Source organism: Escherichia albertii NBRC 107761 = DSM 17582, assembly GCF_000759775.1.
Classification (GTDB): Bacteria; Pseudomonadota; Gammaproteobacteria; order Enterobacterales; family Enterobacteriaceae; genus Escherichia; species Escherichia albertii.
In genome coordinates this window covers 1-57,671 of the sequence record NZ_BBMY01000010.1, presented here as the reverse complement: position 1 = coordinate 57,671, position 57,671 = coordinate 1, and the positions used below count along the sequence as shown (strand labels likewise).

Genomic DNA, 57,671 nt, shown 5'->3' with positions numbered 1-57,671 from the left:
CTGTGCCCGAACTTACCTCCTGGGTGAGATCGGGTTTATTTCACTTCTTCCGTGACATTTCCATGTTCTTGCGGTCTAAAACGAAGTGTTTTTAACGTCATTTAGATTGTCCGATAACGGGCAGTCTTTTATTACCAGGATAGTTGATCAGGGGTTCACATGCAGGGCACAAAAATTCGACTTTTAGCGGGCGGTTTGCTGGTGATGGCCACTGCTGGCTATGTGCAGGCAGATGCGCTCCAGCCTGATCCAGCATGGCAACAGGGGACGCTCTCCAACGGATTACAGTGGCAAGTTCTGACCACGCCTCAGCGTCCCAGCGATCGTGTTGAAATTCGCCTGCTGGTTAATACCGGTTCGCTCGCCGAGAGTACACAACAGAGCGGTTACAGCCACGCGATTCCCCGTATTGCGCTAACGCAAAGCGGTGGTCTGGAAGCGGCGCAGGCGCGCTCATTATGGCAACAGGGAATTGACCCTAAGCGTCCGATGCCGCCGGTGATCGTCTCTTATGACACCACGCTATTTAATCTTAGTCTGCCAAATAATCGTAATGACTTGCTGAAAGAAGCGCTCTCTTATCTGGCGAATAGCTCTGGCAAGCTAACCATCACGCCAGAAACGGTTAACCATGCGCTGCAAAGTCAGGACATGGTGGCAACCTGGCCTGTCGATACCAAAGAAGGCTGGTGGCGTTATCGCCTGAAAGGCTCGACCTTGTTAGGTCATGATCCTGCCGATCCGCTGAAACAGCCTGTGGAAGCGGAAAAGATTAAAGACTTCTACCAGAAATGGTACACCCCGGACGCAATGACGCTGTTGGTGGTGGGGAACGTCGATGCGCGTTCGGTTATCGACCAAATCAACAAAACGTTCGGTGAGCTGAAAGGCAAACGCGAAACACCGGCTCCGGTGCCAACCCTTTCTCCACTGCGTGCGGAAGCGGTTAGCATTATGACCGACACGGTGCGCCAGGATCGGTTATCCATTATGTGGGATAACCCGTGGCAGCCGATTCGTGAGTCAGCCGCATTGTTGCGCTACTGGCGCGCTGATCTGGCCCGTGAGGCGCTGTTCTGGCACGTTCAGCAAACGTTAAGCGCCAATAACAGCAAAGATATCGGTCTTGGATTTGATTGTCGCGTGCTGTATTTACGTGCGCAATGCGCTATTAACATTGAATCGCCGAATGACAAGCTGAACAGCAACCTTAATCTGGTGGCGCGTGAACTGGCGAAAGTTCGTGATAAAGGTCTGCCGGAAGAAGAGTTCAACGCTCTGGTTGCACAAAAGAAACTGGAGTTACAGAAACTATTTGCCGCTTATGCTCGTGCTGATACCGATATTCTGATGGGGCAACGGATGCGTTCGTTGCAAAATCAGGTAGTCGATATCGCGCCGGAGCAATATCAGAAGCTGCGTCAGGATTTCCTCAATAGTCTGACAGTCGAAATGTTGAATCAGGATCTGCGCCAGCAACTGTCGAACGATATGGCGTTAATTCTGCTGCAGCCGAAAGGCGAGCCGGAATTTAACATGAAAGATTTGCAGGCTACCTGGGAGCAGATCATGGCGCCATCTACCGCCGCTGCAGCGACGTCTGTCGCCACGGATGATGTGCATCCCGAAGTTACGGATATTCCACCCGTACAGTAATAGAGGTCAGCCTGATGGTGATGAGTTAGCGCTGCCATCAGGCGTTTCTGGAAGAGCTGGATAGAGGCCTGACACGTTATCCAGCTTTTTGCATACGTCGTTTTTACGCTGGCATTGCTTCACGCGGGATAATCGCGCCGCGATACTGAATAACGGTGCTTGCGGTCAGATGTCCGCGTTTCGCGGCGTCTTCTGCATTGCCGCCAGTCAGGCGTACCGCCAGATAACCGGCACTGAAAGAGTCGCCAGCTGCGGTGGTGTCGATCACTTTCTCTTTCGGCAGTTTCACCGCAGGAACATCCACTAACTCTTCGCCAGCAATGGACACCAGGCAAGAATCTGCCCCGCGCTTCACCACCACTTCTTTCACGCCCGCGTTATGGGTACGCGCAATGACGTCTTCCACTGGCTGTTGGCCCCACAGCGCGTCTTCGTCGTCCAGCGTCAGGAAGGCGATATCTGTGCATTCCAGCATCTGCTGGTACACCTGTTGCGTTTCTTCTTTACTTGCCCACAGGCGCGGACGGTAGTTATTGTCGAAAATAACCTTCCCGCCGTTGGCGCGGCATTCGTGCAGTAGGGAAAGGAGTTTCTCACGACTGGTTGGACTCAGGATCGCCAGGCTAATGCCACTAAGATAGAGGTAATCGAAATTCGCCAACTCTGCACAAATTGCCGCAGATTGCTCGCTCTCCAGCCAGAATTTTGCGGCCGCTTCGTTACGCCAGTAGTAGAAAGTACGCTCGCCAGTGCTGTCGGTTTCAATGTAGTAAAGGCCCGGCAGACGATTTTCCATCCGTTGAGTCAGGGAAGTATCGATGTTTTCAGCGTGCCAGGTATCCAGCATCTGTTGGCTAAAACTGTCCGTTCCCAGCGCAGTTACGTAATGAACCGTTAACTCCTCAGGGACGACCTGACGGGCAATATAAACGGAAGTATTCAGGGTATCGCCGCCGAAACCGCGCTTAACGTCTGCGCCTTTCTCGGAAAGCTCAATCATGCATTCGCCAATCACGGCAATCTTTTTGGACATAGTCGTGAACCCGATTTGTAAAAATTAGCGTTAGTTTGCGCTGTGGTGGTTTGCTGGTCAACTATATTAAAACGCTGTTCCATTATTTTTTTGAACCAGAACGTGTTCCTGGATGATTACGCCGTGGTGCGGGTAAATTTAGCGGCATCAGGCGGTAAAGTTCTGGTACTACGCGCCGATAATCTTTGTCGAGTCCGGGCTGTATCACTCTTAAACACAGGACATCTTCGATGATAAGGCAGGTTATCCAGCGAATAAGCAACCCTGAAGCCAGTATCGAAAGCTTGCAGGAACGGCGTTTTTGGTTGCAGTGTGAGCTTGCTTACACCTGGCAGCCGATTTATCAGGTTTCCGGGCGGTTGATGGCCGTGGAGTTGTTGACCGTGGTTACACATCCCGATAACCCTTCGCAACGGCTGCCGCCCGATCGCTATTTTGCTGAAATTACCATCAGCCACCGTATGGACGTTGTGAGGGCACAGGTCGAATTGTTGGCAAAAAAAGCCGATTTTTTTGCCCAGCACGATCTTCTGGCTTCGGTCAATATTGATGGGCCTACACTTATCGCCCTGCGCCAGCAGCCGGAAATTTTGCGCCTGATTGAATGCCTTCCCTGGCTGCGATTCGAACTGGTGGAACACATTCGCCTGCCGAAAGGTTCCACTTTTGCATCAATATGCGAATTTGGTCCGCTGTGGCTGGATGATTTCGGCACCGGGATGGCTAATTTCTCTGCGCTAAGTGAAGTGCGTTATGACTACATCAAAATCGCCCGCGAATTATTTGTGATGCTGCGTCAATCGCCGGAAGGCCGCACGCTCTTTTCTCAGCTCATGCACTTGATGAATCGCTATTGTCGTGGGGTGATCGTCGAAGGCGTGGAGACAGAGGAGGAGTGGAGCGATGTTCAGAATTCACCTGCCTTCGCCGCACAAGGCTGGTTTCTTTCACGCCCGGCGCCGATAGAAACACTGGATACGGTGGTGCTGGCGCTGTAAGTTGCCGGATGCCAGGCATCCGGCAAACAAATTATAACGACTGGTGCCTTGTCTCATGCGTCAACAGCAGGGCGATTAGCGTCAATCCTGCCATCGCCGCCAGATATAACCCAACCGCGCCTAACCCATAGTGAGCTTGTAACCAGGCCGCGATATACGGTGCAACGGAAGCACCGAGAATCGACGACACGTTATAAGAGAACGATGCACCGGTGTAACGCACTTCTGTCGGGAACAGCTCCGGCAACAACGCGCCCATCGGCCCGAAGGTCAGCCCCATCAGGCTTAACCCCAGTAACAGGAAGGCAAAAACCAGAATCGGATTGCCTGAACCAAGCAGCGGATTAAAGGCGAACAGCGCGAACAGGATGATAAGCGAGGTGATGATCACCATGCTTTTACGACGACCAAAGGCATCTGCCAGAAAACCGGCTACTGGCACCATCACGCCAAAACCAATGACTGCCAGCATCAGCATCCACAACACTTCGTTACGCGGCAAGCCAAGCCCGACTGGCGCGCTGGCGGTGCTGAAGGTCATTGAATAGACGGTCATGATGTAAAACAGCGTGTAGGTTGCCAGCATGATGAAGGTGCCAAGTACCGTGACGCGTACGTGTTTGGTCAGCAACGTACCCAGCGGGATCTTTACCTGCTTTTTCGCTTTCGCCACTTTTTCAAACACCGGCGACTCATGCAGCGATACGCGGACATACAGACCGATAATTACCAATACCGCCGAGAAGATAAACGGTACGCGCCAGCCCCAGCTCATAAACTGCTCGTCCGTCAGCAACCAGGAAAGCAGCAGGAAAGTGCCGTTGGCGAAGAAGAAGCCGATCGGTGCGCCTAATTGTGGGAAGGAGCCGTACAGCGCACGTTTGCGAGGTGGTGCGTTCTCGGTTGCCAACAGCGCCGCGCCGCCCCATTCACCGCCTAAGCCGAGACCCTGACCAAATCGAGCCAGCGCTAACAGCAGCGGAGCAAAAATACCAATTGTGGCGTAGCCTGGCAGCAGACCAATCACTACTGTCGAAATCCCCATCGTGAGCAATGAGGCAACCAGCGTGGTTTTACGTCCAATGCGATCGCCGAAATGACCGAATACGGCAGAACCGATTGGGCGTGCGACAAAGGCGATAGCGAAAGTGGCGAGCGACTGTAGCGTCGCTGCTGTCGGATCGCCCTGTGGGAAGAAGATATGCGGGAATACAATTACGGCTGCGGTGGCGTAAATGTAGAAGTCGAAGAACTCAATAGCTGTGCCAATGAGGGAGGCGACCAGCACTTTATTTCGTGAGTTTATCGGCGTGTATTCTTGCTCGTGGTCGAGTGTTGTAGCGGTTGCTTGCATAATCTTTTCTTATTTTTTGGCTAACGAATAGCCATATTACGCATAGCAAAAGTGATATTTCAATCTGTAACAAATCATGAAAGTGTCCAAAAAACAGGCAAAAAGTGAATAATGTTTATGCCGGTAATTTTTCTTCTATGAAATGCTTCACACAATTTCATAAATGGTCGATAAAACTGGTTTTAGGTTAAATAAAAGTTACTAACTGGATTTATATGCTGAGGTTATGAGTCGGAATGAAATTGTTTGCTCTTTAAGAGATGGCTGAAGAGGATCTGGGAAAGCGTTTCAAGTGGTTACGTGCGCATTATAGCCGGATGCGATGCTGGCGCATCTTATCCGGCCTACGGGGAGCCAGGCCGAATAAATTCGTAGGCCGGATAAGGCGTTTTCGCCGCATCCGGCACAATGGTAAGTCGGATATGCTTATCCGACCCGGCATCGGACATATTTTACCGCTGCGTTTTTCCCGGCATTCGCGGGTCGTCTTTGTACTCGGCAGTGGCAATCCACGCCGCGCAAAACAACGTCAGACGGGCGAAGAAATAGAAAAACGCCATCAGTCCCAGCACTGAGCCAAATGCTGCGCCAGAGGGGGATTTCATCAACGACGGCAAGGTGTAGGTCATCACGATTTTAATCACTTCAAAACCAATAGCGGCGAGGAGTGTCCCGCGGATCAGCGCCTTTTTACGTGGTCGGTGGCGAGGCAGTCGCCAGAAAATCCAGAAGAAAAGCAAGTAGTTAGCAAAGATAGAAATCGCCAGACCAATCAATCGCCATGTCGGTTTCAGCCACTCAATACTGTTGAGATGCAGCGCGGTAATAATCATCTGCTGTGCAGAACCGGCGACAGAGGTAATCGAAAGGGTGACTATCAGCGCAATCAGCAAGCCAATCAATGAAATAAAATCACGCAGATATTTAACCCAGAATTTTTCCTGATCTTGCGGCGAACGTTCCCAGACATCCCGTGATTGGGCACGAATAGCCTCACGCAAGTTTCCCGTCCAGTTAATGCCAGAATAAAGCGCCACAGCCAGACCGACGAGTCCCACGGTGGTGCGTTGTTGAACAGCGGTATTGATCGTGTTTTTTAATGTGGCGGCCAGCGTCGGATCGCTGATGTTTTGCAGAATTTTGTCGAAGATATTCTGTAATAGCATGGGATGGGATGCCAGGATAAAACCGGCGGCGGCAAATGACACCATCAAAATTGGGATCATCGACAAAAACGAAAAATAGGTGATAGCCGCGCCAAACTGGTTGCCCAGCCGATCATTAAAGCGCTCTGTCGCACGAATCAGGTGCGCGATGACAGGTTGACGTTGGACTTTTTCGGCGGTGGTAGTGACGGTTTCCAGCGCCAGACTGACTTTATTGCCCTTGTCGCTATTTTTCAGGTGGTTAATTGGATCCTGAGGGGGACGTTTGATCTCGTTTTCCTGAGTCATCCGCTCTTTAGTCCTTCTGTTGTTGTCTTTTTTAAAAAGTATAGTCGGTCAGTTCAGGTGTTCTTTCATTACGCCGGCCAGCCACTGCATAAACAGGTTTACACGGCGGGAAAGCTCCCGGCGTTGCGGGTAAACCAGAGAAATGAGCAGTGGTTCAGCGCGGTAGCCGGGTAGTACTTCGATAAGCCGCCCGGCGCGCAGGGCTTCGCGTACTATCACGCGTGGTATCTGGATTATGCCAAGCCCGGCCAGTCCGGCGGCGAGATAGGTTTCGCTGCTGTTTACAGTCAACATACCGCCGGATTTTACCCACTGGACGCCATTGTCGCTGGCGACTTCGAAACCTAACGGATGCACCGCCAAATTCGGGGTGTAATGCACCAGTGCGTGTGAGGCGAGATTGTCCAGGTTTTCCGGGTAGCCAAAGCGTGTCAGGTAGTGTGGGCTGGCACAGTTGACCATCGTCAGCTTGCCGAGCGGCCGGGTGATCATTCCGTCGTCGGGCAATGTGCCAATGCGTACGACACAATCAAAGCCATCGCGAAGAATATCCACCGGATGGTCGCTGCTGCTCAACTCCAGTTCGATGCCAGGATACTGATACAGGAAATCGGGTAAATGTGGCAGGAACAAATTTTTCGCGATTCCGGGCGGAATATCGACGCGCAATTTGCCGCTGATACTGGTGACGTCGTGTTGAAACAGACCGTCCAGTTCGTTGAGGTTACTCAATATGTCTTTCGCCCGTTGGTAATAGGTCATCCCATCCGGGGTTAACCGAACTCGCCGCGTGGTACGTTGCAGCAACTGAGTGCCGAGCTGGTTTTCCAGCGCCTGTATCTGACGCGAGACACTTCCTTTGGGCAAAGCAAAGAAATCTGCCGCGCGGGAAAAACTTTCCAGCTCTGCAACTTTAATGAACAACTGCATTGCATGAATTTTATCCATTTATTTGACCGATTGTTGTTCATAGAGAAACAGTAATGCGCATATCGCATTGTTTATTGTTTTTTCTAACATCTAACACGTGATTTCACAACATTGTAACGGTGAAATCACGTATTTTTCAGAAGGAAGGGGCGTAATAGCGTATAGAGTCAGGAAAATAGCAGGGTAACGATGGCTATTTTCATTCATTTCTTTAAATGCGAAGTTGCTGCATAGGCTAATTGTGCGCAAGTTGAGCTTTTTTTTAGTGATGGAAAAATATAGCGTAATAAACGACATCATTGATGTTGTTTGAAGAAGATACAGAAATATAAGGATATCCTTAAAAATGTTTTAAATAGTGCCCTCGACATGTAATTTCAGACGTTTAGCTGTAACTATTTATATCAGTAACTCTTTTCCTCGCTTTGTATCTGTAGAATGGCTACCGCCAAATGGCGAATTCTTATTTGGTCTCTCGGGTAATACCCTTCCACTACTTAAGGCTTTTAACGTATCCAGGTGGAGATTCAGTAATGCAAATAGTCATGTTTGACAGGCAGTCAATATTTATTCATGGAATGAAAGTCAGTTTACAGCAGCGTATTCCAGGTGTGAGTATTCAGGGGGTCAGTCAGGCAGACGAGTTATGGCAAAAGCTGGAAAGTTATCCCGAAGCCTTAGTTATGCTCGATGGCGATCAGGATGGCGAGTTTTGCTACTGGTTGCTACAAAAAACCGTGGTGCAATTTCCTGATGTTAAGGTGTTGATAACGGCGACGGACTGTAACAAACAATGGTTACAGGAAGTTATCCATTTTAATGTGATGGCCATTGTGCCGCGTGATTCAGGCGTCGAAACATTCGCACTGGCGGTAAATAGCACGGTGATGGGGATGATGTTTCTGCCAGGAGACTGGCGAACTACGCCGGAAAAAGACATGAAAGATCTGAAATCGTTAAGCGCCCGTCAGCGGGAAATTTTAACTATGCTGGCAGCCGGCGAATCAAATAAAGAGATTGGCCGGGCGTTAAATATCAGTACCGGAACGGTAAAAGCGCATCTGGAATCGCTCTATCGGCGTCTGGAAGTGAAAAATCGCACTCAGGCGGCAATGATGTTAAATATCTCCTCCTGAAGGGGATAATTTTACAGCCAGCAGGGTGTTTGCGGCTGGCTGTAAAAATATTACGGTTCGCCGTACAAACTCATTAATCGCCGTACCACGCCATTAGTCCAGCCAAATCCATCCTGTAATGGGTATTCGCCGCCGCCGCCTTCCCGAGGGATATCGTCGGCAATATGGTATTTCTCGATCAGTTTGTGGTGCTTAAGGTAGAACTGATTCACCGTTTTTAGCCAATTACACGCAATCTCATCGCCCAGATGGTCATCACCGTACATTTTGAACCCCTGAATCGCCATCCATTGTAACGGTGCCCAGCCGTTCGGTTTATCCCATTGTTCGCCCGTTTCATACTCGCTCGCCAGAATGCCGCCAGGCGTCAGTAATCGGCTACGCACGGCATTTGCCAGACGATCGGCCTGTTCATGGCTTGCCATGCCGACATATAACGGCACAATAGCGGCAGCGGTAAACAGGGCTAACTGCTCACGTCGCCAGTCGTAATCACGGTAGATGCCGTTTTCATCATCCCAGAGATAACGGTTTACTGCATTACGGCGAGCGTTGGCATTCTGGCGAAACAGGGTTTCTGCCTCCTTATCGCCCTTCAATGCTGAGATATTGGCGATGACGCTTTCCAGTTTGAACAGGAAAGCATTAAGGTCCACGGGGATAAATTGAGTGGTGCGAATACTGGCCAGACGGCCTGCATCACGCAGCCAGCGGGAGGAATAATCCCAGCCAGAAGCCGCCCCCGCACGTAAATCGCGATATACCTCGTTCGGCGGGCGACCAGAGTGCTTCGCCGTTTCCACATCTTCCAGCCAGGATTCGTCGCGCGGCGTGTCACGGTCGTCCCAGTAGCGGTTGAGCAGAGAACCGTCCGGCATTCGCACTACGTGGCGGTAAGCCTGGTTGGGAATCAGCGATTGTGCGCCGTCCATCCAGAAGGCATATTCCATTTTCAGATGGGAAAGATAACGGCGCGCGCCGCGTACGCCATCTTCTTCAAACAGTTCCACCATCAGCGCAAAAACGGGCGGCTGTGAGCGGCTCAAATAATAAGTGCGGTTGCCGTTGGGAATGTGACCATAGTTTTCGATCATCCAGGCAAAGTTATCGGCCATGCATTTCAGCAAATCTTCGCGCCCGCTTTCCGTCAGCCCCAGCATAGTGAAATAGGAATCCCAGTAGTAGGTCTCGCTAAAACGTCCCCCAGGCACAATGTACGATTGCGGCAGCGCCAGCAGAGACGACCACGGGATATGGGCCTGTGGCTCGCGGGTTAATACCGGCCATAGCTGGTCGATATGCTCTTTTAGCGAATTTTGCGGGTCCGATACATACTCGCTGGCGTAGACTTTCGGCAGCCAGAAATGATTTTCAACGAACTGGCGTAAGTCAAAATCCCGATGACGGCGCACTTTTCGATAGCGAATTAATATATCCAGCGGGTCCATTTTGGGCGCACAGTCGGGGAAAGTTTTGCTGTCCGGGAAAATTTTCGCGCCCTGGACATGCTCGAACAACTCAAGATAGCGATCGGCTGGTGTTAATGCGTCTGAGGCGGGCAGTCCCTCAATCATTTCGGGTTCCGGTTCCGCTTCAATCATCTCATCCAGTTTTAATTCATACGGATCCAGTTCATAACAGAGATCGACCTCGATCGTCAGTTTGTCTGGATTAGGATTTTGAATTTTCTGATTGAGCATAAGGATCCAGCCTCCGAAATTTATCTCTAATAATTGAGCTTTCCTTTAAGGATAGTCATTCGTTCCGGTAGGTGGGCAACATAGCGTGCGGTAGATTTCGTTTATTCGCTTATCAAAAAAATATAACGTTATAATATCAATAAGTTTTATAAAAATAATGTTTTCTTATTGTTTTTTATTTTCGGAGTATTCAATTTTATATTCGTACAAGTCGTGATATGCCATACCGAACACCGATAATAGGCACAGACTATCTTATTGATAGCTTATATTTATATGATAGATTGATTCCTGTCAAAAAAACATATATTCCTGTTTTTTTATGATGTCTTTGTCTCGCAGAGATTTTTGCTGCTATCTGGAGAATTTTCTGGCTCACCATAACTCACCACCGTGAGGGAAGAATAATGAGAATGGTCTCACGTATTACCGCGATCGGCATCGCTGGCGTCGCGATTTGTTATTTAGGATTATCTGGTTACGTGTGGTACCACGATAATAAACGCAGTAAACAGGTCGATGTTCAGGCATCAACTGTTGGCGAAAATAATAAAGTTCTGGGTTTTCTCAGCGAGAAGGGATGCGATTATTGTCATACGCCTTCAGCGGAATTACCTGTCTATTATTATATTCCTGGCGCAAAACAGTTGATGGATTACGACATCAGGCTGGGATATAAATCTTTCAACTTAGAAGCGGTCCGTGCGGCATTGTTGGCCGATAAACCTGTTTCGCAAAGCGATCTGAATAAGATTGAATGGGTAATGCAATACGAAACGATGCCGCCAACACGTTATACCGCGCTGCACTGGGCGGGTAAGGTGAGTGATGAAGAGCGTGCGGAAATTCTCGCGTGGGTTGCGAAGCAGCGCGCAGAATATTACACCAGCGCTGACACAGCGTCAGAGCATCGTAATGAGCCGGTACAGCCTATCCCGCAAAAATTGCCTACTGATGCGCAAAAAGTGGCGCTGGGCTTTGCGCTGTATCACGATCCCCGTTTATCAAGTGATAACACGATTTCCTGTGCGCATTGCCATGCGTTAAACGCGGGTGGCGTCGATGGCAGAAAAACCTCGATTGGCGTTGGTGGCGCAGTTGGCCCTATTAATGCGCCGACAGTGTTTAACTCGGTGTTTAACGTTGAGCAGTTCTGGGACGGGCGCGCCGCAACGTTGCAGGATCAGGCTGGTGGGCCGCCGTTGAACCCGATTGAAATGGCGTCAAAATCCTGGGATGAAATCATCGCGAAGCTGGAAAAAGATCCGGCGCTGAAAGCGCAGTTCCTCGCGGTATATCCACAAGGTTTTAGCGGTGAAAGTATTACTGATGCAATTGCTGAGTTTGAGAAAACATTAATTACGCCAGATTCACCGTTTGATAAATGGTTGCGTGGTGATGAAAATGCGCTGACGGCACAACAGAAAAAAGGTTATCAGTTATTTAAAGATAATAAATGTGCGACTTGTCATGGCGGTATTATTCTCGGCGGACGTTCCTTTGAACCGTTGGGCCTGAAAAAAGACTTTAACTTTGGTGAAATTACTGCGGCGGATATTGGTCGTATGAATGTCACTAAAGAGGAACGCGATAAATTGCGCCAAAAAGTACCGGGTCTGCGTAACGTTGCGCTGACGGCGCCATACTTCCACCGTGGCGACGTGCCGACGCTGGATGGGGCGGTAAAATTGATGCTGCGCTATCAGGTTGGTAAAGAGCTGCCGCAGGAAGATGTGGATGATATTGTTGCTTTCCTGCACAGTCTGAATGGGGTTTACACACCCTATATGCAAGATAAACAATAATTAATTTAATCGCCCGAAGTAAAATATTCGGGCGATTTTTATTTTCAATAAAACCTGTTTTTATATTGTCGGCGCGAATCTTTATATAATAATAAGACTTTTTTCTGCTTAGGATTTTGTTATTTAAATTATATTCGTAACTCCTTGCGTCCCCTTCTGATTAATCCTACTTTTTTTATTGCCTTCAAATCAATTTAAGGAGTTCGAAATGGAACAGAAGTTGTTAACGGATTTCCGCTCAGAACTACTCGATTCACGCTTTGGCACAAAGGCTATTTCCACTATCGCGGAGTCTAAACGTTTTCCGCTGCATGAAATGCGAGAAGATGTCGCATTCCAAATTATCAATGATGAATTATATCTGGATGGTAATGCCCGACAGAACCTTGCTACATTTTGTCAGACCTGGGACGACGAAAATGTGCATAAATTGATGGATCTGTCGATTAATAAGAACTGGATCGATAAAGAAGAATATCCACAATCTGCCGCCATTGATCTGCGTTGTGTAAACATGGTTGCCGACCTGTGGCATGCGCCTGCGCCGAAAAATGGTCAGGCCGTTGGCACCAACACCATTGGTTCTTCCGAAGCCTGTATGCTCGGCGGCATGGCGATGAAATGGCGTTGGCGCAAACGTATGGAAGCTGCGGGTAAACCAACGGATAAACCCAACCTGGTGTGCGGCCCGGTACAAATCTGCTGGCATAAATTCGCCCGCTACTGGGATGTGGAACTGCGCGAGATCCCTATGCGTCCCGGTCAGCTATTTATGGATCCGAAACGCATGATTGAAGCCTGCGACGAAAACACCATCGGCGTGGTGCCGACCTTCGGCGTGACTTACACCGGTAATTATGAATTCCCGCAACCGCTGCATGATGCGCTGGATAAATTCCAGGCCTATACCGGTATTGATATCGACATGCATATCGACGCCGCCAGCGGAGGCTTCCTTGCGCCGTTCGTCGCCCCGGATATCGTCTGGGACTTCCGTCTGCCGCGTGTGAAATCCATCAGCGCTTCGGGCCATAAATTCGGCCTTGCCCCACTGGGCTGCGGCTGGGTTATCTGGCGTGACGAAGAGGCGCTGCCGAAAGAACTGGTGTTCAACGTTGACTATCTCGGCGGTCAGATAGGGACTTTCGCCATCAACTTCTCCCGCCCGGCGGGTCAGGTGATTGCCCAGTACTATGAATTTCTGCGCCTCGGCCGTGAAGGTTACACCAAAGTGCAGAATGCCTCTTATCAGGTTGCCACCTACCTGGCGGATGAAATAGCCAAACTGGGGCCGTATGAGTTCATCTGCACCGGTCGCCCGGATGAAGGTATTCCGGCGGTCTGCTTCAGGCTGAAAGACGGAGAAGATCCGGGGTATACCCTGTATGACCTTTCTGAACGTCTGCGCCTGCGCGGCTGGCAGGTTCCGGCCTTCGCCCTCAGCGGTGAAGCCTCTGACATCGTGGTGATGCGCATTATGTGCCGTCGTGGTTTCGAAATGGACTTTGCTGAGCTGTTGCTGGAAGACTACAAGGCTTCTCTGAAATACCTCAGCGATCACCCGAAACTGCAGGGTATTGCGCAACAGAACAGCTTTAAACATACCTGATAACGGGGGGGTCTGCATACTCAGAATGCAGGTAGACCGATTTAAAGCTTTACTGGATAAAAGAAAATATATCCCACAAAAGAAGAGCTGTGGCGTAATGACCAGGGTAGAAATATTCTGGTCATTTTTTATGAGAAAACTTCAGCTTATTAGATGGTTCTTTCACGTTCGGAAAATATTAAATGTGTCGTAATAGAGTTTATTGCGTTGTTCTATTCTTAACGATGCAGCAATAATGTGAACTGGGGCGAAATATGTGGTTTCTTAGGAAGCTATTATTTTTGTTGTTTACGATTTGTTTGATTAATAATTTGACACAGGAGGAAAGCGTGCTACATTAAAATATAGTTACATGTTTTGTTAAAGTGTATCTATTATGCAATCACCATGTGGAAATTGTTTAATTGCGTACGCAAAACATAAATGTATTCTCACCACGGTTAATGGCGAGCATCACCGTCTTTACGGTAATGATTTAGTCTTTGCAGATGCAAATCAGGTCTCTGTTCCTGAGTATGTTGAGAACGTAGTATTTATCACGAAGGAAACACTTTCATTATTTCTCCCGATGCTCAAGGAGGAGGCATTAAATCTTCATGCGCATAAAAAAGCACCTTCGCTAATCGTTCATCACTGTACCAGAGATATTCCGATTTTTCAGGAGATAACGCGACTGTCGCAGAATAAACATCTCCGTTATAGTGAGATTCTGCGTAAAAGAGCATTGATATTTGCGTTATTATCTCTTTTTCTTGAAGATAAACAGTTTATACCGCTGCTTATGAATATATTGCAGCCGAGTATGCGAGTGCGGGTGTGTACGGTAATCAACAATAATATCGCTCGTGAATGGTCATTAGCACAGATTGCCAGTGAGTTATTGATGAGTCCGAGTTTGTTGAAGAAAAAACTGCATGAAGAAGGGACGTCTTATTCACAGCTACTTACCGAATGTAGAATGCAGCGAGCGTTACAACTGATTGTTATGCCGGAGTTTTCTATAAAAAGAACGGCGTTATCTTGTGGTTATAACAGTGTGTCATATTTTATTTATGTTTTTCGAAATTACTATGGGCTGACACCGACAGAGTATCAGGAACGAGTTACTAAAAGAGTGTTTAATAATCATCTGATAACGGACATTACTGCGCAAGAGAGTTTTTGTCACCATGAAGTAACGATAAGGTTATAATTGCTGTTTTAAACATAAAAAAAAATCCCGGCATAGGGGAACCGGGAAGAAAATAGTCTGCCGTCTCCAGACTAATAAACCGTTATAACACTCCTTGTTGGTACGGAAACTTTGTGCCCTCAGTAAGGAAAATATAACTTTCACTGGGGATAAGATCAGCCAATTTTCCATAAACATAAGCTACATGTTTTTTTAAATATATAGTTGAAACATTTGCTTATTAACAATTAACTGGTTAAGCATATTGTGCTATGGTCAACTTTTTGGTCCTACTAATTTTGGCAGTTTGGGTTTCTGGAGTAAGTCATGCATTATTTAATTTGTATACTGAATGGTAGTGTTTGTAGTAATAGAATATAAGGGCTTGTCATGGCACATGTTTGTTCGGTGATCCTCACCTGTCGCTCATTTGACATATACCATGAGCAGCAGAAACTATCTTTGCACAAAGATAGTATTCTATTGATGGATAAAAATATGGTGGAGAGTTTAGAGTTTAATGAATCAAATGTCCGCAATCTGGATATAGATGAACGCATCATCACTCATTATTTGCACAATATTCGCCTACCGGCTCAGTATTTAGGATTGCATGGTAAAAAAAAGTTGTTGGTTAATCCAGCGCCACCGATGCCGCTCGTAACGGCGATATTCGATAGTTTTGCTAAAGAAGATGTTATCTCCACAACATTAAGTAACATGCTCTATTTCTCCTGTCTTTCGATGTTTTCTCGAAATAAGGAGCTGATTCCTTTTCTTCTTAATAGCATTAGTACGGTTTCAGGAAAGGTTGAACGCATTATTAGCTTTGATATTGCCAGGCGCTGGTACCTGCGTGATATCGCAGAAAAGATGTACACCAGTGAAAGTTTAATCAAAAAGAAGTTAAAGGATGAAAACACCTGTTTTAGCAAAATATTATTGACCTCGCGAATGTCTATGGCCAGACGATTACTCGAGTTACGACAGATTCCGTTGCCGATGATCGCAGAAAAATGCGGCTATAGCAGCACGTCGTACTTTATTAATACTTTCCGCCAGTATTATGGCATAACACCGCATCAGTTTGCGCAACAGTCAACGGGGATGCTCTCCTGACGGTATTTCTCATTCGAAAGTTGGTCAGGATCTGCCTCCAGCTTCGTGTGAGAATCTTTTCCCATTCATCTCTGCCGGGGATACTGGCAAGTTATCTTTCGCAGTTTGCAAATAGATAAAGGCATTTTCAGGAGGAAAATAAACGGTATGTTTGGGATTATCAGGCTTACAATTCATACAATTACGTTCATGTGGGTTAGCATTGTTTTGTTTAAATTGATGACTAACGGCTGGAGTGGTTTTTACTTTCAATGCTGTTTGCTAAGCCTGGTATTTCTGATGGTGAGTTGGTTGTTGAGTGGCGAGTGGTTGACAGAAAAGAGCAAGGCAGAACATTCACGTTCAGCCTTACTCTTATTCACACGTTACGCTTTTTTAAAGCGGGCAAAGAGATGTTCCACGACGACGAAAAAGACAGGCACGAAGTAAATAGCCAGCACCGTTGCTGCAAACATCCCCCCCATAACCCCGGTACCTACCGCATTTTGTGCGCCAGAACCTGCGCCATGACTGATAACCAGCGGCAGGACGCCAAGAATAAAGGCCAGAGATGTCATCAGGATTGGACGTAAACGCATCCGGGCCGCTTCGATAATCGCCTCTACAGGTGTTTTCCCTTCTTTCTGCATCATCTCAACCGCAAATTCGACGATCAGGATGGCGTTTTTGGCGGAAAGCCCGATAGTTGTCAGTAACCCTACCTGGAAGTAGACGTCATTACTTAAACCGCGCAGGTCTGTTGCCAGTAATGCGCCAATGACGCCCAATGGGACAACTAACATTACCGAGAAGGGGATTGACCAGCTTTCATACAACGCGGCGAGAGCGAGGAACACGACGACCAGAGAAATGGCATACAGCGCAGGCGCCTGGTTGGACGATAACGCTTCCTGGTATGACAGCCCGGTCCAGGAGTAACCGACGCCAGCCGGAAGTTTAGCCACCAGTTCCGCCATAAATTTCATCGCGTCGCCGGTACTTTTTCCTGCCGCCGCTTCCCCTAAAATTTCCATCGCCGGGATACCATTGTAGCGTTCCAGTCGTGGCGAACCGTAGGTCCATTCAGTAGAGGAATAGGCAGAAAGCGGCGCCATGGTGCCGGATGCGTTGCGCACATACCATTGGTTGATGTTATCTGGCAGCATACGGAACGGCGTTCCCGCCTGGACATACACTTTTTTCACACGGCCCTGATTGAGGAAGTCGTTAACGTAGCTACTCCCAAAGGCTGTAGAGATAGTTTGATTGATGTCAGACAACGCGACGCCCATCGCCTCGGCTTTTGCGGCGTTGACGTTCACTTTGAACATCGGTGTATCTTCCAGGCCGTTTGGGCGTACGCCGATGACCTGATTTGGCGATTGCGCTGCCAGTGATAGCAGTTCGTTGCGCGCCTGGGTCAGTTTTTCGTGCCCCAGATTACCGTTATCCAGCAGCTCCATATCAAAACCTGATGCTGTTCCCAGTTCTGCCACCGCAGGTAAGTTGAACGGGAAGACGACCGCTTTGTTAATGCGGCTCAGGGCGATCATTGCTCGCTGAATGATCGCGGTAACTGAATTTTCTTCGCCAACACGTTCGGACCACGGTTTAAGACTGATAAATGCCAGACCGTTGTTTTGTCCCTGACCGCTAAAGCCGAAGCCGCCCACGGTAAATACTGACTCGACATTTTTTTTCTCTTTTGTCAGATAGTAGTCAGTGACCTGTTGCAGCACTTTCGTGGTGTTAACCATCGTAGAACCTGACGGCAACTGCGCGGTGGTCATAAACACCCCCTGATCCTCTTCCGGTAAGAAAGAGGTTGGTGTGCGCAGGAACAGCACCGCCATTCCGGCGCCAATCAGCAGGTAAACCACCATATAACGCCCGGTGCAGCGCAGCAGCGAACGGGTACTGTCGGTATAGTGCTGAGTCGATTGTTCAAACAGATGGTTGAAGCGAGCGAATAACGCGTTCGGTTTGTGGCCGCCTTCTGGCGTGGCTTTCAAAATGGTGGCGCAAAGGGCAGGAGTCAGGCTCATCGCGACAAATATCGAAAGCAGCATGGATGAGATCAGCGTAATAGAGAACTGACGGTAAATCTCGCCGGTTGCCCCACTCATAAAGGCCATCGGCATAAACACTGCAGACAGAACAACGGCAATCCCGACCAGTGCACGCTGGATTTGTCCCATCGATTTATGCGTCGCTTCCCTCGGCGGCAGTTTATCTTCCGCCATCACACGCTCGACGTTCTCTACCACTACGATGGCGTCATCCACCAAAAGCCCTATCGCCAGCACCATCCCAAACATGGTGAGTGTGTTGATGGTGAAACCAACCGCGGACAAGATAGCGAACGTTCCGAGAATAACGACCGGCACGGCGATAGTAGGGATAATAGTGGCACGGATATTCTGTAAAAACAGATACATGACCAGGAAGACGAGGATGATAGCTTCAACCAGCGTTTTGAAGACTTCCTGAATCGAGATTTTGATAAACGGCGTAGTGTCGTACGGATAAACCGTCTTCAGACTGGCGGGGAAATACGCCGATAAGTGGTTGAGTTCATCTTTTACTGCGCGTGCGGTCTCCAGCGCGTTTGCTCCGGCAGCCAGTTTGATGGCGATCCCGGCGGCAGGTTTGCCGTTATAACGCGCCACCGTGGAATAGTCTTCCGCACCCAACTCAACGCGAGCAACGTCGCGCAATAATACTTGCGAACCATCCTGCTGAACTTTTAGCAGGATTTTGCCAAATTCTTCCGGCGTTTGTAGACGCGTCTGCACAATGATTGAGGCGTTCAGTTGCTGGTCTGCCGCCTGTGGCATTCCCCCCAGTTGACCACCGGATATCTGGTTATTCTGTACCTTGATTTGGGAAATGACATCGGAAGGAATAAGGTTGTATTTATTGAGTTTTTGCGGATCCAGCCAGATACGCATGGCGTACTCGGAACCAAAAAGCTGCACGCTACCGACACCCGCGGTACGGCTTAATGGGTCCTGAATATTAGAAGCCACATAATCTGCGATATCGTACTGGTTGAGGCTGCCGTTTTCAGAGATAAACGCCGCCACCATCAGGATGCTGCTACTCGACTTATTGACGCTGATCCCTTGTTGTTGAACTTCTTCGGGTAGCGATGGCATGGCAAGCTGCAGTTTATTCTGTACCTGGACCTGCGCGATATCGGGTGATGTTCCTGTCTCGAAGGTCAGGGTGATAGAAGCATTACCTGCTGCGTCACTGGTCGATGACATATACATCAGGCCATCAAGTCCATTCATATTTTGCTCAATCACCTGAGTGACAGAATTTTCTACCGTTTGGGCATCGGCACCCGGATAGGTGGCGCTGATAGTGATAGTTGGCGGTGCAATTTGCGGATATTGCGCTATCGGTAAGTTCATGATCGCCAGGCCACCTGCGAGCATCAAAATAATGGCAAGAACCCAGGCAAAAACCGGGCGATCAATAAAATAGTTAGCCATGAAAGTCCCCTTAAGCCTGCAACGTTATTGTTTCGATTCGGTGCTGGCGTTTTCCTGGCTGGAGGAAATAGCGCGTGCCTTGATGCCCGGATGAATGCGTTGCAAACCCGAGACGATCACCCGGTCACCGGCCTGCAATCCGGCAGTGACGATCCATTGATTGCCAATGGCTTTGGTCGCATTAATTTCGCGTAACTGTACGACATCATCTTTATCTAAAATGAGCGCTGTCGCTTTACCCTGGGCGTTATGTGTGACTCCTTCTTGCGGCACTAACAACACGTTCTGACGGCTGCCTTCATCCACTAACGCCGTGACGTACATACCCGGTAGCAGGTCGCCATTTGGGTTAGGGAAAATCGCCCGCAAAGTCACTGAACCTGTGGTTTCATCGACCGTCGGATCAGAAAATTTCAGCGTTCCGGTCTGGCTGTAACGTTTGCCATTTTCCAGATTAAGTTGCACTGGCGTACTGCCCTGAACCTGTTTGATTTGTCCGCTGGCGACTTCCTCTTTCATCCGCAGAAAATCCTGCACTGACTGGGTGAGATCGACATAAATCGGGTCAAGGCGCTGCACGGTCACCAGCGCATCTCCCTGGTTAGCAGTAACCAGAGCGCCGACGGTGACTGACGATTTTCCGCTGACGCCTGTAATCGGCGAGGTAACATTGGCGTATTGCAGGTTGATGGTTGCCTGCTCAACCGCTGCTTTGGCAACGGTGACATTGGCTTCCGCTTCATTTAGCTGGGTACGTGCGGTGTCATAATCCTGTCGGCTGACATAGTTCGTTTTCAGCAACGAGGCCTGGCGGTTGAAGGTGATGCGGGCATTACTGGCGGTGGACAGCGCTTTCGCCAACGAACCTTTGGCGGAGTTCAATTCTGCCTGTAAGGGCGCGGGATCAATCTGATACAGTGAATCGCCCTGATTCACTTTATCGCCTTCGATAAAGTTGCGCTTAATGATAATGCCACCCACCTGGGGGCGAATCTCGGCAACCTCATAAGGTACAGTTCTGCCGGGTAATTCGCTCATCACATTGACTGAACCGGGCGAGAGTGTCACTACGCCCACTTCCGGCGTCATGGCGGCAGCGTTTTCCGTTGATTTGTCATCGCAAGCAGTGAGCATCGCGCTGCAGAATAACAACGGTATTAACAATTTTCTTTTTCTGTTCATTTTAGTCCCTGAAAATTTGTGAGAAATAACGGAGCGTTGAATTGTGTACGAGGAGATATATGAGGGATTTACAGACCAGCGGCATAGTGCAAGTCATGGCGTGGTTGTCAGCCAGCAAGGGCACATGCAGGCAGAGAACCTCGTAGGGGGATGCCAACAGTAAAAAAAATGTTGCCGTTCTGCAGGCAGCCTTTGCCAGCATCCGGGCAACGAAGGTCTCTACTGGTGGATACATAAACCAGGGGAATAAATTCGTTTTTGCCTCTCCTGCGGTCATTACCGGGAGTAATGGAATCAGCATTTGCATCCCTCGTCATGCCAGCCATCAATTTCAGGCAATCAGACCCTGACTAAAAATAAGAAGAGATACCCAGGGTTACGATATCGCTCATGCGCCTAAGTTTGAGCTTGTACATAATGTTGAATTTCTGGATCTTTAACGTTTGTTGCGAAATATTCAGCGTTGACGTGATATTGCTTTCATTTTTGTTTTTCAGAATCAGTTGCATAATTTTGAATTGATTATGCGAAAAACATAATTGCGAGTTCTTATGAGGCAAGTGTTTGCCATAAGTAATATCAAGGAGTTTTTTTATACTTTCTTTTCGGCTGACAAAATAAATAGGTGTTCTGGCTTTAAGTTTACTGATGTGATAGGGGGCCAGGACAATAATTCTCTCTGCATCTAATGTTTCAAGAAACTTAATCGCCTCTTCATCAAGTATATGATTATGATAGGTATCAATGATCACCTTGAATGATTTGTTGTCTACGCTTTTGAGCTCTGACAGGGAATTGATTTTTATCATTTCGTGATTATCTTTCAACTGTAAAAAGCCCTGTAAAAGAAAAGAATCTTTCGTCATGAGAAAAATCATAACTTGCTCCTTAGCCGTTATCGTTTCGAACATGTCATCCTTTTCATTATTTACATCCATGCCCTGACGTGGTGTTCAATATAGTAAACGCCTATAAGAACCTTGCCCTTCGTGAACTAATACGTCTATTAACACTAATCAAAACTTCAGATTTATCCATCACGTATTCCATATATTAGTCCTAGGTAACATTCCTGGTTGTTATCACTTTGTGTTTATTAAACAAAACACTAACATTTGCAGATATCTGTTCAGGAATAAGTTATCAATTACCCATTTGTGATCTCTGAAGAATATAACTAAAGTAAAAATGTAATCCGTAAATATCGAGTCTCCTTGTTTCGACTTAGGCTGGCAATTGGATTGCCAGCTTTCTTTTAATATTTGGATTTTTATGCAACGTAACGTTCACCTGTTGCAGAAAAATGAATGGCAACGTTTTTATTCATTTAATCAACGCCACCGAACCTTTAGTTCACTTTCCCACAGCACTTTAAAAACATTAAACCTGACAACGAAAAATATCAGCCATGATAATGTTTGAAATGGCTAATTTGATATGTAATATATGTAAATTTTAGAAATATCATTGGCTTAATTTAATCTTCATGCGACGGTTATTTCAGCGAAAATATGTGATTTATCAGAGTGGTCATACTGTGACGGGAGTATGACGCGCCTCATAGTCACCACAAGTGATTATGAGGCGGGAGGGAAAATAGGGTGATGATGCGCCTGATGTTCGTTATTTTTTCACGAACAAACTGGCGAAGCTAAACAAACTGGCAGCACTAAATATCAGCTCGATCCCTACCAGAGTTGAAACCAGCGTTACAGAAACCATGGGGGTCGCGCCAAGAAATATCCAGGCAATGATGATATCCAGCACACCAATGACGAATTGTAGCCAGCTACCTTTAGCTGAACGCTGGCGATACCAGCTCATCAGACGAATAATCCCCGCTACACAGAACAACCCTGCGATAAATGCTGCAATAGCAAAAATGCCCAGTTCTGGCGCACGGATGAAAAAATAGCCGATGAGTAAATAGGCGACAGCAACGAGGAAACCTGATAATACCGGCCAAAAATTATGGCTACGGTTGTTGAATAAACCAACAATCAGCGCAATTCCCGAGCAGATCAATAATGCGCCGACGACCGTGCTAAGGATATCTCCAGAAATGAACGGAAAACTGATACACAGTAAACCGACAATAAACAGCAGTACCGCAATAAACTGGATTGCTCTCCGATGTTTTTTAAGCATATCCAGATCAAATTTCAAAATAGTTGCCTTGTCTATATATAACATAGAACCACCCCTACGAATTTAAGAAGAAAACCCCTGCTATCAATCTATGCCAAAAATGCATCTAAGAATGTAGTCGATTTAATAAAAATTTCCTAATTAATGTATCTGACGTCTATGTAACTCTTTGTATTAAAATAAAAATATCTGATTTTGATATTTTGTCTTAACATGACATACCCAGAAAACCAGGTTATAACCTCAGTGTCGAAATTGATTCGTGACGGCTCTTTCACTTTATAGTTGAGGATATTACGATGAAAAAAGCATTAGGCGTTATTCTTGGTGGCCTGCTTCTTCTGCCAGTTGTGAGCAATGCAGCGGATGCGCAAAAAGCAGCTGTTGATAACAAAAAACCTGTCAACTCCTGGACCTGTGAAGATTTCCTGGCTGTGGACGAATCCTTCCAGCCAACCGCAGTCGGTTATGCTGAAGCATTAAACAATAAAGATAAACCAGAAGATGCGGTTTTAGATGTTCAGGGTATTGCCACGGCAACGCCTGCTATTATCCAGGCTTGTAACCAGGATAAAAAAGCCAACTTTAAAGATAAAGTTAAAGGCGAATGGGACAAGATTAAGAAAGATATGTAATTCCGGGAATGCATAAAGCCGTATTTCCTTATGTGTTAAACAACAGAGGATTGCTTTTCCAAATATAAGTAATCCTCCTGTTCGTACATATATGCGTTGACGAATAGGTTGCAAAATGAATATTTCATCTCTACGTAAAGCCATTGTTTTTATTGGCGCTGTAGCAGCATTGTCACTGGCTAATGCGCAATCAGTACTGGCTGCTAATGAATCCGCTAAAGATATGACCTGCCAGGAGTTTATTGACCTGAATCCAAAAGCGATGACGCCTGTTGCATGGTGGATGCTGCATGAAGAAACGGTTTATAAAGGCGGCGATACGGTAACCTTAAATGAAACTGACCTGACTCAGATCCCCAAAGTGATCGAATATTGTAAGAAAAACCCGCAGAAAAATTTGTATTCCTTCAAAGATAATTTGGCCAATGTCCTGCCAAATTAATAGAAATGAAACCAAAGGGAGCAGCAAGTTGAGACATCTTGTTGCTCCTTTTGTATTTAACGATCGAGAATGATCAGCGGCGAATCATTGGCGGAATCGCTTAATACCGTAATATCCGCGCCATAGAGCATTGTCAGTGTTTGCTGGGTCAACACATCCTGTGGTTTACCCTCTGCGACAACCCTGCCTTTTTGCATCAATACAACACGGTCAGCATAACGGGCGGCGAGATTAAGATCGTGCAATACGCAGCAAACATTAAACTGTCGCTCGTGAACTAACTGGCGTAATAAACGAAACAGATGCTGTTGATGGTGAATATCCAGTGCCGATGTCGGTTCATCAAGAAATAACCATTTCGGTGAGGGAGTGGGTTCCCAGAGTTGCACCAGCAGGCGCGCCAATTGTACACGCTGTTGTTCACCGCCAGATAATTGCCGGTAGTCGCGGTGTGCCAGCGCCTGACAGTCGCATAACGCCATTATCTGCGTAGTTTCGTCACGCTGAACATCCGTACGATGCGGATGCCGCCCCATCTGGATCACTTCCTGTACGCTGAATGGAAATGCCATATGGCTATTCTGACGCATCACGGCCCGGTGTTTTGCCAGTTCAGTGATTGACCATTCATTTAATGGCTTATTAAACAACCGACATTCACCGCTATCCGGTTGAAGATAGCCGGTTAACTGGCGAAGCAGCGTAGATTTTCCCGCGCCATTAGGGCCGAGAATGGCAACAATTTCCCCGCCGGGAAAAGTCAGCGAGACATTATCAGTCAGACGCCGCCCCTGAAGGCTATAAACCAGATTCCTGGCGCTGATCATGACGTCCTCCGGTTGCGCAGAATCAACCACATAAAATACGGGCCGCCAAGCAGGCTGGTTAAGAGTCCCACGGGCATTTCTGCTGGCTGTACCAGCGTGCGGGCGAGTGTGTCTGCCATCAGCAATAAACAGGCTCCGGCGAGGGCGGAGCAAGGGATTAGCCAGCGGTGATTTGCCCCGGTAGTCATGCGAATCAGATGCGGGATCACCAGGCCAATAAAGCCGATAATTCCGCTTACCGATACGGCAGCGCCAACGAGCAGTGAGCTCACTAACAGTAATTGCTGGCGTTTACGTTTAACGTTCACGCCGAGGTAGTGGGCTTCTTCATCACCAAGCTGGAGTAAATTCAGCGTTCCGGCGAGACAGGTTGTCGCCATAATCGCTGGCAGAATGAATGAGCTGGCGACCAGTAATGTTGGCCATTGCGCTTGGCCGAGATTACCCATCATCCACAACGTCAGTTGCCGCAGTTGCTGCTCATCGCCTATATAACTCAGCACGCCGATCGCCGCGCCGCACAGGGCATTGATAGCAATACCGGTCAGTAACAATTGCATCATGCTGCCATCGCGATGGCGCTGCGTAATGAGAAAAATGATGGTACAGACTACTAAACTTCCGGCGATGGCAAAAACCATCTGTTCATACAGCACCAGCACTACCGGAAAAGAAAAAGGCAGCACAATTGCCACGCCAACCATTAATGCAGAACCGCTGCTGACGCCGAGTAAGCCAGGGTCAGCCATTGGGTTGCGAAAAAGCCCCTGCATAATCACCCCGGCAGTTGCCAACGCCGCGCCTACCAGCACCGCCAGTAAAACCCGAGGCAGACGAATATTGAGCCAGATATCGCGATATTCCTCATCAAACAGGGCGTTAAAACTGATTTTTAATGCTCCCTGACTGGCGCCGAACAGCACCAGGGCAAGCAATAATAGTGATAGCCCCATCAAGACCCTGGCGGAAGAGAGTGAATCCTTGAGCACGCAAAACTCCACTATGACGTTGCGGCACGGAGCTTCCGCGCCGCATGGCATTACGCCGGTTTCAGGCCTGGTTCAATCAGACTGTAGATCTGCTTGTTGAGTGCTGGCGCGTTTGCCAGTTCATGAATATGCATGGCGACATCGGCACGACGGACAAAACCATGACATTCCTGATTTTGTATGCGTAGCGCCTTGCCCGTTGCCGCACCATCAAGCAGGCCTCCGGGACGGAGAATCGCATAGTCAAGCTGGCTGGTTTGCAACCAGCTTTCCGCCAGAGTTTTTTCCCGTACCGCCTGACCAAACGCGGCTTTAGCGCGATCCGATAAAAATGACCAGCTATCGCCACAGCCCAGTGACGTCACCAGAATCATGCGTGTGATGCCTGCTTTTTCGGCCTCATCGATCACCGTTCTGTGGGCCAGATAATCCTGAGCGCCGCCCATTGTTGAGATGGCAAGCGCTTGCGGGCCAGCCGCACGGCAGGCCGCCGCGACCACGCTGGCATCACAGGCGTCGCCAGTAAAAACCTGCACGCCTTGTTGCGCCAGTTTCGTCGCGGTATCGGCATGGCGAACGACAGCAATGAGCGGGCGTTGTTCCGTCAGCGCCAGCTCAAGGGTTCTGGCGCCGACGCCTTTTCCACCTGCGCCAAAGAGTAGCCACGGTGCCATCAGGCTTCTTCCTTCAGAGACGCAGCCAGTGAATGGAAAGCGTTAACTTGATCATTCAGCAGTTGGCGATGGTCATCGCGGCCAAGGAAAATTTTTAGCATCGCGCTGCCTTCTTTGTTGAAAAAGAGAATGGATGCGGTGTCCATACCCATAAATTTACGTTCGACCAGGGCAATATGCGTGCAATTTTCTGCCTTGATATGCCCGGACATGCCATGTTTTCCACGCAGGTTGAAATAGCCGTGGCGATGAAAACCTGAAGGCAGTTCGCCGCTAAATTCGAGGATCACATCGGCAGTATGCACCAGCGTGGTGACCTTGCCCCATTCGCAGACGGTATCCCAGATGGTGTCGAATTTATCGCCAGACACAACAGTAGAGGAGGGGAGATTTTTCACTACCTCCAGCAATGTGGTGTTGTATTGTTCGGCAACCGCTTCCAGCGTACCGTCCGGTTCCGTTTTCAAAAATTCCTGTAACGAGACATGGCTCATAAATTACTCCTGTTATGGTTTTTCATGCGCAATCGCTGGCGCATTAAGTACCTGAATCAGTTCATTAAGAGACTGCAAAATATTGCTTGCCCAGAAACGACCTTCATTGGTCAACCGCAGGCAAGTTGAAGCATCGCGGCTTAAGCCTTTTTGGTGCCATTGGGTCAGTAACGGGGCGAGTTTTTCGGCATGTGGCGTAAGTTCATCCAGCGGTACACGCGCGGTTTCAATACCCGACTGCAAAGTGTGACGCCACTGCGCATTACGTTCGGCGGCGCGCATCATCATCATCAACGGTTTTTGACCTGCCGCGACGGATTCATGCCAGCTCTGCAGGTTGCGCTCATTCATCCAGGAGTAACCATTAATCGAACCGCCAGCGCCGGAACCAAAGGCCAGACAATCGGCTCCTTGTTTAATCAGCAGGTTATAGAGATTGCGTTCGCGTGTGGTACGGCCCCAGTGGCTGTTACTGATACAACGCCAGCCGGCATCGTCCATAAAATCACACCCTTGCAGGTAGAGATCGCGACGTTCTGCCGGAGAGGGCACGATAGTGCGCCCATTTTCCACGGCTTTGCCCAGTGGCGTATTGGGAAGGACATTGAGCGCGTAGAGATCAACACCGTCGAGACCGATATCGCGAGCGATAGCCAGATCCTCTCCCCAGGTTTGCGCATCCTGACCAGGCAAACCGAACAGCAGATCGCACACCACCGCAGCCCGGTCACGTTTGACCAGGCTTTCCATAAACGCAATGGCTGTTGGGCCATCCGAGGTGCGTGCCATTTTCTTGCGAATTTTGCTGTTAAAGGACTGAATACCAATCGAGAAGCGGTTTGCTCCCGCATCAAGGCAAGCGTCTATTCGCTCAGCGTCAAAATTCAGTACCCGGCCTTCAATGGTGATTTCGCAATCCGGCGCCAGCGGTAGCTTTTCTCGTAAGGTGGTGATGATTCTTGCCAAATCGCGTGCCGAGAGCGCGGAAGGCGTGCCGCCGCCGAAATAGACCGCGTGGATAGGGGCGGACTGATGTAATACGCTGTCTGCTTCCAGCTCGATTTCACGAATCAGGGCGTCGGTATAATGAGCGCACGCATCTTCATTAAAACGGTTTTGATAAAAACCGCAAAACGTGCAGTGCGTCGCGCAAAAAGGAATGTGCAAATAAACCAGTCGCTTACGCGGTGAGATCGTTTGATTGATCATCTCTTGCCAGGTCTGTGCCAGTTGCTCTTTGGCGACCGGAATGGCTCCGCGAAACGGCATCATAGCGCGTCTGTCTTTAAATGGCTGGTCACCGTCTAACGCAAAATGTGGCGTGAGATCCAGGATGTTATTTGTGTTCATTCGTCTGATTTAAATCCATTTATTGCGGCCAAAGCTGCTGGTGTAAAGACTCAACGACATCAGCAATACGCGGACCCATTCCCAGAATCAGGTTTTGATCAACGGTGATAATGCGCTGGTTTTTCCATGCGGCAGTGTGGGTAATTCCGGCAATAGAACGCAGACGATTAATATCGCCATCGACCATTTGTGAGGTCACGACAATCACTTCTGGGTTCGCTGCAATCAGCGATTCCGCGCTGTAGCTTTTGTACTGTTGGTGAGTTGCGACGTTTTCTGCTCCGGCAAGCGACAAAATGGCATCCGCGACGCTGCTTTTACCCGCAACCTGCGGCGCGCTTCCGCCTGCAGAGAGTATAAACCTGGCTTTAACCGGGGTATTTTTTGCCGCCACGCTTTGCTGAACTCGCTCCAGACGTTGATTGATTTGTGTCACCAGCGCGTCGCCTTGTTCAGGGACCTGTAACGTTTTTGCCAGTTGGCGAATGTTGGCGTACATCTGCTCAAGGGTTGCTGGTACACGTGGCAAGGTAACAACGTTGACCTTTTGCGCCCGTAGTTGGTCTAGCACAATTTGCGGACCGGCATCCTGCCAGGTAATTACGCTATCCGGGCGAAGTGACAAAATGCCTTCGCTGCTCAGTTGCTTCCAGTAGCCAATATGAGGCAGTTGGGCGGTTTCCGGGGGGTAAGATGTCGTTTCATCGACGCCAACTATGCGCTCGCCAGCGCCCATCGCGTAGATCAACTCCGTCAGTGATCCTCCTGCGACCACAATACGTTCGGCTGCCGTTGCGCTAAAGGCCCAGCTAAGTGCCAGTACAGCCGTAAACAGCTTTTTCATGGGCTGAGGTTTTACCGCGTTCTTCACGGCGACGGTTATCGCTGAAATACATAACGTCAACGGAGAAAAAAGAAACTGCCGGTTGGTGATCCTTGGCATCATATGAGAGCTCTTATCAAATTGAGAATGAACATGATTATCATTTGAGTTATATATAAAACACGACAACGGGTTCAATATGCAAGAGGGAGCAAGAACGAATTTTTTGATTTTTATCAAAATGCTTCGTCAGCTAACGCATTTTGCAATGGCTAAATGTCAGGGTGGTAAAAAGGTGTAATCCCAGAGCTGTCGCGGATTACAGAGCAAAGAGATGGAAAAATTATGGCGGCTAACGACAGCGTTTCGTGACAATGTTGTGGCGGTGAGTCATTGCAAGAGCGCAGTGGTTGACGAGGTATAAACAGGTTTTATAACCCCCTGTTTATTGTGCTAATAGCGGTTAAAAAAAAGCTTGATCATAAAAAAAAGGTCGATAATAATTCTCATTATCACGCTTGCTTTAACAAAACATGCCCATATGAATAACAAAATAATAGCTTTTGCCAGGGATAATACACAGCACTCTTCACTCCAGACGTGGCATGTCACTTTGCCTGACAAAAAAAGGCGAGCTTTTGCTTAATTGTCAGAAATAACAGGCGATATCACGGAATATAAACGCCAGTTAATTCTCGCAATTAAATCTATCGCGTTGAATCGTATATAAATTTATTTTCGCCAGCCGCCCCGGTTTTTACCCCGGTAGCCAGCATTTTTTATTTTCCTCATGGAGAATCGCTATGTCACGTCCGCAATTTACCTCGTTGCGTTGGAGTTTGTTGTCTCTGGCTATTTCCGCCACCTTGCCGATGAGTGCTTTTGCCACTGAAACAATGACCGTTACTGCGACAGGGAATGCCCGAAGTTCCTTCGAAGCGCCAATGATGGTCAGCGTTATCGACTCTTCTACTCCCGAAAACCAAACTGCGACTTCAGCCACCGATTTATTGCGCTCTGTCCCCGGGATTACCCTTGACGGCACCGGGCGGACGAACGGCCAGGATGTGAACATGCGTGGCTATGACCATCGCGGCGTGCTGATTCTTGTTGACGGCGTTCGTCAGGGAACAGATACCGGACACTTGAATGGAACTTTCCTCGACCCGGCGCTGATCAAACGCGTTGAGATTGTTCGTGGACCTTCGGCATTACTCTATGGCAGCGGTGCGCTGGGGGGGGTGATCTCCTACGATACAGTCGATGCAAAAGATTTATTGCAGGAAGGGCAAAATAGCGGTTTTCGTGTCTTTGGTACTGGCGGCACCGGCGATCACAGCCTGGGGTTAGGCGCCAGTGCTTTTGGGCGAACTGAAAATCTGGATGGTATTGTGGCCTGGTCCAGCCGCGATAGAGGGGATTTACGCCAGAGCGACGGAGAGACGGCACCGAATGACGAGGCCATCAATAACATGCTGGCGAAAGGGACCTGGCAAATTGATTCAGCCCAAGCCCTGAGCGGTTCCGTGCGTTATTACAATAACGACGCGCGTGAACCGAAAAATCCACAGACCGTTGAGGCTTCTGACAGCAGTAATCCGCTGGTCAATCGTTCAACGATTCAACGCGATGCGCAACTTTCTTATAAACTCGCCCCACAGGATAACGACTGGTTAAATGCTGATGCAAAAATTTACTGGTCGGAAGTCCGTATTAATGCGCAAAACACGGGGAGTTCCAGCGAATATCGTGAACAGACGACAAAAGGCGGTAAGCTGGAAAACCGCTCTACTCTGTTTGCTGACAGTTTCGCTTCTCACTTACTGACGTATGGCGGCGAGTATTATCGTCAGGAACAGCATCCGGGCGGCGCGACGACGGGGTTCCCTCAGGCAAAAATCGATTTTAGCTCTGGCTGGCTACAGGATGAGATCACTTTACGCGATCTGCCTGTTACCCTGCTTGGCGGAACTCGTTATGACAGCTATCGCGGTAGTAGCGACGGTTACAAAGATGTTGATGCCGACAAATGGTCGTCTCGTGCGGGGCTGACTATCAGCCCGACCGACTGGCTGATGGTGTTTGGCTCATATGCGCAGGCATTCCGCGCTCCGACGATGGGCGAAATGTATAACGACTCTAAGCACTTCTCGATTGGTCGTTTCTATACCAACTATTGGGTGCCAAACCCGAACTTACGCCCGGAAACTAACGAAACGCAGGAGTACGGCTTTGGACTGCGTTTTGATGACCTGATGTTGCCTAATGATGCCCTGGAATTTAAAGCCAGCTACTTCGATACCAAAGCGAAAGACTATATCTCCACGACCGTCGATTTCGCGGCGGCGACAACCATGTTTTATAACGTTCCGAACGCCAAAATCTGGGGTTGGGATGTGATGACGAAATATACCGCAGATCTGTTTAGCCTTGATGTGGCTTATAACCGTACTCGCGGCAAAGACACTGATACCGGGGAATATATCTCTACTATTAACCCGGATACCGTCACCAGTACCCTGAATATTCCAATCGCCCACAGTGGCTTCTCTGTCGGCTGGGTCGGAACGTTTGCCGATCGTTCAACGCATATCAGCAGCAGTTACAGCAAACAACCGGGCTACGGCGTGAATGATTTCTACGTCAGTTATCAAGGACAGCAGGCGCTCAAAGGCATGACCACCACTTTGGTGTTGGGTAACGCTTTCGACAAAGAGTACTGGTCGCCGCAGGGTATCCCGCAGGATGGCCGTAGCGGAAAAATTTTCGTGAGTTATCAATGGTAAGAAGCGGCCCCGTTAATTCGGGGCATTAATCTGGAAGGAAGATAGACAATGAATTACTACACACGCTGGCTCGAGTTAAAAGAACAAAATCCCGGAAAGTACGCGCGTGACATCGCAGGCTTAATGAATATCAGTGAAGCTGAACTGGCATTTGCCCGCGTAACTCATGATGCGTGGCGGATGCGCGGTGATATTCGCGAGATTCTGGCGGCGCTGGAAAGCGTTGGTGAAACCAAATGCATTTGCCGTAACGAATATGCCGTTCATGAGCAAGTGGGAGCGTTCACGAACCAACATCTGAACGGACATGCCGGATTGATCCTCAACCCGCGTGCGCTGGATCTGCGTCTGTTTCTCAATCAGTGGGCCAGTGTTTTCCACGTCAAAGAAAACACGGCTCGCGGTGAGCGCCAGAGTATTCAGTTCTTTGATCATCAGGGCGATGCATTACTAAAAGTTTATGCCACCGACAGCACCGATATGGCGGCATGGAGTGAGTTTTTGGCGCGCTTTATCGTCGAGGAAAATACGCCCCTTGAGCTACAGGCCGTTGATGCGCCAGTTGAGAAAACACAAGTCGACGCCAGTGTAGTCGAACAAGAGTGGCGGGCGATGACTGATGTTCATCAGTTTTTTACGCTGCTCAAGCGACATAATCTGACGCGTCAGCAGGCTTTTAATCTGGTGGCAGATGATTTGGCCTGCAAAGTCTCCAACAGCGCACTGGCGCAGATTCTGGATTCTGCCCGGCAAGATGGTAATGAGATCATGGTGTTTGTTGGTAACCGTGGCTGTGTACAGATTTTCACTGGTGTGGTTGAAAAGGTGGTGCCGATGAAAGGCTGGCTGAATATTTTCAACCCAACATTTACTCTTCATTTGCTGGCGGAGAGCATTGCCGAAACCTGGGTAACACGCAAGCCTGCCAGTGATGGCTATGTGACTAGCCTGGAACTGTTTGCTCATGATGGTACGCAGATTGCGCAACTCTATGGTCAGCGTACTGAAGGGGAACAGGAACAAGCGCAGTGGCGTAAACAGATTGCAGCGCTGACGCAGGAAGATGTTGCGGCATAAGGCGCATTTACCCGGAGGTCCGGCGGTAGCCGGGCCCATGTAGTATTCATGACCCGCGTCGGGTAGATGATTTAAACCAGATAATGAATATGTTGATGGCGAACCAGCTCATTGATCCGTCGGAGATGAAGGATCATCATGATATTGTGTTTGTGGCAGTAAAATGTTTTGAGCGATATTTTTAACTTCTCCAGAATATCTTCCGTTGTCATTTCTGTAGCAATGCAAGTCAGTACCTGATGCTGTTTTCGTGACAGTAAGACATCGGCTTCTGGCGCAGAGCAGTAACTGCCATTGATTAGCGCGACAAAATCAATGATGGTAATATTTCTTTGTACAAATGTGACCGGGGTTTTCCCCAGACAGCGTTTAATATTAAACGGTGAGAAAATAATGACATGGAACGGTTTCAGGCGCTCAATTTTCGTGAGCATTGCCGAATGAAAAACATTATTCATTAATGTATCAATAATGACTAAGGCGTTCTGATGCAACGTTAAGTCGATATCTTCTTCATTCTGTATATGAACGACATTACCTTTATTTAGAATGTTCTTCATGGCAATAAAGAACATCGTATCTCTGGTAATCACAAGAAACATAGCCGACTCCTGCTGCGAATATTAACTTTATATCAGGTAGCCAAAGGTAATTAACTGGGCTGGAATTATTATTATATTTATCTGCTTACTGTATATTAGTGTCGAAGAAGCAGGTATCTTAAAAATACCTGCATCTTCAGGCTAAATCATTTCACCAGTTCAGGTGTTACCTGGCTAACTGCATTGGTATAGTACGGCGCACCCCAACCCGGTTCTGGCCAGAAAGCGCCGTAACCGTAATCCCACAAGTTGTAGGTGGTGTTAACCACTTCTCTTAAATGCCATACCTGGATCCCTTGTACATTTACGTCAACGAAGTTGTACGGGACTTTATTGATAAAACCCGGCTGTTCGCCCTGAATTGTGCCGAGGATGGTGACAAAGTGATTGCGGTAGTTCACCGGGTCAAGGAAGCCATTTTGTCTGGCGAGCAGGCGGCCCTGATAGTTAGCTTCAATATCGGGTTTGGCATAGCTATCCAGCGGTAATACGGCGATTTCTAACAGCGTATCTGTTTTGCCGTTAATGACATTGATAACCTTACCGCCAAAGCGTGCTTGTTGGCCGACATATAAGCCTGGTTGGTTATGAACAGCAACAAAACTTTTTTGAATATCTGGTTGGTTGTTGCCTTTGATATTCTGCGGAATCGAACTACATGCGGCAAGCAAAAATGAAAGGCTGAGGATGAGTGCACCTTTTGTCTTGTTCATGTTACTATCCTTATCAACAAATATTAAAAATATAATAGATATTTATTTATGATTTTCATCTGCTTGCCTGGAGATATACCTGATAGTAACGTAAACCTGTCTGATATTTATATGCTTCAGCTATGCTTCTTGATGGATGTCATTGGCGGGGGTAATGTTATTATATTATGTCTCATAACACCGTCTATTTCAAAATAGACAGTGTTATTTTTATACTCACGGTAATATCTGTGCAAAGATATTATGCAGATTAATTTTTTCACCATTTATAAAATGTAATGTAGTTGTATTGTTATTTGTATTTTGTTCATGTCGTGGGCGCGGCGGAAGCAAATTATTCCCATCTTCACGACTCAACATTAGTCTGCACAGGCAATTCGGTGACATTCACCTCGTTGATGCGCAGGGTAGGTACATTTTCTGCATTTTCCGGGGTGTTCATTTCCGGTTCGTTATCGAACATCGGTTCGACCGCACGCAGTGCGCCCTCATAATCCTGTTCTGTACGGATAGGTTTAATGTTCATTAATTCCAAAAAAAAGCCCACTTTTTGAGTGGGCTTTTTGTCTGTGTTTTACAATATCAGGCTGCTTTTTTATTCAGATTCCGCTGAGAAATAAATTCTTCAGCAGTAGTGATACGGCTTAACTCTTCCTGAACGCGCATATCATTTTCAACTTCCCACAGGTCTACTGCGGTCTGAAGATTAATCCAAAAATCTACAGAAGTATCGAATGCTTTTGCCAGGCGATATGCCATATCCATCGTTAGCTTACGATTATTATTAACAAGAGCACTTACGGTGTTGCGATGAACATGAAGTATTTCTGCTAACTCGTTGATCTTAAGCTCTAACGGCTCCAGGTATTCGTACAGCAGGATATCACCTACAGTCGTCGGTTTTCTGGTTGCCTGTTTCATTTTTTGCCCTTACTAGCGTGCGTATTAAGTGGACTCTGGTCAGTACCCGGTTCATCCGCCGGGTATTTGTTTTAGTATTTGTGAGGGTCGAGATACAAGTCCTCGGCCTTTCCGTTAACCCACTTAAAAATTAACCTATATTGATTATTCACCCTTATTGATGAATAGCCGTTTAGCTTCCCTGACAATTCCTCATACCGATTACCTGGTGGTGATCTCAAGTCCTTCCAGGTAGTTGCGGCATTGATAATATCCAGCTTCCGCAACAATGTAATATGAATATCAGAAGGTATCTTTTTGTGTGGTGTTGAAAATTCAAAAAAATCATCAAGCCACGCATCCCTGAAATCCTTTATGTTAATTTTTTTGGTCATTGGTCATTGGTCATTGGTCATTGGTCATTTTATCCTCCATGATGATTAATGAATGTCACAATGATAGCGCACCACCGCACTGTGCGCAAGTGCATGTCACGGCAATTCCCCGCCGCCATCCAAAATCACAATCTCCCGAAAATCTTCCTTTCGATACCTGATAAATCGACCTTTGAGGACGCTTATGGGCCGTTTTGACGAATGGTTTGCTGATGATGCAAGCCTGATGAGAAAGGGAACAGAATATGACAGCACGCAGAGAGAAGAGACAACGACGGTTGAAGCGAATGAAGGAAGCACAACGGAAAATGGGAAGGTCAGTACAGGGCCATTCAGTATTCTGGAAGAACACGCTGCCACCGAAGCTGATAGCCATGATAATTGGCCTGATAATACTGGTGACTCTGTTACGGAAGTGATTGAACCTGACATCGCAGCCCTACCGGCATCGCTCGCTAACAGAGAACCAAACCAGCAGCTTAAAACCCGATATAACGGGCACAAAGCATTAACGCATGGTCATGAATTCTTTCGCCGCGAACTCCTGAGCATTGTACCTGATTGCCGCCGTACTAAATTTTGTCCGAATCAGGACGTAAAAAAACCGACTTTACGTCGGTTTTTTTACTTTTCAGCCCTGAGTTGGTGGCTCTGGCTGGAGTGAGATAGTCATCATCTAACGCATCAATGCTAATACCATACTGAAACTATTGCAAGGACGTGCTGGTTTTATGACCTGCACATACTGTATGATTATCCAGTTAGCTCTGAGGCATTTTCACTCTGGCAATGCGCATAAACGCTTTCAAAGTCCTGATCAGTGGTACGGGTGGTGCCGTTAACTGATGCTCTGGCCGGAGTGAGATAGTCGTCATCTAACAATGAGACACGCACCGTGACAGGCAGTGGATGAGTAAGCGGATGCATTCTCACTCCATCGCATGGAGAAAACGGGTGATTGATAAAGCAATCATCGTTCTTGGGGCGTTAATTGCGCTACTGGAACTGATCCGCTTTCTGCTTCAGCTTCTGAACTGATAGCGGAAACGTAATTAAGGGCAAAGAGCACACCACTCTTTGCCCTTTAACATTTAACGCATGGTCACGAACTCTTCTGCCGCCGTCGGGTGAATGGCAACCGTGTTGTCAAAGTCTTTCTTGGTTGCGCCCATCTTCAACGCCACCGCGAAGCCCTGCAACATTTCGTCCATACCAAAACCAATGCCATGAATACCGACAATCTTCTCTTCTGGCCCAACGCATACCAGTTTCATGCGGCACGGCTGGCGGTGAGTGGTGACGGCGGTATACATCGCAGTGAAAGAGGATTTATACACTTTCACCTGATCGTCGCCGTACTGCTCGCGTGCCTGAGGTTCCGTTAGACCAACAGTACCAATCGGCGGATGGCTGAAGACCACAGTCGGAATGTTGCTGTAATCCAGATGTTCATCCGGCTTGTTATTAAACAGGCGTTCAGAGAGACGGCGGCCTGCCGCCACAGCCACTGGGGTCAGCTCCACTGCACCCGTGTTATCGCCCACCGCGTAAATACCTTCAACGTTGGTGTTTTGATATTTATCAACGACGATATAGCCTTTTTCGTTGGTTTTAACGCCCGCGGCTTCGAGGTTGATGTTGTCATTGGCAGGCTCACGACCAATCGCCCAAATCAGGCAATCCACCGTTTCACTGCGCCCATCTTCCAGCTCCAGCGTCAGGCTACCATCGGCATTTTTCACCACCGCTTTCGGGATGGCGTAGGTATGCAATGTGGGGCCTTCGGTATTCATCACTTCGACCAGAGTTTCAGTGATCATCGGGTCAAAGCTGCGCAGTGGTGCGTGTTTACGCACAAACAGATGCGTCTTCGCGCCGAGGCCGTTAATCACGCCCGCCAGTTCAACGGCGATGTAACCCGCGCCAACCACTGCCACACGCTCCGGCAATGCGGGAAGGGCAAAGAAACCATCGGAATCAATACCGTATTCCACGCCTGGAATATTCGGGTGGCTCGGACGACCGCCGGTGGCGATCAGAATATGATCGGCAGTAATCGTTTCGCCGTTAACCTCCAGCGTTTTGGCATCAACGAAGCGGGCAAAGCCCTTGATTACATCAACGTTATTTTTACCGAGCACGTTTTCATAGGAGGTATGAATACGGTCGATATAAGCGGTACGGCTGGCGATCAACGTTTCCCAGTTGAATTTGTTGATGGTGGTATCAAAGCCGTAATCCGGGCCGTACATGTGAATCGCTTCGCGGATTTGCGCCGCGTGCCACATTACTTTTTTCGGCACGCAGCCAACGTTCACACAGGTGCCGCCCAGCTCTTTGGCCTCAATCAGCGCGCATTTCTGGCCGTACATAGCTGCGCGGTTGATGGAGGCGATACCGCCGCTGCCGCCGCCGATGGCGATGTAATCATAGTGTTTAGTCATGACAGAGTGTCCTTATCATTGATTACCGCGATTGTAGCGCGAGACGTAAAAGGTGCCAGCAATGGCTGCAATTACTCCGGCACGATCCAGCTTACAGTGGCGTGCCCGGTGCCTGCCGGAACCAGCTTGCTGTGCAGCCACGGCAGCACGTTATTCATCTGCTGTTCCAGCTTCCATGGCGGGTTAATCACAATCATGCCGGAAGCGGTCATGCCACGGCGATCGCTGTCTGGCAGTACCGCCAGTTCAATCTGCATGATCTTACGGATACCGGTCGCTTCCAGCTCGTGGATCATGCGCTTGATTTGCTGGCGCAATACCACCGGATACCACAGCGCATAGACGCCCGTAGCAAAACGTTTATACCCCTCATTAATGCCGCTGACCACCGCCTGATAGTCGGTTTTCATTTCATACGGCGGATCGATAAGGATTAAACCACGGCGAGAAACCGGCGGCAGTTTGGCCTTAAGCTGCTGGAAACCGTCGGCTTTTTCAACGCGCGCACGATTGTCTTTCTGGAATTCCGAACGTAACAACGGATAATCGCTCGGGTGCAGTTCAGTCAGTTGCAGGCTGTCCTGTTCACGCAGAAGCTGACGAGCAATCAACGGTGAACCCGGGTAGTAGCGCAACTGCCCGCTACGGTTGAAGTGTTCCACCACGCTGATGTACGGCTCCAGTTCTGCTGGCAGGTCGTCCTGCTGCCAGATACGGGCGATGCCTTCGAGATATTCGCCAGTACGTTCGGCATGTTCGCTGCCTAACTGATATCGCCCGGCACCTGCGTGGGTGTCGAGATAGAGAAACGGTTTATCTTTCTCTTTCAGCGACTCGATGATCAGGCTCTGAACGGTATGTTTAAGGACGTCGGCGTGGTTGCCAGCGTGGAAGCTGTGGCGATAACTGAGCATGGATAAAGGTGTTCCGGTAAGTAAAATCGGCCCGTATTCGGGGCGCACAAAAGCGTATCTGGACAGTATACCGAAAAGAGGCCGCCGCCGCGAAAGCGTAACGTTTCTCATTGAAATTCACTACACTTAACCCCATGCTACAGACATTATGTAAAGCGCCTGTGAGCGTTTCGTTCCCCCTATTTAACCAGGACTGTACCTATGACGAATCCGTTACTGACTCCCTTTGAACTACCACCATTTTCTAAAATCCTGCCAGAGCATGTTGTTCCCGCTGTAACCAAAGCGTTGAGCGATTGCCGCGAAAATGTGGAGCGCGTGGTAGCGCAGGGTGCGCCGTACACCTGGGAAAATCTCTGCCAGCCGCTTGCGGAAGTGGACGATGTGCTGGGGCGTATTTTCTCCCCGGTCAGCCACCTGAACTCGGTGAAAAATAGCCCGGAACTGCGTGAAGCCTACGAACAAACTCTGCCGCTGCTGTCGGAATACAGCACCTGGGTCGGGCAACATGAAGGGCTGTATAAAGCGTACCGCGACCTGCGCGATGGCGATAACTACGCCACGCTGAACACGGCGCAGAAGAAAGCGGTTGATAACGCACTGCGTGATTTTGAACTGTCTGGTATCGGCCTGCCGAAAGAGAAACAGCAGCGTTACGGAGAGATTGCCACCCGTCTTTCTGAACTGGGCAACCAGTACAGCAACAATGTCCTTGATGCGACGATGGGCTGGACCAAACTCGTTACCGACGAAGCGGAACTGGCGGGAATGCCAGAGAGCGCACTGGCTGCGGCAAAAGCCCAGGCTGAAGCGAAAGAACTGGAAGGCTACTTGCTGACGCTGGATATCCCAAGCTATCTGCCGGTAATGACTTACTGCGACAACCAGGCTTTGCGTGAAGAGATGTATCGCGCTTACAGCACTCGCGCTTCTGATCAAGGCCCGAACGCCGGTAAGTGGGACAACAGCAAGGTGATGGAAGAGATCCTCGTTCTGCGTCACGAACTGGCGCAACTGCTGGGCTTTGAAAACTACGCATTTAAATCGCTGGCAACAAAAATGGCAGAGAGCCCGCAGCAGGTGCTTGATTTCTTAACCGATCTGGCAAAACGTGCGCGTCCGCAGGGCGAAAAAGAGCTGGCGCAACTGCGCGCCTTCGCCAAAGCCGAATTTGGCGTGGATGAGTTGCAGCCGTGGGATATCGCGTACTACAGCGAAAAACAAAAACAGCATCTCTACAGTATCAGCGATGAACAACTGCGTCCGTACTTCCCGGAAAACAAAGCGGTTAACGGCCTGTTTGAAGTAGTGAAACGTATTTACGGCATCACTGCCAAAGAGCGTAAAGATGTTGATGTCTGGCATCCAGATGTCCGTTTCTTCGAACTGTATGACGAGAACAACGAACTGCGTGGCAGCTTCTACCTCGATCTGTATGCCCGTGAGAACAAACGCGGCGGGGCGTGGATGGATGACTGCGTAGGCCAGATGCGTAAAGCCGACGGTTCGCTGCAAAAACCGGTCGCGTATCTGACCTGTAACTTCAACCGCCCGGTGAATGGTAAACCGGCGCTGTTTACCCATGACGAAGTGATCACGTTGTTCCACGAGTTCGGTCACGGACTGCATCATATGCTGACCCGCATCGAAACAGCGGGTGTTTCTGGTATTAATGGTGTGCCGTGGGATGCGGTCGAACTGCCGAGTCAGTTTATGGAAAACTGGTGCTGGGAGCCGGAGGCGCTGGCGTTTATCTCCGGTCACTATGAAACTGGCGAACCGTTGCCGAAGGAGCTGCTGGATAAAATGCTGGCGGCGAAGAACTATCAGGCGGCGCTGTTTATCCTGCGTCAGCTGGAGTTCGGTCTGTTCGATTTCCGCCTCCATGCCGAATTCCGCCCGGATCAGGGAGCGAAAATCCTCGAAACCCTGGCAGAAATCAAGAAACTGGTCGCCGTGGTACCGTCCCCGTCCTGGGGCCGCTTCCCGCACGCTTTCAGCCACATTTTTGCCGGTGGTTATGCCGCAGGTTACTACAGCTACCTGTGGGCCGATGTGCTGGCGGCAGATGCCTTCTCGCGCTTTGAGGAAGAGGGTATTTTCAACCGTGAAACCGGGCAGTCGTTCCTCGACAACATTCTGAGTCGTGGCGGTTCGGAAGAACCGATGGATCTGTTCAAACGCTTCCGTGGTCGTGAACCGCAACTGGATGCGATGCTGGAGCATTACGGCATTAAGGGCTGATCATTCAGTGAAAATCTGCTTAATTGATGAAACAGGCGCCGGAGACGGCGCCTTATCTGTTCTGGCGGCCCGTTGGGGGCTGGAACACGATGAAGACAACCTGATGGCGCTGGTGTTAACGCTGGATCATCTGGAACTGCGCAAGCGCGATGAACCGAAGCTGGGCGGCATTTACGTTGATTTTGTTGGTGGGGCGATGGCGCACCGTCGCAAATTTGGCGGCGGACGCGGTGAGGCGGTAGCAAAAGCGGTGGGCATTAAAGGCGATTATCTGCCGGATGTGGTAGATGCGACCGCAGGTTTAGGGCGCGATGCTTTTGTACTGGCTTCGGTCGGCTGCCGCGTGCGGATGCTGGAACGTAATCCGGTGGTTGCCGCATTGCTCGACGACGGCCTGGCGCGTGGTTATGCGGATGCGGAAATCGGCGGCTGGCTGCAGGAGCGTTTGCAGTTAATTCACGCCTCCAGCCTGACGGCGCTGACTGATATTACCCCGCGCCCGCAGGTGGTCTATCTCGATCCGATGTTCCCGCATAAGCAGAAAAGCGCGCTGGTGAAAAAAGAAATGCGTGTCTTTCAATCGTTGGTGGGGCCGGATCTTGATGCCGATGGATTGCTGGAGCCTGCGCGGTTGCTGGCGACCAAACGCGTGGTGGTGAAGCGCCCGGACTACGCGCCGCCGCTGGCGAATGTCGCCACGCCAAACGCGGTTGTCACCAAAGGGCATCGTTTTGATATTTATGCTGGTACGCCAGTGTAAAAGTAAAAGCGGGTAGCATTATTGCTACCCGCTTTTACTGTGTTCGTACCGGATGCGGCGCGAACGCCTTATTCGGCCTACAAAGTCGCGAAAATTCAATGTGTTGATATTCTCTTGTAGGCCTGATAAGCATAGCGCATCAGGCAATCTTACATTTACCATCATTATCAAACTGGGTAGTGTAATTGCTATCCAGTTTTCTGCGACAAAGATTAATGGCTTTCCGGCGTCTCAATCATCCGTTTCAGCCATGGCACCATCAACAGCATCACTACTGCAACGCCCAGCGTGACCAGACCGATCTTACCAAACACGTTGGTATAAACAGGCAGCGTCTCAAGCGGATCGGTAATGTTGTCCGGTACCGCCGTGAATGTTGCCACATAGCCACCCAGCAAGAATGCGGCAGCCTGCGTCAGGAACCACATCCCGAGAATAAAGCCCATTAAATGTTGCGGCACCAGCGCGGCAATCATCGCCAGGCCCAGGGCGCTAATCAGCAGTTCACCTAAACTCTGGAACAAGTAAACCAACACGATAAACCACGGCGACGTCAGCCCTTGTGCATCAGCAAACCACATTCCTGCCGCGGCAGCCGTCAGAAAGCCCAGTGAGCACATAAACATGCCGAGGGTAAATTTCATCGGCATGGAGAGGTCTTTACCTTTGTTCCCAAGATGCGTGTAAATACCGGCCAGAACCGGGCTGGCGAGTACGACCCAGAACGGGTTCAGCGCCTGGAAGCTGACCGGGTTGATGGAAAAACCAAGAATTTCATGATGCACGTTGTTGATAGCAAAGAAGTTTAGTGACGTCGGCATCTGAGCGTAAAGGATATAAAACACCACCGCTTCAAGCATCAGGATAAAGGCGACAAACATTTTATTGCGCCCGGTTTTATCCAACTTGAATGCCTGACGGAAGAAGATAATCGTCACCACAATGGAGAGAATAATCAGTACCAGGTTGGCGATTTCTACGTTGTGCATCAGCCATGCACAAACGAAGATCATCACCACGCTGCCGAACAACACGTACAGTAGTTTGCTGAAGCTCATTGGCCGGAAATCGGGTTCAGAACCAATGTATTCCACCATTCCTCGACAGGCGATGTAGACTAGGAGTGCGACAATTAATCCGGCGCCGCACAAGTTATAGGTGACGGAATAGCCGAATTTGTCGGCAATAACCGGCGCCAATGACAACGCCACTAACGAACCGATATTGATCGACATGTAAAACAGGGTGAAAGCGCCATCGAGACGCGGATCTTTCGGTGGATAGCACTTCGAAAGCAGGCTTGCCGGGTTTGCTTTAAACAGGCCGTTACCGACGGCAATTGTTCCCAGTGCGATAAAGATGAGATCCGGCTTGAGTAGGGACATTCCCGTCATGAAGTAACCAATTGCCAGCACAATTGCCCCGAGGACAATAGTGCGTTTGGTCCCCAACAGATGATCGCCAACATAGCCACCGATCGAGATAAGCCCATAGACCAGCGCAGCAAAAGCGCCGAAGGTGACAAAGGCCTGCTCTTGTGAGAATCCGAGCTGTTTAACGAAGAAAACCGCCAGTACGCCCTGCACGCCGTAGTAGCCGAATCGCTCCCATAACTCGACAAAAAAGATCATGAAAAATGGGCGAGGTTGCCGCAGCATCCCCGTGGGTGTTGTTGTATTCATATTTATTAACCTTCCAATACCATCCTGAAAAGTATGAACGCGTAAGGGGTAACGCGCGAAAAAGTTTACCTCTGTCAGGGATCCTTAATATTGATGCAGTGAATAGATTAATACACTATTACAACAGAAAATAACCAGATGATCACACTAATGATGAAGATTATGATGGTGTTAAATTTTGAATTTGGCAGCGATTTTGATTGCGTACGTTGACCGTAGGCCAGATAAGGCGTTTACGCCGCATCTGGCAACAAGACGCGCCAAAAAGCAAAACGCCCGCAAAAGCGGGCGTTCAGGAGCGATTCGAAGAGGGGGGATTATTCTTCTTCGTCACGCAGTGGAACAATCAGCATATCCACGTGAACGGTGTTGATAAGCTGGCGTGCGGAAGACATCAGCTTGCTCCAGAAGTCCTGGTGGTGACCACAAACCACCAGATCCATATCGTATTTCTTGATTGCATCAACCAGAACCTGGCCAAGATCGCCGCTGCCGCTAAGAGTTTCAGTGATGGGATAACCTGCGTTGGTGGAGAGTTCGCTCAGAGCGTGATGAGTCTCTTCAGAGATGCGTTTCTGCATGTCGCCCAGATTCACATCAATAAGCCCGGTGTATAGGTCAGAGTAGTTCACATCTACGTGGATCAGAGAAACTTTCGCATTGTAGGGGCGGGCCATAGAAACCGCTTTCTCTACCAGTACTTTGCTTTCCGGGGAGAGATCAACCGCGATGAGAATGTGTTTATAAGCCATAGTGTTACTCCTTCCATAAAGTTGTCGATGACTGGCCAGCTAGCGTTTCTTGTGCCGTTACGTCACCCGCGTCCTGCGAACTCCATGCGCGGGGCTAACCCAGCCGTAAAGATTCAGTTTAAGACCATCCTTACCTTATAGCGACCCGGATGATCCGTCAATCCGCCTCGCTTACCAGGTAGATAAACAAATTTTCGACATGAATGTATTGATAGTGGTTAACCTTATGGAAAAAAAACAACCTGATCTCCTACACTATCTATAGAGCCGCTCTGATGTTCGTCACGACAAAAGCGGTTTCTCCAGGACCTGGTGTTAACTGATTGGCAGCGTATCGGGAGCGGTAGCCCCGGAGTGGAACTCCGCGGGCAGGTCGCCGGGGAGGAGGTATGATAAGCACCGTCGCATTATTTTGGGCTTTATGTGTCGTTTGCATTGTTAACATGGCGCGCTATTTCTCATCACTACGCGCGTTGTTAGTGGTACTGCGTAATTGCGATCCATTGCTCTATCAATATGTAGATGGAGGGGGCTTTTTTACCTCACATGGCCAACCTAACAAACAGGTGCGTCTCGTTTGGTATATCTATGCGCAACGGTATCGCGATCATCACGATGATGAGTTTATCCGTCGCTGTGAGCGCGTACGTCGGCAGTTTATCCTGACCAGCGCATTGTGTGGTCTGGTGGTGGTTAGTCTGATTGCGTTGATGATTTGGCATTAAACGCCATAGAGATAACACATAAAAAAGCGGGCCAGTAAACTGACCCGCTCAAGAGTGATGGCAAACGCAAAATTGCCTGATGCGCCACGCTTATCAGGCCTACACAATCTCTGCAATATATTGAATTTGCATGTTTTGTAGGCTGGATAAGGCGTTCACGCCGCATCCGGCATAAACAAAGCGCACGATGTCAACAATCTGAAGCGGGCCAGTTTACTGACCCGCTCGTTTTGGTGCGTGTAATTACAGGAACTGCAAGGAGATCCAGTAGAGCGCGCCGGAGAGCAGTACCGCAGCTGGCAGGGTGAATACCCAGGCCATCAGAATGCTGGTCACCGTTTTGCGCTGTAAGCCGCCGCCATCAACGACCATCGTCCCCGCAACAGAAGAGGAGAGTACGTGGGTGGTAGAAACCGGCATCCCGGTATAACTCGCCAGGCCGATAGAAACTGCCGCCGTCATCTGGGCAGACATACCCTGAGCATAGGTCATGCCTTTCTTACCGATTTTCTCACCGATAGTCGTTGCCACGCGACGCCAGCCGATCATTGTACCGATACCCAACGCCAGTGCGACCGCCATGATTATCCAAATCGGCGCGTACTCAATAGTGCTGAGCATATCGGACTTCAGTTTCTTCAACAGACGCTGATCATCCGCAGTAACGCCAGGCATTTTCACCACTTTGTCGATGGTGTCAGAAACGCACAGCATAATGCGGCGCATCTGGCTACGCTGATCAAGCGACAGCTTGTCGTAGCTTTCCACATCGGCGGTCAACATGCCCTTCAGGCGATTAAGTGCGTTAATGGTATTCGCAGGATGGCAGTGGAACTCAACGGGTTGCGTTGCGTCCACCTTCGGCGTTGGCGCTAACTGATCAGCACCGGTTGCCTGTTTCAACAGTGCAGGGTGTTGCTCAAAGTAAGCTTCCACGTTGTTGATTGCATCGCGGGTACGGGTGATTTCGTAGCCTGAGGCATTCATGTTAACCACAAATCCCGCAGGCGCCACACCAATCAGTACCAACATAACCAGACCAATGCCTTTCTGACCATCGTTCGCGCCGTGGGAAAACGCCACGCCGATGGCGGAAAGGATCAGCGCGATACGCGTCCAGAACGGCGGCTTTTTCTTGCCGTCTTTCTTTTCACGTTCCGCTGGGGTCAGGTGGATACGAGCGCGTTTCTTGGTGCCGCTCCAGTAGCGACGCAGCAAGAAAATCAGACCGCCAGCAAACACCAGGCCGACAATAGGGGAAACGATCAGAGAGGCGAAAATACTTAATACTTTCGGGATATTGAGTGCATCCACCACTGATGTTCCGTTCATCAATGCATTGGTTAAACCAATACCTATGATTGCGCCAATCAGCGTATGGGAGCTGGATGCAGGCAAACCAAAGTACCAGGTACCCAGGTTCCAGATAATCGCCGCCAGCAACATAGAGAACACCATAGCAAGGCCATGGGACGATCCCATATTAAGCAGCAGATCTGTCGGCAGCATATGCACAATGGCATAGGCAACACTCAGACCACCCAGCAAAACACCCAGAAAATTGAACACTGCCGCCATAACCACAGCGAGCTGAGAACGCATCGCGCGGGTATAGATGACAGTTGCCACGGCGTTGGCTGTGTCATGGAAACCATTGATGGCTTCGTAGAACAGCACAAAAGCCAGTGCAAGCAATAATAACAGCCCGGTATGCAAATCCAGGCCAGCAAACAAATGTAGCATAGGACGTTACGCCATTTTGAGGACATGAACGCGGCGCATTATCAGTGACTTTCGCGGCGCGGGCAAAGTGAAATATAGACTTTTTTTGATTTGCCTCCTGTATGGATTTCACTCAAAAAATAATTATCTTATATAATTCAGGCAAATACTTCCTTTTAGTAATATTGACGCTGGTGTGACCACTGAGGAATCTTTACAATTCACGCCCGTTTTTTCTAAGAGGAGCGCAACGTGGAAAGGTTTGATGCCATTATTATAGGCGCTGGTGCGGCAGGCATGTTCTGTTCTGCGCTGGCAGGTCAGGCGGGACGCCGGATTCTGCTGATCGATAATGGTAAAAAACCAGGGCGCAAAATCCTCATGTCTGGCGGTGGACGTTGCAACTTTACCAACCTTTATGTTGAACCGGGGGCTTATCTGAGCCAGAACCCGCATTTTTGTAAGTCTGCCCTCGCCCGGTTTACCCAGTGGGATTTCATTGATCTGGTCAATAAGCACGGCATCGCCTGGCACGAGAAAACGTTAGGGCAACTCTTCTGTGATGACTCTGCTCAGCAGATTGTCGACATGCTGGTGACGGAGTGCGAGAAGGGCAATGTGACCTTCAGATTGCGTAGCGAAGTGCTGAGTGTGGCGAAAGATGAAACGGGCTTCTCGCTTGAGCTGAACGGCATGGCTGTCGGTTGTGAAAAGCTGGTTATTGCGACCGGTGGACTCTCAATGCCAGGGCTCGGAGCGTCTCCGTTTGGCTATAAGATTGCCGAACAATTTGGCCTCAACGTATTGCCGACGCGCGCTGGTCTGGTGCCATTCACCTTGCATAAACCGTTGCTGGAAGAGTTACAGGCGCTGGCGGGCGTGGCAGTGCCTTCAGTAATAACCGCCGAAAACGGCACTGTATTTCGTGAGAACCTACTCTTCACTCATCGTGGCTTGTCTGGTCCTGCGGTGTTGCAGATTTCCAGTTACTGGCAACCCGGTGAGTTTGTCAGCATTAACCTGCTACCGGATGTCGATCTGGATACCTTCCTTAATGAACAGCGTAACGCACATCCGAATCAAAGCCTGAAGAACACACTGGCGATTCATCTGCCGAAACGGTTGGTTGAACGGCTGCAACAACTCGGGCAAATCCCGGATGTGACGCTGAAACAGCTCAACGTGCGGGACCAACAGACACTCATTGCCACGCTGACCGAATGGCGCGTACAACCCAACGGCACTGAAGGTTATCGCACTGCTGAAGTGACGCTCGGCGGCGTGGACACCAACGAGCTTTCTTCACGAACGATGGAAGCGCGCAAAGTGCCTGGCCTGTACTTCATCGGTGAAGTCATGGATGTCACCGGCTGGCTGGGGGGCTATAACTTCCAGTGGGCGTGGTCGAGTGCCTGGGCTTGTGCGCAGGATTTGGCGGCTGTCCGAGGACAATAAAGTTGTACACAAAGCACTAAAGTTGTAACCATTCTCAAAAAACGACGCTAATGTTGTATACTTACTGAATGTGTGGTTATAGGGTTGGAGACTATAAAATGCACATATAGGTACGTATCAATGTCGTTTTTAGGGTACGATCATGGCTAGGGGTAGGCGTCTCAAATCCTATTTGGATTATGAAAATGCGCTAGGTGACGGCATAGGAGTGGGCTATGGCCAAAGTTATCAGCCCTGGCTTAGAGCTCAGGACGTTAAATCCCGTGGAAACCGTTCGATAGTCTTTGGCCTTAAGACGTTTCGAAACCATCATCTCCTTTCTTCTGTCGAAAGTAACTTTTTCTATCTGGCTGAGTTTAATGACTCGGTGATTGATATCCGGGAACAATTCCCACTCTTTCCTCTCCGGCTTACCCAACAAATAGCAAATCATCTACATTTTCAACATCCTATGGTGAGGGGAGTAAGAGGAGTACCTGTCGAAGTTCTGAATGTTATGACAACCGATTTTTTACTGACCTTGAGAACTCCTGAAGGCGGACTTCGATACAAAGCTATAGCAGTAAAACATAACGAGAGCATACCTGAACGCGAAGCCCAAAAACTTGAAATAGAGAGGATGTTTTGGCAGTTGATTGATGTTGAGTTTCAAATTTATGTTGGCTCGGAACTCAATAACGTCGTCGGTAAAAACATTTGCTGGGCTACTTCTGTATTAAGAGATGGTTCTGAATTTTATGATAAATATCCTCTTGATAAAATCCTATGGAAGCTTAAACCAGATGTTTATCCCATAGTAGGACTACGTGCAATGATTTCATCAATCTTTGGGGTAGATGCACAAGAAGCGATGATGTTATTGCAGGCAATGATTGGATTAAAAATGATAAATGTTGATTTATCATATCCAATACTCGAAACCGGTCTGATAAAGATAATTTCCAATGACCACTATATAGGACTGAACGCAAATGGATATTATTAGGAATTCAGTCTGGCTCTCTCAAGGCACTGATTTGCTTGCAGAGGGACTTTACCGTGTTTTGGATTTTGACAGAAAGGTCGATTTGTTAATTTTGTTTAAAATAAAATCAGAAAGAACGGGTAAGCCAATCCCTTTCTCATTTTCAATGTTTAAATATTATATTGAATCAAATAGCATAACTTGTGAAGATTATATATATCCTTCATATATGTTAGTAGATGAGAAAGAATTAACAGATAAAGACAGAGGAAGGCGAGATGAAAATTACAATATCATTAAAGATCTTGTAGATGACAGAATGTTTCTGTTCGACTATGCATTACATAAAAAGTCGCACCTTTTAATGGATTACTCAAGAAATAAAAAAATATCACAATATACTATCAGAACGCTTCTGGCGTTGTATTGGCGACATGGGCAGGATATTTATGCATTGCTACCCGCATTCTCGAACTGTGGCGCCGCTGGGAAAAGTAGAATCAAACATGAAATTAAACTTGGGAATTCCAAAAAAAACAGAGCATTACCTAATGAACGATCACGTGTTTTCATTCTTAATGAAAGAGATATAAATAATATTAGAAAATCTCTCATTACGTATCATTATAAAGTTAACGGAGATACGATAAAGAAAACATTAGAGAGACATATTGATTTGTATTTTAGGGATGAAATTAAAACAGCAAACCTAGAAAATAGAGCTCCATATGTTCCTTCTTTAAAACAATTTTCATACTGGAATAAAAAACTCTTCACTAAAGATTTCTCGATAAATAAGAAGAACACGAAAAAAGAAATAGACCTCAAAATGCGGGCGCTTTTAGGTAGTGTGGCTAATACAACTGTTTTGCCGGGTGATGTTTTCGAAATAGACTCAACTGTCGCTGATGTACATCTTATTTCGAGTTTAAACAGACGAAAAGTCATTGGGCGTCCTACTATTTATACAGTGGTGGATCGTGCAACAAGAATGATTGTTGGCCTTCATGTTTCTTTATACCATGCTTCATGGCGAGCCGCCCGACAAGCGTTAGCAAATTGCTTTATGCCAAAAAAAGAATATTGTAGATTATTTGGAATCTCTATTACTGATGATGATTGGCCTTGTTCTCACATTCCATTAACATTGATGTGTGACAACGGGGAGATGATTGGTCTTAAACCTCAGGAAGAGATGACCCCCCTGACAAAACTTGAGTTTGCGCCAGTCGGTAGAGGCGACAGAAAAAGCATTGTTGAACGCTGTTTCGGCATTCTGAATGATGAGGTTATTCATAGGCTTATTGGAACAACACGAAGGGGAAAGATTGTTAAAGGAGAGCCAACACCGCAATCCAGGGCTTGTTTAACGATTCAGGAGGTCACGTCTTTACTGATTCGGGAGATACTTGCACATAATCAGAGAACGTATGAGGAACTGGCTTATATCAATCCCTTACTGATTGAAAATGATCTCGTAATATCACCAAAAAATAGTTGGATGATAAGCTTAAAGCACGGGAGATTCAGCGCAAGAGCCGTTGGGGCCGACGAAGTGATCGCACGATTGTTAATCCCTGTGAACGCTAACATTACCGCCGGTGGGATTCAGTACAATAATCTTTTTTATGAATGTGATCCTGAAATTGCATCAGGTGTCAGAGTATTTGGAAGAACCACTTGTGAAGCAAGAATAGATGACAATTGCGTAGATTATATATATGTAAGATTTGACAAAAATAGCATTTTCAAAAAACATTACCTACTTAAGAAAAGAGATGTATTTAAAGGGAAAGCTCATCTTGATACAGATGTAATGGCTGATTGGGTAGATACTCAAAAAGAAATTAATTTATTTACTCTGGATTCGCTCAGCAATATCAATAATAAAGATGAATTTAACAGGAAAGGTAACGAAAGATTAAATGAAATATACGAATCTCGCCGGGTACATGGTAAAGATATTAAAAAGAACAGGAAAAATGAACTTGATTCATTAGGGCGAACTCATGTTGCTAATGGAAGATCTGAACCCCTACTTCCTTCATCCAGTAATGTTCTGCTTTTGCCTGGCCGGGAGGAGAAACAAAGATGGTTAAAAGGTAAGAAGAAGACTGAGGACGCAGAATAATGAATCTTATACGGCGCGTTTCAGCGATATATAAAGAACAGGAGTTACCTGAGTATCGTGGCAATCCCTTAATTGAAGCACTTCCTGAAGCGCTTACGGAAGATGAAGTACTTCTGGAAATGAGTTATTTCCCCGAAATTGACGAAAAAATCCGCTGGACTGCCCCGGCGAATGTTAGAGAGCAGTATGTCGAACGTATAAAGAAATTCCGTTGCCCTCAAACCAATCTTATCCAGGCTTATAAGATGATCTTACGGGCACTTAGGGAAAGCTATGCAGCTCGTAATCCTTTAAAAAGCGGAACAATTCAATATCTTCATTACTATGGAAATGAGCGTCCTGATATTGAGCCAGAAAGTGGATATTTTAAATCCCAGGCTGAAACTATTACGATAGTTGGAATGAGTGGTTCTGGAAAAACTACCATGATTGAGCAAGTCATGGATCATTTCCCTCAGATTATAGAACACAGCAGCTATAAAGGAGTTTTTCCCGGCTTCAGTAAGCAAATTGTATGGGTAAAGATTAATTGTCCATACAATTCAAGTGTGAGAGACCTTTGTGAAGAGATTTTACAAAAATTAGATGATGCAATTGGTATTGAACGAACTACACCTGAGATTAGAAATGGTGCTCTGGCTCGCCAGATTGCACAAAGAATTAAATCATCATTTTTGGGTATCCTTGTTATTGATGAAATGCAGAGGCTTAAATTTTCAAGAACCGGGGGTGAGAGTAAGTTGATTGATTTTTTACATGAAATTGTAGATTCCATGGGGGTATCTATGGTTTTTTGTGGAAATCATCCTTTTGACGAGACGCTGACAAAGAAAATGAGAATTGCCAGGCGGGCAGAGTCTGGTGGTTACATGAAAATTAAGAATGTTAGATACGATTCACAAGACTGGCAATCGTTTATTCATTATTTATGGCCATTACAATGGACAAATGTTGAAACTCCATTAAATGATGAGTTAAACGAAAAATTATTCATTTTATCTAAAGGCAATATTGGATTGGCTCAGATGATTTATCGGGGGGCACAATTAAAGGTTATCGGTAGCGGCAATGAAATCATCACTGGCGCAGTCTTGTCGGCCTCTGTACCGGTACTCGTGAGTCATACGGAGGAATATAAGGATACTCCACTCCCGGGGGCCGCGACTGAAGATGAGGAAGCTAAATGGCTCTCTGCATCTAATGAGGGTGATGCTTCGGCTAAAATCATGGCAGAGAAGTCCCTAAAGTCTTTGATCCCTGGGGATATAGACAGGCCACAGCACAAGGAATTCGTAGGAAAAATAGACGAGGTTTTGCGCAATTTCGACGAGAAAATACTGTCTCTTGACCACGATCTTGTTATCAACAGAACAGCTGAAAAGAAAAATACCTACGATGCTCTTCAGCGTTGCGGGCTTATAAATATAGATCCACTTAATAAATTGTAATGAGGTAACAGTTCGTAACGGTCAAAGAGAGGTGTGGGAAATGAGAATGTTGCCTGTTTTGCCTGATGAATCCTTGTTCAGCCGGTTTTGTCGGACAACTACCGTGTACGGTATGTCCCTATCTTCTCTGTTAACGATCATTTTCAACAAACCTGATATGAACGTCCATCCAATTCTCAATTCAGGATTAAAGGCTATTTCTCTTCATACATCCGAAAGTGCAGATCAGCTCTGGCATGAACAGACTTTACTCCCTCTTTTTGCCTGGGCACTACCAATCAGTCGTAATGAAATTATGGATTTCAACACGACCCCTGCCAGGCTTAATCGATTGTGCCGCCTTAGTAATTTTTCACTAGGGCAGCGCACACTATTGAAGTTTTGCCCGGTTTGCGCTCGTGAAGATACTTTTCATTATGGTGTTACTTATTGGCATCTGGCGCATCAGCTTCATGGGGTTACAACCTGCCATCGGCATCCGGTAGCGCTTGAAAGCATCCATGTCCCTTCTTCACCGCACATACGTATTGGACTGATGCCTCCTGTTTCGTATACAGAACAACTTAGCAATGAGATAGACTTCGATTTTGCTAAGTTTTGTTATGAGTCCCTAAATATAATCAGAAGAAAAGATATTACACACCCCAATTACATGGATGTACTTAAAAAGTTGAATTTATTATCATTGGATGGAAATTTAAAGAAAAATGTATTCTACGCACATGTTTATGCTAAGTGCCAGTTATTTGGGGAGGGTTCATCGGGACTTATACCAACATCCCTAACTGATTATCATTACTGGGAGCCTATACTCAAAGACAAATGTTGTCAGCATCCCACAAAGCATCTTTTGCTTTGTTATTGTTTGTTAAATACTTGCTGGCCAACGTATGCAGGAAGTCGTACTAATAAAAAGAAAGAAATCTTTAAAAGTCATAAGAAATACAGTTTTCATATAGTTGAAAATAATACTAGTGTTAGCAACCTTGGGAAGGAATTTAGTCGCAGCAGATGTTACATTAAAACACTTATTTATAAAAAATACCTGAGGGCGTTTAAGCGAAACACAAAAATTAATATATTCACTGAATTGCTTATCAAGTCTATGGCTGTAAGGGGGTTTAGTCTGGCATCCATAGCTGAGAAAAACTCATTATCGGAAGGAGCTGTATCCTCTGTAATTTCATCTTGTTACGGTTTATGCTCATGGCGTAAAAAATGTAAAAAAGATTCTTTAAGACGGCGTCATAAGCAGAAAATATTAAGATTTATACATAATCAATCCGTTTCTATAACACGAAAGTTAGTCAAAGAAAGTTGTTATGCAAGTTTCTATTGGCTAAATAAACATGAATGTGACTGGCTTAATTCCTGTCTTCCTAAAACAATACGATGCTATAAAAATAAAAGAGTAGACTGGAGCGAGAGAGATATTATCTCATCATCATTAATAAATGATGTTTTATCTCAGGGGCAGTACTCGATGTCACTTACAAGTCTAGATGCTTTACTGGGAGGGCATGGCTGGCTTTTGAAATACAGAGATAAACTACCAATGACAATGATACTTCTCAGAAAAATGGAACTAATTAAATAAGAGGGAGTTATATGGTTTACGAAAATGAATTGTGGCACAGTTTTCTTCTGCGTTCACAGATAATGTATAACTTATCCAATTGCAGGAACATAATATCAAAGCATGGCGCACTAAGGTACGATGCCTTTCCTCGTTTCGAACTGATTGATATGTACAAATTGCATAGCTTGCAGGATATATATGACATTCTTGCCACTAGAAATGGTTATATACTAACTTCCAATATAGTGTCGTTATCTTCTGGTGTTTACGGGTATTTTAACGCTGTTGAAGATGCCTGTCGGAAAAATTTTCACATAACTAATTCATATCCATTGGTAAACATCTCAAACATTCGTTACTGTCACAAATGTATTGTTGAAGATATACACTCTAAAGGCATTGGTTATCTGCGTCATAGATGGTTGTTTGAATCTAAATGTGCAGTTCATAGTACCAGTTTATATGAGGTTTGTTTTGATAACTATTTGAATGCAGTGAAAGGACTTAGTGACTTAATTATAAGTGGAATAAATCCTCATGGTTATTGTTCCCTTGTGGTTGACGTTTCAAACCCTTTCAAAAATCCAGTGTATATATTACCATGTGCACGTAATAAAATTTTAAAATGGATTTCGGACAATAAAAATATGCTGATTTACTTTCTCTTTGATCTCTTCAAATGTAAGTCGCATTCAAGTTTATCTAAGGTTATCGAAGTCAAGATAATGCATGATAGATATATTTCTGCGGTGTTCAAGATGTTAAGTGAAGTTAATTTTTGTAATTTCAACTCATTTATTTCTGATATTTTTGAGGACGTAAGTTATGCCTCTATCGGACTTGATGATTATTCTGTTAATGTGCATTTTCTCAGGCTAAGGGCTGCAGATTGTAAATTTTGCCAGTTGAATGGTAAATATTTTTGCTCACTTTACAATGTAAAACTTCTTCGCTAATTTCACTTCATTTATAAAATACTAAGAAAGCTAGTTAGATAAGGTTTTATATTTTGACTGGGGCAGGAATAAATTATCACTCATAGAGTTTCCCTGGGGGTTACCACCTGTGTATGATGCCGGTTAGCAACAACGTCTAAAAGACCTGCGATCACGTGGGTCCCTCTCCAGCAAAGGGGCAAGGGGTGCTATATAACGGTGTACTGCTTACCCAATACGGCCTTGTATTTGAAAGATGCCGCATCTTGGCAGGATTCGTATTACAGCCTATAGTCTGTTAATGAGCATTACAGCCTATATGCTGTAAATCCCTGCGTTATGCTTGTTAACTCGTCGATACGGAAGGTCACTTATGAACACTCAATACGCTTTGAAGACTTTGAATCAGTTACGTCCTGTTTTAATCGGCTTTCGCAAAGCCAATGGACTGACGCAAAAAGATGTTTCTGAACGTTTGGGTATAACACAGCAAACTTATGCCCGACTAGAGGCCAACCCTGCAAGTGCGGGTTTTGAGCGTTTGTTTAGGGTGTTCAGCGTCCTTGGAGTGGAGATCGTACTTTCATCCAGGGAACCATTGTCAGATGCAAAGCCCGAATACGGAGCTATGCACAATTATTCTTCACTTCCAGCCAGGCGGGAGAAATGGTGACGCCTGGCGCTTCCCGGTCTAATTTTTCTTCAACAAGATTAACCCCTTAGCGGCCTGAAGTATCAGGTTGCGATAGAGCCTTTCATTTCTTCTGTTATGTTAAATACACCATTTTGAGCTATTTCGCTCGGCCTTAAATTATCTCTTCATTCTTCAGTGAAAATTTTATGTCGATCACATTATCGATGAATTTAGGAAATAATCCGTAAATGAAAATCTATCTTCTTTTAAATTCATCAGTGTCAGTAGCAAATATTACGCATAAAAGAATGGTTATTATTATCATTTAAATTATAAAGCTCATGAGTCAATTCCAAAAAATATAATAAGCATTGAAATCATTACCCGTGATTCTGGAGTTTTAACTTTGCCATGTAACCAACCACAAGTTAGTTTCCGGTGTTTTGAGGGGCAGTAAAGTTCTGAAAGCGCGACCAGATCATAATCCCGAAATGTCGTTAAGATATTCTGAATAACGGTTATCCCTGCTTGTTGGCAGGCATTTGAAAATATATTTTGTATTCAGGTTGCAGCAAAACGCTTTCTTACACACAGGACTTCATATGCGGCTCAGAAAATTAAAACTGAAAAACTTCAGAGGCTACAGAAACTCTACTGAAATCATTATTGATGAAAGCATGACGGGTATTGTCGGTCGTAATGACTTTGGGAAATCAACGCTTCTGGAAGCGCTGGCTATTTTTTTTGAAACAGAAGGAATGAAGGCTGACAAGAATGACATGAACTGTTTCAGCCTAAGAGAAGGGGACGGCCGTTTTGAAATAGCCTGTGAATTTGATGACCTGCCCGATTTTATCATGATCGACGACAGGGTGCAGACCACGCTCGCCTCAGAACATCTGCTGAATGAGGACGGCAATTTTGAAATCGTCAAAACGTTTAAAGCAACGACCTCAGGAAAACCGGAGCAGACCTGCATCCGCTGCATCCACCCGGATGAGGAGCCCCTGAGAAATTTACTGGGCATGAAAATTTCTGAGCTCAAGGCGGTGGGAAAAGAAGTTGAAAAAAATGTGGCGGATAAACGCACTGCATCGTTATGGCGTCAGGCCATCAGGGAAGCCGCAGCCCCCTATACCTGTTCGGAAATTATGCTGGATGTCGATAAAGAGTTCGGAACCGACACAAAATCATTATGGGGTAAGATCCTCGATTTGCTGCCCACGTATGCGATTTTCAAAGCCGACAGGGAAAGCAGCGACGGGGATTCCGAAGCTAAAAACCCCTTACAGCAGGCCGTAAAAGACGCTCAGGCTGCGCTGCAGGACAAAATTACAGCGCTGGAAAATGAGATTCAGGACAGCGTCCTGGATGTCGCACAGAGAACGCTGGATAAATTACGTGAAATGGCCCCCGAACTCGCCAGTGAACTGACTCCACGATTTAAGGAGAAACCCAAGTGGACCTTCAATTTCACCCTGGACGGGGAAAATGGCATCCCCATCAATAAGCGCGGCAGCGGGATAAGGAGGCTTATCCTGTTGAATTTTTTTCGGGCTGAGGCTGAAAAGAATGTCGCGGGGACGCCCAGAAATGTGATTTATGCCATAGAGGAGCCTGAAACGTCACAGCATCCGAACTATCAGATGATGCTGATGAAAGCGTTACTGGCACTGGCAGGCCAGCCGCACCGTCAGATTATCGTCACCACCCATGTCCCGGCGCTGGCCGGATTAATCCCTGTCGAAGGCGTACGTTATGTTACCCGAAATGAGGCGGGTGTCAACGACGGATGAAAAGT

50 protein-coding genes and 1 pseudogene are annotated in these 57,671 nt (G+C 47.5%); 24 read left to right on the top strand and 27 right to left on the bottom strand.

Annotated features, from left to right (window positions below; translation table 11 throughout):
- Positions 1-159 precede the first annotated feature (159 nt).
- Positions 160-1,656, top strand: coding sequence for a M16 family metallopeptidase (locus EA14781_RS03345; protein WP_001163173.1), 1,497 nt, complete (start codon positions 160-162; stop codon positions 1,654-1,656).
- A gap of 103 nt (positions 1,657-1,759) precedes the next feature.
- Here EA14781_RS03345 and kdgK read toward each other — a convergent pair whose 3' ends face one another.
- A complete protein-coding gene (gene kdgK / locus EA14781_RS03340; protein WP_000037566.1) occupies positions 1,760-2,689 on the bottom strand; it encodes a 2-dehydro-3-deoxygluconokinase in 930 nt (309 codons plus the stop codon).
- Between the two features lie 230 nt (positions 2,690-2,919).
- On the opposite strand from kdgK, the gene pdeH reads away from it, so the two are divergent.
- The gene (gene pdeH / locus EA14781_RS03330) at positions 2,920-3,687 is read left to right on the top strand and encodes a cyclic-guanylate-specific phosphodiesterase (protein WP_000621115.1); all 768 of its coding nucleotides are present in this window, start codon (positions 2,920-2,922) and stop codon (positions 3,685-3,687) included.
- Positions 3,688-3,718: 31 nt separating this feature from the next.
- Here pdeH and EA14781_RS03325 read toward each other — a convergent pair whose 3' ends face one another.
- The 3 genes from EA14781_RS03325 to EA14781_RS03315 all read right to left on the bottom strand — a co-directional run bounded on the left by EA14781_RS03325 (position 3,719) and on the right by EA14781_RS03315 (position 7,443).
- Positions 3,719-5,041, bottom strand: a complete 1,323-nt coding sequence (locus tag EA14781_RS03325) for an MFS transporter (RefSeq protein ID WP_001148990.1) — start codon at positions 5,039-5,041, stop codon at positions 3,719-3,721.
- 452 nt (positions 5,042-5,493) lie between these two features.
- Entirely contained in the window at positions 5,494-6,495 is a 1,002-nt protein-coding gene (gene yhjD / locus EA14781_RS03320; protein WP_000191240.1) for an inner membrane protein YhjD, read from the bottom strand.
- A 48-nt stretch (positions 6,496-6,543) separates the two neighbouring features.
- Positions 6,544-7,443, bottom strand: a complete 900-nt coding sequence (locus tag EA14781_RS03315) for a LysR family transcriptional regulator (RefSeq protein ID WP_002460198.1) — start codon at positions 7,441-7,443, stop codon at positions 6,544-6,546.
- Positions 7,444-7,958: 515 nt separating this feature from the next.
- Between EA14781_RS03315 and EA14781_RS03310 the strand changes: the two genes are divergently transcribed.
- The gene (locus EA14781_RS03310; RefSeq protein WP_001167685.1) at positions 7,959-8,561 is read left to right on the top strand and encodes a helix-turn-helix transcriptional regulator; all 603 of its coding nucleotides are present in this window, start codon (positions 7,959-7,961) and stop codon (positions 8,559-8,561) included.
- Between the two features lie 50 nt (positions 8,562-8,611).
- Here the strand turns inward: EA14781_RS03310 and EA14781_RS03305 are convergent, their stop codons facing one another.
- Positions 8,612-10,261: an alpha,alpha-trehalase gene (locus EA14781_RS03305; RefSeq protein ID WP_000934239.1), complete on the bottom strand. Its 1,650-nt coding sequence runs from the start codon at positions 10,259-10,261 to the stop codon at positions 8,612-8,614.
- Between the two features lie 407 nt (positions 10,262-10,668).
- Between EA14781_RS03305 and ccp the strand changes: the two genes are divergently transcribed.
- The 4 genes from ccp (at position 10,669) to gadW (ending at position 15,965) form a co-directional block, all read left to right on the top strand.
- Positions 10,669-12,066 (top strand): cytochrome c peroxidase, encoded by a 1,398-nt coding sequence (ccp, locus tag EA14781_RS03300; protein ID WP_001243112.1) that lies wholly within the window; start codon positions 10,669-10,671, stop codon positions 12,064-12,066.
- Between the two features lie 208 nt (positions 12,067-12,274).
- Positions 12,275-13,675 (top strand): glutamate decarboxylase, encoded by a 1,401-nt coding sequence (gene gad, locus EA14781_RS03295; RefSeq protein ID WP_000435850.1) that lies wholly within the window; start codon positions 12,275-12,277, stop codon positions 13,673-13,675.
- Between the two features lie 376 nt (positions 13,676-14,051).
- A complete protein-coding gene (gadX, locus tag EA14781_RS03290; RefSeq protein WP_001191647.1) occupies positions 14,052-14,867 on the top strand; it encodes a DNA-binding transcriptional regulator GadX in 816 nt (271 codons plus the stop codon).
- A 369-nt stretch (positions 14,868-15,236) separates the two neighbouring features.
- A complete protein-coding gene (gene gadW, locus EA14781_RS03285; protein ID WP_000951548.1) occupies positions 15,237-15,965 on the top strand; it encodes an acid resistance transcriptional activator GadW in 729 nt (242 codons plus the stop codon).
- A 365-nt stretch (positions 15,966-16,330) separates the two neighbouring features.
- Here gadW and mdtF read toward each other — a convergent pair whose 3' ends face one another.
- The 5 genes from mdtF to hdeD form a co-directional block, all read right to left on the bottom strand.
- The gene (gene mdtF, locus EA14781_RS03280) at positions 16,331-19,444 is read right to left on the bottom strand and encodes a multidrug efflux pump RND permease MdtF (RefSeq protein WP_000024836.1); all 3,114 of its coding nucleotides are present in this window, start codon (positions 19,442-19,444) and stop codon (positions 16,331-16,333) included.
- Positions 19,445-19,468: 24 nt separating this feature from the next.
- Entirely contained in the window at positions 19,469-20,578 is a 1,110-nt protein-coding gene (gene mdtE / locus EA14781_RS03275) for a multidrug transporter subunit MdtE (RefSeq protein ID WP_306294499.1), read from the bottom strand.
- Positions 20,579-20,627: 49 nt separating this feature from the next.
- A complete protein-coding gene (locus EA14781_RS26125; RefSeq protein ID WP_000906907.1) occupies positions 20,628-20,927 on the bottom strand; it encodes a hypothetical protein in 300 nt (99 codons plus the stop codon).
- Positions 20,928-20,976: 49 nt separating this feature from the next.
- The gene (gene gadE, locus EA14781_RS03265) at positions 20,977-21,504 is read right to left on the bottom strand and encodes an acid resistance transcriptional activator GadE (protein ID WP_000576685.1); all 528 of its coding nucleotides are present in this window, start codon (positions 21,502-21,504) and stop codon (positions 20,977-20,979) included.
- A gap of 745 nt (positions 21,505-22,249) precedes the next feature.
- Complete coding sequence (gene hdeD, locus EA14781_RS03260; protein WP_000965660.1) at positions 22,250-22,819, bottom strand: acid-resistance protein HdeD; 570 nt, start codon at positions 22,817-22,819, stop codon at positions 22,250-22,252.
- A gap of 254 nt (positions 22,820-23,073) precedes the next feature.
- On the opposite strand from hdeD, the gene hdeA reads away from it, so the two are divergent.
- Together hdeA and hdeB are read left to right on the top strand one after the other, a co-directional pair.
- A complete protein-coding gene (hdeA, locus tag EA14781_RS03255; protein ID WP_000709434.1) occupies positions 23,074-23,409 on the top strand; it encodes an acid-activated periplasmic chaperone HdeA in 336 nt (111 codons plus the stop codon).
- A 115-nt stretch (positions 23,410-23,524) separates the two neighbouring features.
- Complete coding sequence (hdeB, locus tag EA14781_RS03250; RefSeq protein WP_001027472.1) at positions 23,525-23,851, top strand: acid-activated periplasmic chaperone HdeB; 327 nt, start codon at positions 23,525-23,527, stop codon at positions 23,849-23,851.
- A 56-nt stretch (positions 23,852-23,907) separates the two neighbouring features.
- On the opposite strand, the gene EA14781_RS03245 is transcribed toward hdeB, so the two are convergent.
- From EA14781_RS03245 to EA14781_RS03220, 6 genes are read right to left on the bottom strand one after another with little or no spacing between them, the layout of a single operon-like run.
- The gene (locus EA14781_RS03245; RefSeq protein WP_000622319.1) at positions 23,908-24,678 is read right to left on the bottom strand and encodes a heme ABC transporter ATP-binding protein; all 771 of its coding nucleotides are present in this window, start codon (positions 24,676-24,678) and stop codon (positions 23,908-23,910) included.
- Positions 24,675-25,667, bottom strand: a complete 993-nt coding sequence (gene shuU / locus EA14781_RS03240) for a heme ABC transporter permease ShuU/ChuU (RefSeq protein ID WP_042326698.1) — start codon at positions 25,665-25,667, stop codon at positions 24,675-24,677. Before shuU ends, EA14781_RS03245 begins: the two co-directional genes overlap by 4 nt.
- A gap of 50 nt (positions 25,668-25,717) precedes the next feature.
- On the bottom strand, positions 25,718-26,341 hold the full coding sequence (chuY, locus tag EA14781_RS03235; protein WP_000035559.1) for an anaerobilin reductase: 624 nt from the start codon (positions 26,339-26,341) through the stop codon (positions 25,718-25,720).
- The gene (gene hutX / locus EA14781_RS03230) at positions 26,341-26,835 is read right to left on the bottom strand and encodes a heme utilization cystosolic carrier protein HutX (protein WP_000020036.1); all 495 of its coding nucleotides are present in this window, start codon (positions 26,833-26,835) and stop codon (positions 26,341-26,343) included. Before hutX ends, chuY begins: the two co-directional genes overlap by 1 nt.
- Before the next feature lie 12 nt (positions 26,836-26,847).
- Entirely contained in the window at positions 26,848-28,185 is a 1,338-nt protein-coding gene (gene hutW / locus EA14781_RS03225; protein WP_001095593.1) for a heme anaerobic degradation radical SAM methyltransferase ChuW/HutW, read from the bottom strand.
- 19 nt (positions 28,186-28,204) lie between these two features.
- A complete protein-coding gene (locus EA14781_RS03220; RefSeq protein ID WP_024164664.1) occupies positions 28,205-29,128 on the bottom strand; it encodes a heme/hemin ABC transporter substrate-binding protein in 924 nt (307 codons plus the stop codon).
- A 683-nt stretch (positions 29,129-29,811) separates the two neighbouring features.
- Between EA14781_RS03220 and chuA the strand changes: the two genes are divergently transcribed.
- Together chuA and chuS are read left to right on the top strand one after the other, a co-directional pair.
- Positions 29,812-31,794, top strand: coding sequence for a TonB-dependent heme/hemoglobin receptor ChuA/ShuA (chuA, locus tag EA14781_RS03215; RefSeq protein WP_000089600.1), 1,983 nt, complete (start codon positions 29,812-29,814; stop codon positions 31,792-31,794).
- Between the two features lie 48 nt (positions 31,795-31,842).
- Positions 31,843-32,871 (top strand): hematinate-forming heme oxygenase ChuS, encoded by a 1,029-nt coding sequence (gene chuS / locus EA14781_RS03210; protein WP_001110407.1) that lies wholly within the window; start codon positions 31,843-31,845, stop codon positions 32,869-32,871.
- A gap of 71 nt (positions 32,872-32,942) precedes the next feature.
- Here the strand turns inward: chuS and EA14781_RS03205 are convergent, their stop codons facing one another.
- The 5 genes from EA14781_RS03205 to EA14781_RS03185 form a co-directional block, all read right to left on the bottom strand.
- Positions 32,943-33,473, bottom strand: coding sequence for a helix-turn-helix transcriptional regulator (locus EA14781_RS03205; protein ID WP_000480294.1), 531 nt, complete (start codon positions 33,471-33,473; stop codon positions 32,943-32,945).
- A 146-nt stretch (positions 33,474-33,619) separates the two neighbouring features.
- Positions 33,620-34,186, bottom strand: a complete 567-nt coding sequence (gene slp, locus EA14781_RS03200; protein ID WP_001044206.1) for an outer membrane lipoprotein Slp — start codon at positions 34,184-34,186, stop codon at positions 33,620-33,622.
- Positions 34,187-34,532: 346 nt separating this feature from the next.
- On the bottom strand, positions 34,533-34,712 hold the full coding sequence (locus EA14781_RS03195) for a hypothetical protein (RefSeq protein ID WP_002460167.1): 180 nt from the start codon (positions 34,710-34,712) through the stop codon (positions 34,533-34,535).
- A gap of 56 nt (positions 34,713-34,768) precedes the next feature.
- Positions 34,769-35,107: a HigA family addiction module antitoxin gene (locus EA14781_RS03190; protein WP_000806446.1), complete on the bottom strand. Its 339-nt coding sequence runs from the start codon at positions 35,105-35,107 to the stop codon at positions 34,769-34,771.
- Positions 35,108-35,178: 71 nt separating this feature from the next.
- Positions 35,179-35,481: a type II toxin-antitoxin system RelE/ParE family toxin gene (locus tag EA14781_RS03185; protein WP_000162413.1), complete on the bottom strand. Its 303-nt coding sequence runs from the start codon at positions 35,479-35,481 to the stop codon at positions 35,179-35,181.
- Between the two features lie 184 nt (positions 35,482-35,665).
- On the opposite strand from EA14781_RS03185, the gene EA14781_RS03180 reads away from it, so the two are divergent.
- Positions 35,666-36,145 (top strand): hypothetical protein, encoded by a 480-nt coding sequence (locus tag EA14781_RS03180; RefSeq protein WP_000532313.1) that lies wholly within the window; start codon positions 35,666-35,668, stop codon positions 36,143-36,145.
- A gap of 89 nt (positions 36,146-36,234) precedes the next feature.
- On the opposite strand, the gene EA14781_RS25155 is transcribed toward EA14781_RS03180, so the two are convergent.
- Positions 36,235-36,408 carry a hypothetical protein gene (locus EA14781_RS25155; RefSeq protein ID WP_000553433.1) on the bottom strand — a complete coding sequence of 58 codons (174 nt, stop codon included), beginning with the start codon at positions 36,406-36,408 and terminating at the stop codon, positions 36,235-36,237.
- A 27-nt stretch (positions 36,409-36,435) separates the two neighbouring features.
- On the opposite strand from EA14781_RS25155, the gene dinQ reads away from it, so the two are divergent.
- Entirely contained in the window at positions 36,436-36,519 is an 84-nt protein-coding gene (gene dinQ, locus EA14781_RS03170; protein WP_001295215.1) for a damage-inducible type I toxin DinQ, read from the top strand.
- Between the two features lie 53 nt (positions 36,520-36,572).
- Here the strand turns inward: dinQ and gorA are convergent, their stop codons facing one another.
- The gene (gene gorA / locus EA14781_RS03165; protein ID WP_000160823.1) at positions 36,573-37,925 is read right to left on the bottom strand and encodes a glutathione-disulfide reductase; all 1,353 of its coding nucleotides are present in this window, start codon (positions 37,923-37,925) and stop codon (positions 36,573-36,575) included.
- Positions 37,926-37,996: 71 nt separating this feature from the next.
- Entirely contained in the window at positions 37,997-38,839 is an 843-nt protein-coding gene (gene rlmJ / locus EA14781_RS03160) for a 23S rRNA (adenine(2030)-N(6))-methyltransferase (protein WP_000954227.1), read from the bottom strand.
- Positions 38,840-39,040: 201 nt separating this feature from the next.
- On the opposite strand from rlmJ, the gene prlC reads away from it, so the two are divergent.
- Together prlC and rsmJ are read left to right on the top strand one after the other, a co-directional pair.
- A complete protein-coding gene (gene prlC / locus EA14781_RS03155; protein WP_000184162.1) occupies positions 39,041-41,083 on the top strand; it encodes an oligopeptidase A in 2,043 nt (680 codons plus the stop codon).
- Between the two features lie 7 nt (positions 41,084-41,090).
- Positions 41,091-41,843: a 16S rRNA (guanine(1516)-N(2))-methyltransferase RsmJ gene (gene rsmJ, locus EA14781_RS03150; protein WP_000686603.1), complete on the top strand. Its 753-nt coding sequence runs from the start codon at positions 41,091-41,093 to the stop codon at positions 41,841-41,843.
- Positions 41,844-42,055: 212 nt separating this feature from the next.
- Here rsmJ and dtpB read toward each other — a convergent pair whose 3' ends face one another.
- Positions 42,056-43,525 carry a dipeptide/tripeptide permease DtpB gene (dtpB, locus tag EA14781_RS03145; RefSeq protein ID WP_001098674.1) on the bottom strand — a complete coding sequence of 490 codons (1,470 nt, stop codon included), beginning with the start codon at positions 43,523-43,525 and terminating at the stop codon, positions 42,056-42,058.
- A 317-nt stretch (positions 43,526-43,842) separates the two neighbouring features.
- Positions 43,843-44,277 carry a universal stress protein UspA gene (gene uspA / locus EA14781_RS03140; RefSeq protein WP_000323570.1) on the bottom strand — a complete coding sequence of 145 codons (435 nt, stop codon included), beginning with the start codon at positions 44,275-44,277 and terminating at the stop codon, positions 43,843-43,845.
- A 389-nt stretch (positions 44,278-44,666) separates the two neighbouring features.
- On the opposite strand from uspA, the gene uspB reads away from it, so the two are divergent.
- Complete coding sequence (gene uspB / locus EA14781_RS03135) at positions 44,667-45,002, top strand: universal stress protein UspB (protein WP_000626187.1); 336 nt, start codon at positions 44,667-44,669, stop codon at positions 45,000-45,002.
- 243 nt (positions 45,003-45,245) lie between these two features.
- Here uspB and pitA read toward each other — a convergent pair whose 3' ends face one another.
- Positions 45,246-46,745: an inorganic phosphate transporter PitA gene (pitA, locus tag EA14781_RS03130; protein WP_000902768.1), complete on the bottom strand. Its 1,500-nt coding sequence runs from the start codon at positions 46,743-46,745 to the stop codon at positions 45,246-45,248.
- Positions 46,746-46,976: 231 nt separating this feature from the next.
- Between pitA and EA14781_RS03125 the strand changes: the two genes are divergently transcribed.
- From EA14781_RS03125 to EA14781_RS03090, 8 genes and pseudogenes are all read left to right on the top strand, one after another.
- A complete protein-coding gene (locus EA14781_RS03125; RefSeq protein WP_000439147.1) occupies positions 46,977-48,179 on the top strand; it encodes a BaiN/RdsA family NAD(P)/FAD-dependent oxidoreductase in 1,203 nt (400 codons plus the stop codon).
- Positions 48,180-48,321: 142 nt separating this feature from the next.
- Positions 48,322-49,164 carry a TnsA endonuclease N-terminal domain-containing protein gene (locus EA14781_RS03120; RefSeq protein ID WP_000090707.1) on the top strand — a complete coding sequence of 281 codons (843 nt, stop codon included), beginning with the start codon at positions 48,322-48,324 and terminating at the stop codon, positions 49,162-49,164.
- On the top strand, positions 49,151-51,274 hold the full coding sequence (locus EA14781_RS03115; protein WP_000351432.1) for a TnsB C-terminal domain-containing protein: 2,124 nt from the start codon (positions 49,151-49,153) through the stop codon (positions 51,272-51,274). Before EA14781_RS03120 ends, EA14781_RS03115 begins: the two co-directional genes overlap by 14 nt.
- Complete coding sequence (locus EA14781_RS03110) at positions 51,274-52,722, top strand: ATP-binding protein (protein WP_001049180.1); 1,449 nt, start codon at positions 51,274-51,276, stop codon at positions 52,720-52,722. The genes EA14781_RS03115 and EA14781_RS03110 overlap by 1 nt, the downstream gene beginning before the upstream one ends.
- Before the next feature lie 40 nt (positions 52,723-52,762).
- Positions 52,763-54,319 carry a TnsD family Tn7-like transposition protein gene (locus EA14781_RS03105; protein WP_001353602.1) on the top strand — a complete coding sequence of 519 codons (1,557 nt, stop codon included), beginning with the start codon at positions 52,763-52,765 and terminating at the stop codon, positions 54,317-54,319.
- A gap of 11 nt (positions 54,320-54,330) precedes the next feature.
- Complete coding sequence (locus EA14781_RS03100; RefSeq protein ID WP_000262423.1) at positions 54,331-55,257, top strand: hypothetical protein; 927 nt, start codon at positions 54,331-54,333, stop codon at positions 55,255-55,257.
- A 352-nt stretch (positions 55,258-55,609) separates the two neighbouring features.
- Complete coding sequence (locus EA14781_RS03095) at positions 55,610-55,909, top strand: helix-turn-helix domain-containing protein (RefSeq protein ID WP_001097216.1); 300 nt, start codon at positions 55,610-55,612, stop codon at positions 55,907-55,909.
- Positions 55,910-56,472: 563 nt separating this feature from the next.
- Positions 56,473-57,651 (top strand): annotated as a pseudogene (locus EA14781_RS03090) (ATP-binding protein); the annotation flags it as partial.
- Positions 57,652-57,671 lie beyond the last annotated feature (20 nt).

What these genes read in the sequence shown, in the direction of transcription:
- hutX (WP_000020036.1), bottom strand. Translation starts at nt 26,835, where the DNA reads ATGAGCCATGTCTCGTTACAGGAATTTTTGAAAACGGAACCGGACGGT.
- EA14781_RS03245 (WP_000622319.1), bottom strand. Translation starts at nt 24,678, where the DNA reads ATGATCAGCGCCAGGAATCTGGTTTATAGCCTTCAGGGGCGGCGTCTG.
- EA14781_RS25155 (WP_000553433.1), bottom strand. Translation starts at nt 36,408, where the DNA reads ATGCATCCGCTTACTCATCCACTGCCTGTCACGGTGCGTGTCTCATTG.
- hutW (WP_001095593.1), bottom strand. Translation starts at nt 28,185, where the DNA reads ATGAACACAAATAACATCCTGGATCTCACGCCACATTTTGCGTTAGAC.
- gadE (WP_000576685.1), bottom strand. Translation starts at nt 21,504, where the DNA reads ATGATTTTTCTCATGACGAAAGATTCTTTTCTTTTACAGGGCTTTTTA.
- gadX (WP_001191647.1), top strand. Translation starts at nt 14,052, where the DNA reads ATGCAATCACCATGTGGAAATTGTTTAATTGCGTACGCAAAACATAAA.
- EA14781_RS26125 (WP_000906907.1), bottom strand. Translation starts at nt 20,927, where the DNA reads ATGCTGATTCCATTACTCCCGGTAATGACCGCAGGAGAGGCAAAAACG.
- prlC (WP_000184162.1), top strand. Translation starts at nt 39,041, where the DNA reads ATGACGAATCCGTTACTGACTCCCTTTGAACTACCACCATTTTCTAAA.
- pdeH (WP_000621115.1), top strand. Translation starts at nt 2,920, where the DNA reads ATGATAAGGCAGGTTATCCAGCGAATAAGCAACCCTGAAGCCAGTATC.
- EA14781_RS03115 (WP_000351432.1), top strand. Translation starts at nt 49,151, where the DNA reads ATGGATATTATTAGGAATTCAGTCTGGCTCTCTCAAGGCACTGATTTG.
- EA14781_RS03100 (WP_000262423.1), top strand. Translation starts at nt 54,331, where the DNA reads ATGGTTTACGAAAATGAATTGTGGCACAGTTTTCTTCTGCGTTCACAG.
- EA14781_RS03205 (WP_000480294.1), bottom strand. Translation starts at nt 33,473, where the DNA reads ATGTTTCTTGTGATTACCAGAGATACGATGTTCTTTATTGCCATGAAG.
- dtpB (WP_001098674.1), bottom strand. Translation starts at nt 43,525, where the DNA reads ATGAATACAACAACACCCACGGGGATGCTGCGGCAACCTCGCCCATTT.
- pitA (WP_000902768.1), bottom strand. Translation starts at nt 46,745, where the DNA reads ATGCTACATTTGTTTGCTGGCCTGGATTTGCATACCGGGCTGTTATTA.
- EA14781_RS03105 (WP_001353602.1), top strand. Translation starts at nt 52,763, where the DNA reads ATGAGAATGTTGCCTGTTTTGCCTGATGAATCCTTGTTCAGCCGGTTT.
- EA14781_RS03180 (WP_000532313.1), top strand. Translation starts at nt 35,666, where the DNA reads ATGGGCCGTTTTGACGAATGGTTTGCTGATGATGCAAGCCTGATGAGA.
- gad (WP_000435850.1), top strand. Translation starts at nt 12,275, where the DNA reads ATGGAACAGAAGTTGTTAACGGATTTCCGCTCAGAACTACTCGATTCA.
- EA14781_RS03185 (WP_000162413.1), bottom strand. Translation starts at nt 35,481, where the DNA reads ATGACCAAAAAAATTAACATAAAGGATTTCAGGGATGCGTGGCTTGAT.
- hdeD (WP_000965660.1), bottom strand. Translation starts at nt 22,819, where the DNA reads ATGTTATATATAGACAAGGCAACTATTTTGAAATTTGATCTGGATATG.
- hdeB (WP_001027472.1), top strand. Translation starts at nt 23,525, where the DNA reads ATGAATATTTCATCTCTACGTAAAGCCATTGTTTTTATTGGCGCTGTA.
- EA14781_RS03120 (WP_000090707.1), top strand. Translation starts at nt 48,322, where the DNA reads ATGGCTAGGGGTAGGCGTCTCAAATCCTATTTGGATTATGAAAATGCG.
- gadW (WP_000951548.1), top strand. Translation starts at nt 15,237, where the DNA reads ATGGCACATGTTTGTTCGGTGATCCTCACCTGTCGCTCATTTGACATA.
- gorA (WP_000160823.1), bottom strand. Translation starts at nt 37,925, where the DNA reads ATGACTAAACACTATGATTACATCGCCATCGGCGGCGGCAGCGGCGGT.
- uspB (WP_000626187.1), top strand. Translation starts at nt 44,667, where the DNA reads ATGATAAGCACCGTCGCATTATTTTGGGCTTTATGTGTCGTTTGCATT.
- EA14781_RS03095 (WP_001097216.1), top strand. Translation starts at nt 55,610, where the DNA reads ATGAACACTCAATACGCTTTGAAGACTTTGAATCAGTTACGTCCTGTT.
- EA14781_RS03325 (WP_001148990.1), bottom strand. Translation starts at nt 5,041, where the DNA reads ATGCAAGCAACCGCTACAACACTCGACCACGAGCAAGAATACACGCCG.
- EA14781_RS03345 (WP_001163173.1), top strand. Translation starts at nt 160, where the DNA reads ATGCAGGGCACAAAAATTCGACTTTTAGCGGGCGGTTTGCTGGTGATG.
- EA14781_RS03220 (WP_024164664.1), bottom strand. Translation starts at nt 29,128, where the DNA reads ATGCCAAGGATCACCAACCGGCAGTTTCTTTTTTCTCCGTTGACGTTA.
- slp (WP_001044206.1), bottom strand. Translation starts at nt 34,186, where the DNA reads ATGAACAAGACAAAAGGTGCACTCATCCTCAGCCTTTCATTTTTGCTT.
- yhjD (WP_000191240.1), bottom strand. Translation starts at nt 6,495, where the DNA reads ATGACTCAGGAAAACGAGATCAAACGTCCCCCTCAGGATCCAATTAAC.
- EA14781_RS03315 (WP_002460198.1), bottom strand. Translation starts at nt 7,443, where the DNA reads ATGGATAAAATTCATGCAATGCAGTTGTTCATTAAAGTTGCAGAGCTG.
- ccp (WP_001243112.1), top strand. Translation starts at nt 10,669, where the DNA reads ATGAGAATGGTCTCACGTATTACCGCGATCGGCATCGCTGGCGTCGCG.
- EA14781_RS03195 (WP_002460167.1), bottom strand. Translation starts at nt 34,712, where the DNA reads ATGAACATTAAACCTATCCGTACAGAACAGGATTATGAGGGCGCACTG.
- EA14781_RS03110 (WP_001049180.1), top strand. Translation starts at nt 51,274, where the DNA reads ATGAATCTTATACGGCGCGTTTCAGCGATATATAAAGAACAGGAGTTA.
- chuS (WP_001110407.1), top strand. Translation starts at nt 31,843, where the DNA reads ATGAATTACTACACACGCTGGCTCGAGTTAAAAGAACAAAATCCCGGA.
- mdtF (WP_000024836.1), bottom strand. Translation starts at nt 19,444, where the DNA reads ATGGCTAACTATTTTATTGATCGCCCGGTTTTTGCCTGGGTTCTTGCC.
- EA14781_RS03310 (WP_001167685.1), top strand. Translation starts at nt 7,959, where the DNA reads ATGCAAATAGTCATGTTTGACAGGCAGTCAATATTTATTCATGGAATG.
- chuA (WP_000089600.1), top strand. Translation starts at nt 29,812, where the DNA reads ATGTCACGTCCGCAATTTACCTCGTTGCGTTGGAGTTTGTTGTCTCTG.
- kdgK (WP_000037566.1), bottom strand. Translation starts at nt 2,689, where the DNA reads ATGTCCAAAAAGATTGCCGTGATTGGCGAATGCATGATTGAGCTTTCC.
- chuY (WP_000035559.1), bottom strand. Translation starts at nt 26,341, where the DNA reads ATGGCACCGTGGCTACTCTTTGGCGCAGGTGGAAAAGGCGTCGGCGCC.
- rlmJ (WP_000954227.1), bottom strand. Translation starts at nt 38,839, where the DNA reads ATGCTCAGTTATCGCCACAGCTTCCACGCTGGCAACCACGCCGACGTC.
- uspA (WP_000323570.1), bottom strand. Translation starts at nt 44,277, where the DNA reads ATGGCTTATAAACACATTCTCATCGCGGTTGATCTCTCCCCGGAAAGC.
- mdtE (WP_306294499.1), bottom strand. Translation starts at nt 20,578, where the DNA reads ATGCTCACTGCTTGCGATGACAAATCAACGGAAAACGCTGCCGCCATG.
- EA14781_RS03190 (WP_000806446.1), bottom strand. Translation starts at nt 35,107, where the DNA reads ATGAAACAGGCAACCAGAAAACCGACGACTGTAGGTGATATCCTGCTG.
- hdeA (WP_000709434.1), top strand. Translation starts at nt 23,074, where the DNA reads ATGAAAAAAGCATTAGGCGTTATTCTTGGTGGCCTGCTTCTTCTGCCA.
- EA14781_RS03305 (WP_000934239.1), bottom strand. Translation starts at nt 10,261, where the DNA reads ATGCTCAATCAGAAAATTCAAAATCCTAATCCAGACAAACTGACGATC.